Annotated in this window: 51 protein-coding genes and 2 pseudogenes; 38 read left to right on the top strand and 15 right to left on the bottom strand. The window is 65.6% G+C overall.

The features are described from left to right. Positions 1 to 111: 111 nt before the first annotated feature. From WS69_RS08275 to WS69_RS08245, 7 genes are all read left to right on the top strand, one after another. Entirely contained in the window at positions 112 to 639 is a 528-nt protein-coding gene (locus WS69_RS08275) for a fimbrial protein (RefSeq protein ID WP_059470301.1), read from the top strand. Positions 640 to 729: 90 nt separating this feature from the next. After that, a complete protein-coding gene (locus WS69_RS08270; RefSeq protein ID WP_059470300.1) occupies positions 730 to 1503 on the top strand; it encodes a fimbrial biogenesis chaperone in 774 nt (257 codons plus the stop codon). A 180-nt stretch (positions 1504 to 1683) separates the two neighbouring features. Further along, positions 1684 to 4272, top strand: a complete 2589-nt coding sequence (locus WS69_RS08265) for a fimbria/pilus outer membrane usher protein (RefSeq protein WP_231747097.1) — start codon at positions 1684 to 1686, stop codon at positions 4270 to 4272. A 66-nt stretch (positions 4273 to 4338) separates the two neighbouring features. Beyond that, on the top strand, positions 4339 to 5391 hold the full coding sequence (locus WS69_RS08260) for a fimbrial protein (protein WP_156438013.1): 1053 nt from the start codon (positions 4339 to 4341) through the stop codon (positions 5389 to 5391). A 437-nt stretch (positions 5392 to 5828) separates the two neighbouring features. Further along, on the top strand, positions 5829 to 7148 hold the full coding sequence (locus tag WS69_RS08255) for an MFS transporter (RefSeq protein WP_059470298.1): 1320 nt from the start codon (positions 5829 to 5831) through the stop codon (positions 7146 to 7148). A gap of 243 nt (positions 7149 to 7391) precedes the next feature. Then, the gene (locus tag WS69_RS08250) at positions 7392 to 8282 is read left to right on the top strand and encodes an amidohydrolase family protein (protein WP_059470297.1); all 891 of its coding nucleotides are present in this window, start codon (positions 7392 to 7394) and stop codon (positions 8280 to 8282) included. Between the two features lie 64 nt (positions 8283 to 8346). After that, a complete protein-coding gene (locus WS69_RS08245; protein WP_082716046.1) occupies positions 8347 to 9612 on the top strand; it encodes an MFS transporter in 1266 nt (421 codons plus the stop codon). Positions 9613 to 9630: 18 nt separating this feature from the next. Here WS69_RS08245 and WS69_RS08240 read toward each other — a convergent pair whose 3' ends face one another. Further along, entirely contained in the window at positions 9631 to 10518 is an 888-nt protein-coding gene (locus WS69_RS08240; protein ID WP_059470296.1) for a LysR family transcriptional regulator, read from the bottom strand. 100 nt (positions 10519 to 10618) lie between these two features. Here WS69_RS08240 and WS69_RS08235 point away from each other — a divergent pair, with 100 nt between their 5' ends. Continuing rightward, positions 10619 to 11839, top strand: a complete 1221-nt coding sequence (locus WS69_RS08235; RefSeq protein WP_059470295.1) for an alpha-hydroxy acid oxidase — start codon at positions 10619 to 10621, stop codon at positions 11837 to 11839. Positions 11840 to 12113: 274 nt separating this feature from the next. On the opposite strand, the gene WS69_RS33105 is transcribed toward WS69_RS08235, so the two are convergent. Continuing rightward, the gene (locus tag WS69_RS33105; RefSeq protein WP_156438012.1) at positions 12114 to 12575 is read right to left on the bottom strand and encodes a hypothetical protein; all 462 of its coding nucleotides are present in this window, start codon (positions 12573 to 12575) and stop codon (positions 12114 to 12116) included. Between the two features lie 223 nt (positions 12576 to 12798). Further along, entirely contained in the window at positions 12799 to 13419 is a 621-nt protein-coding gene (locus WS69_RS08225) for a LysE/ArgO family amino acid transporter (protein ID WP_059470294.1), read from the bottom strand. A gap of 107 nt (positions 13420 to 13526) precedes the next feature. Between WS69_RS08225 and WS69_RS08220 the strand changes: the two genes are divergently transcribed. Continuing rightward, positions 13527 to 14420, top strand: coding sequence for a LysR family transcriptional regulator ArgP (locus WS69_RS08220; RefSeq protein WP_059470293.1), 894 nt, complete (start codon positions 13527 to 13529; stop codon positions 14418 to 14420). A gap of 38 nt (positions 14421 to 14458) precedes the next feature. Here the strand turns inward: WS69_RS08220 and fnr are convergent, their stop codons facing one another. After that, the gene (fnr, locus tag WS69_RS08215) at positions 14459 to 15211 is read right to left on the bottom strand and encodes a fumarate/nitrate reduction transcriptional regulator Fnr (protein ID WP_059470292.1); all 753 of its coding nucleotides are present in this window, start codon (positions 15209 to 15211) and stop codon (positions 14459 to 14461) included. 149 nt (positions 15212 to 15360) lie between these two features. Next, positions 15361 to 15828, bottom strand: coding sequence for a universal stress protein (locus WS69_RS08210; protein WP_059470291.1), 468 nt, complete (start codon positions 15826 to 15828; stop codon positions 15361 to 15363). Positions 15829 to 16250: 422 nt separating this feature from the next. Here WS69_RS08210 and WS69_RS08205 point away from each other — a divergent pair, with 422 nt between their 5' ends. Continuing rightward, positions 16251 to 16481 (top strand): hypothetical protein, encoded by a 231-nt coding sequence (locus WS69_RS08205; protein ID WP_059470290.1) that lies wholly within the window; start codon positions 16251 to 16253, stop codon positions 16479 to 16481. A gap of 138 nt (positions 16482 to 16619) precedes the next feature. On the opposite strand, the gene WS69_RS33100 is transcribed toward WS69_RS08205, so the two are convergent. Then, positions 16620 to 16853, bottom strand: a complete 234-nt coding sequence (locus WS69_RS33100; RefSeq protein ID WP_156438010.1) for a hypothetical protein — start codon at positions 16851 to 16853, stop codon at positions 16620 to 16622. 327 nt (positions 16854 to 17180) lie between these two features. Here WS69_RS33100 and WS69_RS08200 point away from each other — a divergent pair, with 327 nt between their 5' ends. Further along, positions 17181 to 18761 carry an aldehyde dehydrogenase (NADP(+)) gene (locus WS69_RS08200; RefSeq protein ID WP_059470307.1) on the top strand — a complete coding sequence of 527 codons (1581 nt, stop codon included), beginning with the start codon at positions 17181 to 17183 and terminating at the stop codon, positions 18759 to 18761. A gap of 5 nt (positions 18762 to 18766) precedes the next feature. Further along, positions 18767 to 19708 (top strand): SMP-30/gluconolactonase/LRE family protein, encoded by a 942-nt coding sequence (locus WS69_RS08195; protein ID WP_059470289.1) that lies wholly within the window; start codon positions 18767 to 18769, stop codon positions 19706 to 19708. 710 nt (positions 19709 to 20418) lie between these two features. On the opposite strand, the gene WS69_RS08185 is transcribed toward WS69_RS08195, so the two are convergent. Further along, the gene (locus tag WS69_RS08185) at positions 20419 to 20835 is read right to left on the bottom strand and encodes a DUF3005 domain-containing protein (RefSeq protein ID WP_059470288.1); all 417 of its coding nucleotides are present in this window, start codon (positions 20833 to 20835) and stop codon (positions 20419 to 20421) included. Positions 20836 to 21105: 270 nt separating this feature from the next. Here WS69_RS08185 and WS69_RS08180 point away from each other — a divergent pair, with 270 nt between their 5' ends. Together WS69_RS08180 and epsC are read left to right on the top strand one after the other, a co-directional pair. Beyond that, entirely contained in the window at positions 21106 to 21342 is a 237-nt protein-coding gene (locus tag WS69_RS08180) for an HlyU family transcriptional regulator (RefSeq protein ID WP_009914080.1), read from the top strand. A 124-nt stretch (positions 21343 to 21466) separates the two neighbouring features. Continuing rightward, complete coding sequence (gene epsC / locus WS69_RS08175) at positions 21467 to 22390, top strand: serine O-acetyltransferase EpsC (RefSeq protein ID WP_059470287.1); 924 nt, start codon at positions 21467 to 21469, stop codon at positions 22388 to 22390. 91 nt (positions 22391 to 22481) lie between these two features. Here epsC and WS69_RS08170 read toward each other — a convergent pair whose 3' ends face one another. The 3 genes from WS69_RS08170 to WS69_RS08160 all read right to left on the bottom strand — a co-directional run bounded on the left by WS69_RS08170 (position 22482) and on the right by WS69_RS08160 (position 25075). Further along, positions 22482 to 23285, bottom strand: coding sequence for an SDR family oxidoreductase (locus WS69_RS08170; RefSeq protein ID WP_059470286.1), 804 nt, complete (start codon positions 23283 to 23285; stop codon positions 22482 to 22484). Beyond that, positions 23286 to 24017, bottom strand: a complete 732-nt coding sequence (folE, locus tag WS69_RS08165; RefSeq protein ID WP_059470285.1) for a GTP cyclohydrolase I FolE — start codon at positions 24015 to 24017, stop codon at positions 23286 to 23288. 134 nt (positions 24018 to 24151) lie between these two features. After that, complete coding sequence (locus WS69_RS08160; RefSeq protein WP_059470284.1) at positions 24152 to 25075, bottom strand: LysR family transcriptional regulator; 924 nt, start codon at positions 25073 to 25075, stop codon at positions 24152 to 24154. Between the two features lie 166 nt (positions 25076 to 25241). Between WS69_RS08160 and WS69_RS08155 the strand changes: the two genes are divergently transcribed. The 7 genes from WS69_RS08155 (at position 25242) to WS69_RS08125 (ending at position 32241) form a co-directional block, all read left to right on the top strand. Beyond that, complete coding sequence (locus tag WS69_RS08155) at positions 25242 to 26519, top strand: 4-hydroxybenzoate 3-monooxygenase (protein ID WP_059470283.1); 1278 nt, start codon at positions 25242 to 25244, stop codon at positions 26517 to 26519. Positions 26520 to 26673: 154 nt separating this feature from the next. Beyond that, entirely contained in the window at positions 26674 to 27387 is a 714-nt protein-coding gene (locus WS69_RS08150; RefSeq protein WP_059470282.1) for a 3-oxoacid CoA-transferase subunit A, read from the top strand. 17 nt (positions 27388 to 27404) lie between these two features. Further along, on the top strand, positions 27405 to 28061 hold the full coding sequence (locus WS69_RS08145) for a CoA transferase subunit B (protein ID WP_059470281.1): 657 nt from the start codon (positions 27405 to 27407) through the stop codon (positions 28059 to 28061). Between the two features lie 128 nt (positions 28062 to 28189). Beyond that, positions 28190 to 29548 (top strand): 3-carboxy-cis,cis-muconate cycloisomerase, encoded by a 1359-nt coding sequence (locus tag WS69_RS08140; protein ID WP_059470280.1) that lies wholly within the window; start codon positions 28190 to 28192, stop codon positions 29546 to 29548. A gap of 12 nt (positions 29549 to 29560) precedes the next feature. Further along, complete coding sequence (pcaD, locus tag WS69_RS08135; protein ID WP_059470279.1) at positions 29561 to 30346, top strand: 3-oxoadipate enol-lactonase; 786 nt, start codon at positions 29561 to 29563, stop codon at positions 30344 to 30346. 15 nt (positions 30347 to 30361) lie between these two features. Further along, the gene (gene pcaC, locus WS69_RS08130) at positions 30362 to 30745 is read left to right on the top strand and encodes a 4-carboxymuconolactone decarboxylase (protein WP_059470278.1); all 384 of its coding nucleotides are present in this window, start codon (positions 30362 to 30364) and stop codon (positions 30743 to 30745) included. Between the two features lie 140 nt (positions 30746 to 30885). Continuing rightward, positions 30886 to 32241 (top strand): MFS transporter, encoded by a 1356-nt coding sequence (locus tag WS69_RS08125; RefSeq protein ID WP_059470277.1) that lies wholly within the window; start codon positions 30886 to 30888, stop codon positions 32239 to 32241. Between the two features lie 46 nt (positions 32242 to 32287). Here the strand turns inward: WS69_RS08125 and WS69_RS08120 are convergent, their stop codons facing one another. From WS69_RS08120 to WS69_RS08110, 3 genes are all read right to left on the bottom strand, one after another. Further along, on the bottom strand, positions 32288 to 32536 hold the full coding sequence (locus WS69_RS08120; protein WP_059470276.1) for a hypothetical protein: 249 nt from the start codon (positions 32534 to 32536) through the stop codon (positions 32288 to 32290). Positions 32537 to 32636: 100 nt separating this feature from the next. Next, entirely contained in the window at positions 32637 to 33254 is a 618-nt protein-coding gene (locus WS69_RS08115; RefSeq protein ID WP_059470275.1) for a LysE family translocator, read from the bottom strand. Between the two features lie 152 nt (positions 33255 to 33406). Continuing rightward, on the bottom strand, positions 33407 to 34465 hold the full coding sequence (locus tag WS69_RS08110; protein WP_226382921.1) for an IS630 family transposase: 1059 nt from the start codon (positions 34463 to 34465) through the stop codon (positions 33407 to 33409). A 504-nt stretch (positions 34466 to 34969) separates the two neighbouring features. Between WS69_RS08110 and WS69_RS08105 the strand changes: the two genes are divergently transcribed. The 15 genes and pseudogenes from WS69_RS08105 (at position 34970) to WS69_RS08030 (ending at position 53432) form a co-directional block, all read left to right on the top strand. Beyond that, complete coding sequence (locus tag WS69_RS08105) at positions 34970 to 36547, top strand: ABC transporter substrate-binding protein (RefSeq protein ID WP_059470274.1); 1578 nt, start codon at positions 34970 to 34972, stop codon at positions 36545 to 36547. An 87-nt stretch (positions 36548 to 36634) separates the two neighbouring features. Then, complete coding sequence (locus tag WS69_RS08100; protein WP_059470273.1) at positions 36635 to 37588, top strand: ABC transporter permease; 954 nt, start codon at positions 36635 to 36637, stop codon at positions 37586 to 37588. Between the two features lie 35 nt (positions 37589 to 37623). Continuing rightward, the gene (locus tag WS69_RS08095; protein WP_059470272.1) at positions 37624 to 38580 is read left to right on the top strand and encodes an ABC transporter permease; all 957 of its coding nucleotides are present in this window, start codon (positions 37624 to 37626) and stop codon (positions 38578 to 38580) included. After that, a complete protein-coding gene (locus tag WS69_RS08090) occupies positions 38581 to 40428 on the top strand; it encodes an ABC transporter ATP-binding protein (protein ID WP_059470271.1) in 1848 nt (615 codons plus the stop codon). It abuts the gene before it with no gap. Positions 40429 to 40521: 93 nt separating this feature from the next. Beyond that, on the top strand, positions 40522 to 42564 hold the full coding sequence (locus tag WS69_RS08085) for a hydantoinase/oxoprolinase family protein (protein WP_059470270.1): 2043 nt from the start codon (positions 40522 to 40524) through the stop codon (positions 42562 to 42564). A 13-nt stretch (positions 42565 to 42577) separates the two neighbouring features. Then, positions 42578 to 44587 carry a hydantoinase B/oxoprolinase family protein gene (locus tag WS69_RS08080; RefSeq protein WP_059470269.1) on the top strand — a complete coding sequence of 670 codons (2010 nt, stop codon included), beginning with the start codon at positions 42578 to 42580 and terminating at the stop codon, positions 44585 to 44587. A gap of 227 nt (positions 44588 to 44814) precedes the next feature. Beyond that, positions 44815 to 46296, top strand: coding sequence for an aldehyde dehydrogenase family protein (locus WS69_RS08075; protein WP_059470268.1), 1482 nt, complete (start codon positions 44815 to 44817; stop codon positions 46294 to 46296). Positions 46297 to 46731: 435 nt separating this feature from the next. Further along, entirely contained in the window at positions 46732 to 47400 is a 669-nt protein-coding gene (locus WS69_RS08070) for a haloacid dehalogenase type II (protein WP_059470267.1), read from the top strand. Positions 47401 to 47464: 64 nt separating this feature from the next. Next, positions 47465 to 48742 carry an NAD(P)/FAD-dependent oxidoreductase gene (locus WS69_RS08065; protein WP_059470266.1) on the top strand — a complete coding sequence of 426 codons (1278 nt, stop codon included), beginning with the start codon at positions 47465 to 47467 and terminating at the stop codon, positions 48740 to 48742. A 79-nt stretch (positions 48743 to 48821) separates the two neighbouring features. Continuing rightward, entirely contained in the window at positions 48822 to 49130 is a 309-nt protein-coding gene (locus WS69_RS08060; protein ID WP_059470265.1) for a (2Fe-2S)-binding protein, read from the top strand. Next, the gene (locus tag WS69_RS08055) at positions 49112 to 50530 is read left to right on the top strand and encodes an FAD/NAD(P)-dependent oxidoreductase (RefSeq protein WP_059470264.1); all 1419 of its coding nucleotides are present in this window, start codon (positions 49112 to 49114) and stop codon (positions 50528 to 50530) included. Before WS69_RS08060 ends, WS69_RS08055 begins: the two co-directional genes overlap by 19 nt. Continuing rightward, positions 50530 to 51681: an NAD(P)/FAD-dependent oxidoreductase gene (locus WS69_RS08050; protein ID WP_197419228.1), complete on the top strand. Its 1152-nt coding sequence runs from the start codon at positions 50530 to 50532 to the stop codon at positions 51679 to 51681. The genes WS69_RS08055 and WS69_RS08050 overlap by 1 nt, the downstream gene beginning before the upstream one ends. A gap of 10 nt (positions 51682 to 51691) precedes the next feature. Continuing rightward, entirely contained in the window at positions 51692 to 52165 is a 474-nt protein-coding gene (locus WS69_RS08045) for a helix-turn-helix domain-containing protein (protein WP_059470262.1), read from the top strand. Positions 52166 to 52308: 143 nt separating this feature from the next. After that, positions 52309 to 52708: pseudogene (locus WS69_RS30500) on the top strand (hypothetical protein); the annotation flags it as partial. 346 nt (positions 52709 to 53054) lie between these two features. Further along, positions 53055 to 53432, top strand: a complete 378-nt coding sequence (locus WS69_RS08030) for a VOC family protein (protein ID WP_059470259.1) — start codon at positions 53055 to 53057, stop codon at positions 53430 to 53432. A gap of 209 nt (positions 53433 to 53641) precedes the next feature. On the opposite strand, the gene WS69_RS08025 is transcribed toward WS69_RS08030, so the two are convergent. After that, positions 53642 to 54661 (bottom strand): AraC family transcriptional regulator, encoded by a 1020-nt coding sequence (locus tag WS69_RS08025; RefSeq protein WP_059470258.1) that lies wholly within the window; start codon positions 54659 to 54661, stop codon positions 53642 to 53644. A gap of 18 nt (positions 54662 to 54679) precedes the next feature. Next, complete coding sequence (locus WS69_RS08020; protein WP_059470306.1) at positions 54680 to 55132, bottom strand: GNAT family N-acetyltransferase; 453 nt, start codon at positions 55130 to 55132, stop codon at positions 54680 to 54682. Positions 55133 to 55828: 696 nt separating this feature from the next. Between WS69_RS08020 and WS69_RS08015 the strand changes: the two are divergent. Continuing rightward, positions 55829 to 56316, top strand: a pseudogene (locus WS69_RS08015) (ABC transporter permease); the annotation flags it as partial. Next, positions 56313 to 57344, top strand: coding sequence for an extracellular solute-binding protein (locus WS69_RS08010; RefSeq protein ID WP_059470257.1), 1032 nt, complete (start codon positions 56313 to 56315; stop codon positions 57342 to 57344). The pseudogene WS69_RS08015 and the gene WS69_RS08010, both read left to right, overlap by 4 nt. The last annotated feature ends 327 nt before the right edge of the window (positions 57345 to 57671 follow it).

Genomic DNA, 57671 nt, shown 5'->3' with positions numbered 1-57671 from the left:
TGCGATTTAAGGATTCCGAATGATAGGCCAGAATGAATCGTTGTCCGCAGTGTCGTTGCATGGCGAGACAACAATCAACACCTGTTCAATCAACCTGAAAACGTGAATCAAATGAACCAGAAAATCGCATTCGGCATTCTCTCCGCCGCACTCGCACTGCCCATGGCCGCTCACGCATCGGACGGCACCATCACGTTCAACGGCGCAATCGAAGCACAGACCTGCACGATCAGCGTGAACGGCGGCAATCAGGATGCTACCGTCCAGCTCCCGACGGTCGCGGCAAGCACGCTGAGCACGAAGGGCAGTACCGCTGGCGCCACCAATTTCACCATCGCGCTGAGCGAATGCTCTGGCGACGCCACGCAGGTCCGCGCTTTCTTTGAGGCAGGCCCGAACGTCGACGCCACGAGCGGCAACCTGAACAACAACGGTTCCGCAACGCAAGTGCAGGTTCAGCTTCTGAACGAAGACGGCGTCGTGCTGCAAGCCGGCGACGAGTCGCAGCGCAGCAACGCAGCTTCGACGCTGACGGATGGCGCGGCAACGCTCGTCTACGGTGCACAGTACTATGCAACTGGCGCTGCCACCGCGGGTGACGTTCAAACTTCGGTGACCTACTCGATCGACTATCTGTAAGCACCGTCGGCAAGGCTCCATCATTTGCATGGAGCCGTTTTGCGACAAGGAGGGCTTATTCCAGTCCTCCTTCGTAGGCTGGAATCCACTATGCTCTCATTCAGAACGCCGAAGCGCGGTCGCTCGCGGCCGCATCTCTTCGTCCTCGTCCTTGCTCTCGTCGTCAGCACTCACGCGGCAGCCAATATCGTTCTGTTCGGCACGCGCGTGATTTATCCCGAGGGGCAGCGTGAAGTGTCCGTGCGCATGAACAATCGGGGTGAACAGCCCGGATTGGTTCAGGCATGGGTCGATCGCGGCGACACGAAAGCGACGCCGGACAAGGCCGACGCGCCGTTCGTCATCACGCCGCCGATTTCCCGCGTCGAGCCCGGCAAGGGGCAGACGTTGCGGCTTTCCTTTCTCGGCGACAACGTGCCGGAGAACAAAGAGTCGCTGTACTGGCTGAACGTGCTCGATATTCCGCCCAGGCCGAAAGCTGCCGAAGGCGAAAACCTAATCCAGCTCGCGATCCGCACGCGCGTCAAGATATTCCTGCGTCCGGCAGCGCTGACCGACGAGGGAGCGCTGGCCGCCCCGCAACAAGTGCAATGGCAGGTGCAGCGTGATGGCAATGGCCGCGTTCAGGGCGTCCTGGCGAGCAATCCCAGTGCTTACTACGTCAATATCGCGGCGGTCGAGGTCGGTCCCGAAGGCAAAGCCGTACCTGCCAGCGACGGGGCGATGATCGCTCCGGGCGAGACCCATCTGTTCCGCTTCGCTTCGCCGCTTCCGGCACAGCTCGAGAAAGCGCGCGTGGCGTTTGGATATATCACCGACTACGGCGGCATTGCTCGCGGCGAAAGCACGCTCGGCACGCCCTGACCACTCCCGGTTCCGCTCCGAGCCGCGACCCGCCCCGTAGTCGGCGGCGGTTCCAGGTGCGGCGCACTTCAACCTTCAGCCACCATGGAAATCAATCACTCGGCCCGTCCGAGGGCGGTGCGCGCTCGCGCGCGTCAGCCGGTTCTCAGACCTCTCCCCGCGGCGGTGTTATTGGCCAGCATGAGCGTGGCCCAGTATGCGTCGGCCGCGAACGATAGCGCATCCGCTCCCGCGCCGGGCCGCCAGCCGACCACGACGCTGGCCAGCGCGGACTTCGACCAGAGCTTCCTCCGGTCCGGTTCGGGCGAGACCGTCGATTTGTCCCGATTCGCCAACGGTAACCCGCTGCTGCCTGGCGAATACCGTGCGGATGTCTATGTGGCGGATCGCTTCATCGGCCGAGAATCCGTCACTGTCAAGTCGGGCGATGGTCCCAACAGCGCCGCGCGCATCTGCGTGTCGCGCACGCTGTTTGATCGTCTGGCCATCGATCCCGCACAGGTGCCCGCGGACTTGCTCGCGCGGCTTGCCGACCCGGCGGGTTGCGTCACCATCGAGGCGCTGTCCGACGACGCGCACGCCAGCCTCGACACCGCGGAGCTTCGGCTCGATGTCAGTCTGCCGCAGGCATTGATGCGTCGCCACGCCCGAGGTTACGTCGACCCGGCGCTGTGGGATTCGGGTATCACGGCGGGCATGCTGGGCTACAACGCCACTTTTTACCGAAGTGAGTCCGGCAACCTGACGCAGCAGTCGGCCTACGTCGGCATCAATGCCGGCTTTAACGTCGGCGGCTGGATGTTCCGCCATAGCGGCTCCTACCAGTGGCGCGAACGTGAACCTTCGCGCTACAGCTCGATCCGGACTTATGTGCAGCGTGACATCACGCCGATGAAGGCGCGCGTGACGTTGGGCGAATCCAACACCAGCGGCGAGATCTTCGACACCTTTGCATTCCGCGGCGTACAGCTCGCCACCGATGACCAGATGTGGCCGGAGTCGATGCGCGGGTACGCGCCGGTGGTCCGCGGCATCGCGCAAACGCATGCTCGCGTGACGGTGCGTCAGGGCGACGCCGTGCTGTACGAAACCTCGGTTGCGCCGGGCGAATTCGTGATCGACGATCTGTACCCGACCGGGTACGGCGGCGACCTCAATGTCACGGTGACGGAGGCCGACGGCCGCGTCCAGGAGTACAAGGTGCCCTACGCGTCGGTCGCACAGCTGCTGCGGCCCGGCAGGACGCGCTACAGCGTGGTCGCCGGCATGGTGCGATACAGCGGGTTGAGCTACTTGCCGAGGGTGATCCAGGCAACCGTGCAGCGAGGCCTGTCCAACAGCTTCACCGCGTACGCGGGGGCCCAGGTCACGAATGACTACGGCGCCGTGCTCGCGGGCGGAGCGTTCAGCACCCCAGTGGGTGCGTTCGCGCTCGACGTGACCAAATCGTGGGTGTCGTCCGCGGGTCTCAGACGCAACGGCACCAGCGTGCGTGCGACGTACAGCAAGCTGATCACGTCGACCAGCAGCAATCTGTCGGTGGCGGCGTACCGTTTCTCGTCGTCGGGCTACATGGACCTGCAGAACGCGCTGCAGTACAGCGACCAGGCGCGGCGCGGCACGCTGAGCGATAACTCCTGGACGACGAGCCGGCCGCGCAACCGGCTGTCGGTAACGGCAAGCCAGGGCTTCGGCCGGCGCGGCGGCAATCTCTACATTAGCGGCTACAGCCAGAACTTCTGGGACCGTTCGGGCAGCGACACCCAATTCCAGATCGGTTACAGCAACAATTTCCGTTCGCTTGGCTATACGGTCTCGATCAGCCGCAGCCGTACTTCGCTGGGGCAGATGGAAAACATCTACATGCTGTCGCTGTCAGTGCCGCTGGGGGGCAGGTCGCACGCGCCGACACTCAACATGGCCGTGACCAACGGGGCGGATGGCACCAGCGTGCGCTCCACCGTCAACGGTACGGCGCTGAATGACAACGCGCTCGACTACAGCATCGGCGTGACGCGCAATGCGAACCGCGACGTCGGCGCCAACGGGTCGGTGTTGTACCGCTCGCACTACAGCGCGTTGCAGGGCAGCTTCGATGTGGCCGACCGCTATCGTGCGATGTCCGCGGGCGCCAGCGGCATGCTGGTCGCCGACGGCGGCGGCGTCACGGCTTCGCCGTACAGCGCGCAGTCGATCGCGATCGTGGAAGCGCCCGCGGCCGCCGGTGCGCGCGTGCTTGGGTATTCGGCCATCGTGCTCGACCGCAACGGCCGTGCGGTGGTGCCGTACCTGAATCCGTACCGGCTCAACGAAGTGTCCATCGATCCCAACGAGCTGTCTGACGACGTCGAGCTTCTCACGACGCGGCAGCAGGTTGCGCCCCGGAGCGGCGCAATCGTCAAGGTTCGCTACGGCACCGTGGTCGGACGGCCGGTCCTGGTGCGGGGGACGCTGCCTGGCGGCAACGTGCTGCCGTTCGGGGCCTCCGTGGTCGATCCGGAAGGCAATGCGATCGGCATCGTCGGTCAGAACGGGCAGTTGTACGCGCGCCTCGCCGATGGGCTCGAGAAGCTGATCGTCAAGTGGGGCGAGCACGAACGCAATACCTGCATGCTCACATTGCCCGAGCAGGCGCCGGACACCGCTGACGGCAAGAAGGGGCCTCTCAAGCACCTGCAACGTTTCGACGCGATGTGCCAGCCGCTCGCGTCGGAAGCGAACCAAACCGCGTCGATGCGGCCGCGCAGAGTGATGCAGACATCCGGTTGAGCATGCGTTCCCACCACCGCGATCGCCACCTGCGTGGCGATTTCCCCTGATGATGAAAGGACGATTGTGATCAAGGAATACATACTGAAGCTCGGGCGCTCGTCGGTTCGGCGTCTTCTGCCCTGGGTGGCGCTGAGCCTGCTTTGCACCGGGACGGCGCATGCGACGCTGAACTGTTCGGTGGGTAGCGGCGAAAGCGTCGTGCTGCTTGACTTGACCCAGAAAATCCTGGTGCCGGAGGATGCACCGATCGGAACGGTGCTGATGAGCGCCCATGGCGTCAGCCGTACCGCTCAATGCATGCTGAATGTCACGTATCCGTTGACGAGCGAGTATGCGTATGTGCGCCGTCCCGACCTGACCACCAGCAACCGGATCGGCAGCGGCTTGGCGATCTACGTGACTTACAACGGCGATCGCGGCAATTCGGCGGCCAGTTGGAAAACCGACGTGCTGGTCGACTCGGCGGTCAAGAGCGTTTCCGTACCGTTCACGGTGGACATCGAGCTGGTCAAGGTCGGGGAGACGCCCACGAGCTCCGATATCAAGTTGCCGAGCAACTATGTTCACGTGCTCAGTGTGGCGGACCCGAATCAGAATTTGCTGGTTCAGGGTGGAAACGCGATGTATTTCATTAGAGGCCTGCAAGATGTCGTGGTGTTTACCAAGAGCACTTGCTCGGTCGTCGGAGACGCCAATCCCGTGGTCAATCTCGGCACGTTTGCGGCCAATGGCCAATCGGGCCTCGGTTCCGGCATCGGTTCGACCTCGCCGTCGCGGGATTTCACGCTGGAACTTGATTGCAAACAGGGCGATACCGGCGCGTTCTCCGTCGCGCTGACACTGGACGGCCAGACGGCATCCGGTTATGACAGCGCCGGCGTGCTGGCGCTGTCGTCGCAGACCGGCGCGGCGACCGGCGTCGGCGTGCAGGTCCTGAAAGGCGATGCCGGTTCGCAGACGGCCGTGCAATTCGGCTCGGCATGGGACGTCACGTCGCGATGGCAGTCGGATGGACGCATACAGCTTCCGTTCTCGGCCCGCTATTACCAGACCGCCGACACCGTCACCCCTGGGCCGGCCAACGCTACGGCCACCTATACCATCAGCTACATGTAGCGTCCCCGTGCTTCGGGGCGGTAGTCGGCGCCGCGGCCGGATGACCGCGCCGGCTGCTCGCATGCCGCCTGTGCGGCGTCGTGGACGGCATGGAATCAGACTCGCCGCGACGGAAACTTCCGTTGCGGCGAGTCCGTTTTCGGCGCGAACCTTGACTCTGGTGCTGCGCGCCTGATTACCCACGCGGGGGATGGCATCGCGCCAGTGCTGTGCTGGTTATTGGCCTGGCCATCAGGGATAGCGAGGATAGCCACGCCCATCACGCCCGCCGGCTCCGCCTTTCGCGGTGTCTCCACAAAAGCGAACAAACTTGTTCCGATTATTTCGCTTTCTGCGGATCGTTTCCTCCACTTACCCTTGCTGCACCCGATCGCGCGCCGTCGCCCGCCGCTGGCATGCACACGGGCAATGGAGACAATCGAAACCGGAGACATCACGTGTCGCAAGCCCGCCCCCTTGCAACTGCCCCCTATTCCCAGCAGGCCGGGACCTTCGCCCGCCTTCGTTCCATTTTCAGCGGATCGGTCGGCAATCTGATCGAGTACTACGACTGGTACGTGTATTCGGCCTTTTCGCTGTACTTCGCCAAAGTTTTCTTTCCGGCCGGCAGTCAGACCGTGCAGCTGCTCAACACCGCAGCCATCTTCGCCGTCGGTTTCGTCATGCGGCCCATCGGCGGCTGGCTGGTCGGCCAGTACGCGGATCGCAAGGGGCGCAAGGCGGCCTTGCTGATCTCGGTGCTGGCGATGTGCTTCGGCTCGTTGATCATCGGCCTGACGCCGGGCTACAACAGCATCGGCATAGCGGCTCCCATTCTGTTGGTCGTCGCGCGGCTGCTGCAGGGGTTGAGCCTCGGGGGCGAGTACGCCAGTTCGGCCACTTATCTGAGCGAAATGGCCGACAAGACGAATCGCGGCTTCTATTCCAGCTTCCTGTTCGCCACGCTGTCGCTCGGCCAGTTGCTCGCAATGGCGGTGTTGGTGGTGCTTCAGCAGTGTTTCCTGAGCGCCGCGCAACTGGAAAGCTGGGGTTGGCGCATTCCCTTCCTGATCGGGTCGCTGGCGGCGGGCGTCGCGATCTTTCTGCGCCGCAATATGGAAGAAACGGAATCGTTCGAGCAGCACCGGCAGGGCAAGCGCAGCCGCACGTCCGTCACGGAGCTGTTCAGGCACAAGCGCGAATGTCTGATCGTGGCGGGCCTGACGCTCGGCGGGACGGTCGCGTTCTACGCCTACACGACGTACATGCAGAAATTCCTGGTCAACAGCGCGGGGATGAGCAAGGCGGATGCCTCCATGGTGTCTGTCATCAGCCTGATTGCCTTCGTGTTGATGCAACCGGTGTTCGGCAGCCTGTCGGATCGCGTCGGCCGTCGTCCGCTGCTGATCGCCTTCGGCGTGCTGGGAACGGTATGCACCGTTCCGATCTTCAATGAGCTGAAGATGGTCCGAAGCATGGGCGGCGCGCTTGTGCTGATCTCGGCTGCGCTGCTGATCGTCAGCCTGTATTCGTCCGTCAGCGCGGTGGCCAAGGCCGAGCTGTTTCCGGTCGGAATACGCGCGTTGGGCGTGGGCTTGCCTTATGCGATCACGGTGTCGCTGTTTGGCGGCACGGCCGAGTACATCGCGCTGTGGACCAAGAGCATCGGGCACGAATCCTGGTTCTTCTGGTACGTGTCTGCGTGCGTTCTGGTGTCGCTGCTGTGCTATCTCTGGATGCCCGATCCGAAGCAGGTGTCCTGCATCGATCAGGATTGAATCCGGTTGACGGCATGTGAAGCGCGAGCGCAATGAATGCTGGCGCCATCGGCGGCCATTGACGCAACATGCGATTTCCACGCGCGCCGCACGGAGAATCGCGAGGCGCCCGACCGGAACGAGCAAGTGAAAAGTCGCGCAGCACGGAACAGGCGCGCTCGACGACTCGGCAACCTGTCGCGCAGGTACGGCGGTCTCCGTCTTATTTGCGCAGGGATTTTCTTACGCAACAAGGACGCAGCGATGATCGAACTCTCCCGCTTTCCAACCGCCTCCATGTGCGCGGCGCCGCTGCCGAATATCGAGCCGCCGAGTTTCAGGATTCCTCACGGCGCGGTCGACACGCATGCCCATGTCGTTTCGGCCGACCTTGCGTACCGGATGGTTGAGGACCGCAGCTACACGCCGCCGCCGGCACCGGAAGAGAAGTATCTCGCGATGCTCGACGCAACCGGGATGACGTATGGCGTATTGGTGCAGATCAGTGTCTATGGAACCGACAATCGCTACATGCTCGAAGTGCTCGGCCGCAATCCGCAGCGATTGCGCGGTGTCGCCGTGGTCGCGCCCGACGTGTCCGATCGCGAGCTGGAGGCAATGCATGCCGCCGGCGTGCGCGGCCTGCGCATCAACGTGCTGTTCGGCGGCGGCATAGGCTTCGCGGCCATGGAGACGCTCGCCAGCCGCGTGAAGGATCTGGGCTGGCATCTGCAATTCCTCATGGACGTCAAGGCCCTGCCCGAACTGATGCCGCGCATGATGAAGCTGCCGGTGACAGGCGTGATCGATCACATGGGTCACACGCCCGTGGCCGAAGGCCTCTCGGCTCCGGGCTTCGTTGCGTTGCGTCATCTCGTGTCCGCGCACGGCTATTGGGTCAAGCTCTCCGGCGCGTATCGCATCAGCGACAGATTCCCTACCTTCGAAGACGCGACGCCCTTTGCGCGAACGCTGATCGACGACGCGCCCGAGCGCATGGTCTGGGGCAGCGATTGGCCGCATGTGTCGCTTACGCCGGAGCGCATGCCGAACACCGGCGGCCTGCTCAATCTCGTTGCCGACTGGGCGCCCGACGAGGCCACTCGCCACAGGATCCTCGTGAGCAATCCGGCCCGCCTGTACGGCTTTGAGTGAAGCCGCCCGACAGCCCGGGCTGCGTGGCGCCATTCGCGCCCAATGACAAACGAGGAGACACGAAATGAACAGCAATAGCCAGATGTCGGCGACCGAAAAGCCGAACTGGTACAAGCAAATGACGGTGACCGAGAAGCGGACGTTCATGGCCGCGTTCGGCGGTTGGGCGCTCGATGCACTCGATTTCATGGTGTTCACGTTCGTCATCACGACCCTGATCTCGGTGTTTCACATCGACAAGGCCCAGGCCGGCATGCTGGCCACGATCACGCTGCTGTTCTCGGCGATCGGCGGGTGGCTGGCCGGCATCCTTGCCGACCGTTTTGGCCGCGTTCGCGTGCTGCAGTTCACGATTCTCTGGTTTTCCGTGTGCACGGCGTTGATCGGTTTCGCGCAGAACTTCGAGCAGATCTTTGTCCTGCGTGCGCTTCAGGGGCTCGGCTTCGGGGGCGAATGGGCGGTCGGTTCCGTGCTGATGGGCGAGATCGTGCGAACCGAATATCGCGGCCGAGCGGTCGGCACGGTGCAAAGCGGCTGGGCGATCGGTTGGGCAGTCGCTGCGATCCTGTACACCTTGTCGTTTTCCGTGCTGCCCGAAGACTACGCGTGGCGCGCGCTGTTCTGGGCAGGCGTCGTGCCGGCGCTGCTCGTCGTATTCATACGCAGGAAGGTGCCGGAACCGGAACTGTTCCAGCGCACGCGCAAGCGCGAAGACGCCAGCGCCAACCCGATGTCGACCTTGGCGATCTTCTCACCTGCACTGATCCGGACGACCGCCCTGAGCGCGTTGCTCTGCACGGGCGTCCAGGGCGGCTACTATGCGGTGACGACGTGGTTGCCGACCTTCCTGAAGACCGAACGCCACCTGTCGGTGATCGGCACGGGCGGTTATCTGCTCGTCATCATCGTCGGTTCGCTCGCCGGATACCTGGTTGGCGCTTACCTGACCGATCGCCTCGGCCGCCGCGCGAACCTGCTCGTGTTTTCCGTGCTGTCCGGCGCGTGTGTCTTCGTCTACACGCAGCTTCAACTGTCGAACCAGCAGATGCTGTTCCTCGGTTTTCCGCTCGGTTTCGCGGCATCGGGGATCTTCAGCGGCATGGGCGCGTACCTGACCGAACTTTTCCCGTCTGCGGTGCGAGCCAGCGGACAGGGGTTCGCTTACAACTTCGGACGCGGAATCGGTGCGCTGTTTCCGAGTCTGGTCGGTTATCTTGCGAAGACGAGCGGCCTCGGCACGGCCATCGGCATGTTCGCGGGTGGCGCCTATCTCATCGTGTTGATCGCCGCGCTGCTGCTGCCTGAAACGAAAGGGCGCGAAATAGCCTGACGCGCGCCGGACGCCGAGTCAGCGAAAATCCGCATGCTGCCGCACGAGCGCCAGCATTGACGGAATCAACCCGCGCATGTCGCCGCGCCGCCACTGGAACGCATAGTGGAGAGGCGACAACGAGGGCTCGCTCGTCAACTGCACGAGGCCGCCGCCCGTTCGCGCAGCGGCCCAATCGGCGGGCAGGAAACCGATGCCGACGCCTTCGCGCAGCATGCCGGCCACCGCGCCCCAGTTGTTGCAGGTGATCCTTCGAGGATGGTCGATGCCGCACGCCAGCAGCCATTCGTCGAGGATGCGCGTGACACCCGAGCCGGCAGGCAAGATGACGAGCGTTTGGCTCGCGATCAGCGCCGGCGTCAACGTGCGCTCGCGGCCGACCAGTTTCTCCGCCGCCATCCACGCGAAGCGGGCCTCCGTCACCGGCTGCGACAGGATGCTGCCGCGCGACGAACGGCCCGCGACGACCGCAAAATCCAGCTCTCCCGCATCCACCTTGTCTTCGAGCGCCGCGCCGACGTCGACATACGGCTCCAGGATCAATTGCGGATGCAGTTTCTGGACGGCTGCGACGAAACGGGGCAGCCAGGTCAGCGCCGACAGTTCGCCTACGCCAAAGCGCAGACGGCCGGTCAATCCCTTGTCTTCAGCAAACGCGTCCTGCAGCGCCGCCACGGACTCCAGAACCCGAACCGCGGCTGGCAGCAGCGTTTCGCCGTCCTCGGTCAACACCGCCCGGTGACCGCTACGGTCGAACAGCGTACGCCCCATGACCTGTTCCAGTTCGTTGATCCGTTTGGATAACGAAGAGATGGACAGATGAAGCCGCTGCGCCGCGGTCGAGAAATTGGCGCATGTCGCCGCCCAGTAGAAGGCGTCCAGTTGCTTGAGCGTCGGAGTTGCCATGGTTCTTCGCTTTTATCGAACGATTTTATTTGAAGATTATCGCTTTTTATCGACACTTCGGCTGCATAGAATGGCGTCGTCGCTTCAGGAAAGCCCATAGATGACCACTGTTACCTCCCCGATCGTCGAAGAGAGCCGGCCCGTGGCCAGCCTCGGCAAGCCGCCGCGCGTTCTGCAAGACGTACTGAGTCTGCACGACTTCGAGGCCAAGGCGCGTCGTGTGTTGCCGCGTCCGATCTTCGGTTACGTCAGCGGCGCGGCGGAAGACAATCGCACCCGCGACGACAACCGCGCCGTGTTCGATGAATACGGCTTTGTGACCCGTGTGCTGTGCGACGTTTCCCAGCGGCAGCAGGCAGTCGAATTGTTCGGTCAGCGCTTTGCGTCGCCGTTCGGCATCGCGCCGATGGGCATCAACGCGCTGTCGGTCTATCGCGGCGATGTGGTGCTGGCGCGCGCCGCGCAGCGCGCGGGGATCGTCTCCATCATGAGCGGCTCCTCGCTCATTCCGCTGGAAGATGTGGCCGCCGCTGCACCGGGGACGTGGTTCCAGGCGTACCTGCCGGGAGACGCGAGCCGCATTCGCGCGCTGCTCGAGCGCGTCGCGCGCGCCGGCTACAGAACGCTCGTGGTCACCGTCGACATTCCGGTGTCCGCGAACCGTGAAAACAACGTGCGCACGGGTTTTTCCACGCCGCTGCGTCCCAGCCTGCGCCTTTTCTGGGACGGACTGACGCGGCCGAGCTGGCTGTTGGGCACCTTCGCACGCACGCTGCTCAAGCACGGCATGCCTCACTTCGAGAATTCCTTTGCGACACGCGGCGCGCCGATCCTTTCCGCCAACGTACTGCGGGATTTCTCCGCGCGCGACCACCTCGACTGGACGCACGTGCGAGAAATCCGCAGGCAATGGACGGGCGAGCTGGTGATCAAGGGCATTCTCAGCGTCGAGGACGCCGTCGTTGCGCGCGAGGCGGGCGCCGACGGCATCCTCCTTTCGAACCATGGCGGCCGCCAGCTGGACGGCGCTTCGTCGCCGATGCGGATCCTGCGGGACGTGGTGCAGACAGTGGGCGACGATTATCCGGTGATGATCGACAGCGGCTTTCGCCGAGGATCGGACGTGCTGAAGGCGCTGGCGCTGGGCGCGCGCATGGTGTTCGTCGGGCGACCCTTCAACTATGCGGCGGCCGTGGCGGGAGAGGCCGGCGTGGTGCATGCGATTCGCCTGTTGCAGGAAGAAGTGGACCGCAACATGGCTATGCTGGGGGCGAACGGCTGCGGCCAGCTCACCCCGGACATGCTGATCCGCAAGCGTTAACCGCATTAGCCAACCTCACGCGCGCTCGATCGCGTCAACGCCGCATTGCCGCCGCATTTGCGCCGGACGCCGCAGCAAAGGCTGCAACGAAGGGCAGTCGTCCGTGTTCCGCCGATCCACTCGTTACCGCCGCAGTGGCGTTTCGGGCGTCGGGATCGGGCCACAATTCAGTGTCGTGCGCGTATCAATTGCAGCGTGATCGATTCGCGACCCGACGGCCGCGGATGCGGCGCCGGATCGCATCGTTTGTCGATCGCGACCGTGTCGCCGCCGATCATGCGGCCGACCGCAAATTTCGGAACGTAAGACGAATCGACCGGCGGATATCGAGACGGCGCATCTGATGCTTCCGCGTTGGCGGGACGGCGATGCCGAAGCATGGGCGATGTCGAATTCGGATTCCGAAGTCATCGCGCGGCTCGGGCGGCGTAGTCCCACGACGCTGGCCGAGGCGCGTGACGACATACACCGCTTCGATGCGCATTTCGATGCGCACGGCTTCGGCCCGCAGGCTGTCTAAACGCGAGCCGATGGCACGCTGATCGACCCTTGCGGGTTTCGATGCGTGCTCGCGGACGATCATCCGATGACGCCGTGTGTGGAGATCGCGTGGCGGCGCGGCTACATGACGGAAGCCGCGCGTGCGGCGCTCATCGACGGTTTCGACAGTATTCAGCCAAACGAAGCATTCGCGTGGACGGCCGCAGAGAATCTTCCTTCGGTCGCAACGCATCATGTGCAGGATCGGCGTGCAGCGAACGGCTTCGCGCGATTTCGATCATCCCGCGCTTGCGGACGGGCATCCGCTGCGCCGACACGTCGTGGATTCGATTCGGCGGCAAACGTCGCGCTGCTCGAGCCGCGGAGCATCCCGACGTTTGCGTGCGGCGCGCCGATCGTCGCAGCTTGCGACATACGCGACCTACGCGCTCGCAGGCCGCGCGAAGCACATCACACCCTCAACGCAACTGCACGGCCGCGAGAAACAGCACCATGCCGCCGATCGCGCCATCGAGCACGCGCCATGCAAGCGCGCGCTTGAACCACGGCGCGAGCAAACGCGCGCCATATCCGAGCGTGACGAACCAGATCGCGCTGACCGTCATCGCACCGATTGCGAATGCGCTGCGCGCGCCTTCCGGCTCGCGCGCGCCGGCCGTGCCGATCAACAGGAACGTGTCGAGATACACGTGCGGATTGAGCCACGTGAACGCGAGCGTCATCAGCACGATCGGCCATGCGCGCTGCACGGGCGGCGCGACGGCGGCGCCCGTCGCGTCGAACGTCTCGTGGCCGGGCTTGAACGCGCGGCGCAGCGCGCTCAGGCCGAACCACGCGAGATAAGCGAGGCCGACGTACAGCACCGCGTGAACGAAGGTCGGGTAGCGTTCGACGAGCACCGACGCGCCGCCGACGCCCGCGCCGATCAGGATCATGTCCGACAGCGTACAGAGCAGAATGATCTTGCCGACATGCGAGCGCATGATTCCCTGCCGAAGGATGAACGCGTTTTGCGCGCCGATGGTGACGATGAGCGATGCGCACAGCATCGCGCCGTGAGAAAAAGCGATCCAGTTCATGTTCGTTGTTGCTTCAGGCGATGGACTAACGGAGCGAGAGGCGCTAGTCTGCGATGATCGCTTGAGTAAGAAAAGCTAAATAATCTAATGCTGATTAAGGAAAACTGATGCTCGACTACGCGTTGCTCGATGCGCTCGCCGAAGTGATCCGTCACGGCTCGTTCGAACGGGCGGCGAAAGCGCTCAACGTGTCGCCTTCCGCAGTGTCGCAGCGCGTGAAGCTGCTGGAGGAGCGAGTGGGGAGCGTGCTCGTCAAGCGCGGGCAGCCGTGCGTCGCGACGACATCGGGCGCGCTGTTGTGCCGCCACACCGAGCGCGTGCGGATGCTGGAAGCCCAACTGTCCGGACACATGCCAGGATTCGCCGGCGTGGAGACGGGCGCATGGCCGATACTGCGCGTCGCCGTCAACGACGACAGCGTCGCGACCTGGTTCGTCGACGCAGTCGGCCCGTTCTGCGCGGAAAGCGGCACGCTGCTCGATCTCGTGATCGACGATCAGGACTACACGGCGGAACGGATTCGCGACGGCAGCGTGCAGGGCGCGGTGACGGCGCTCGCCGAGCCGATCCAGGGCTGCCGCTCGACGCGCCTCGGCCGGATGCGCTATCACGCGGTGTGCTCGCCCGCGTTCCACGCGCGCTATTTCGGCAACGGCATCAACCGCGACGCGCTGCGGCGCGCGCCGTGCGTGATGTTCAATCCGAAGGATGGCCTGCAGGCACGTTTCATCCGGCGCGTGACGCGAGTGGATCTCGATCCGCCGCAGCACTGGATTCCGCACGTCGCCGGCTATCTGCGCGCGTGCGAGGCGGGGCTGGGCTGGGGAATGTGTCCGGAGCGGATGATCGAGCGTCAGATCGCCGCGGGCGAACTCGTTGATTTGTCAGAAGGAAAGAGCATCGACGTCGAACTCTACTGGCAGAGCTGGCGATTGTCGATCGGCTGGCTCGATGAGTTCAGCGCGGCGCTCAAGAAGCGTGCCGCGCAGTTTCTCGATTGATTCGATGTGATGCGATGAAAAAAACGAGCCGCGCGGGGTTACAGGCGATGGAGGCCGTCGAAATCGACGATGCGGACCACCCGGCCCTGCATCTCGATCAGCCCGCGCTTGTGGAATTTCGACAGCGTGCGGCTGACGGTTTCGAGCGTCATGCCGAGATAGCTGCCGATGTCTTCGCGCGTCATCCGCAGGTTGAATTCGTTAGGCGAATAGCCGCGCTTCATGTAGCGCGACGACACGTCGAGCAGGAACGCCGCGACGCGCTCCTCAGCGTTCAGCGAGCCGAGCACCATTGTCTGCGACGTCTCGCGGACGATCTGCTCGCTCATCAGCTTGTGCATTCGCAATTGCATCGTGCCGGCTTCCGAGCACAGCGTCTTCAGCGCGCTGTACGGAATCACGCAGACCGAACTGTCTTCGAGCGCGACCGCGGTGCGCGGATGCGCGTCGTCGCAGATGCCGTCGAGGCCGAGTGCTTCGCCCGCGAGATGCAGGCCGGTAACCTGCTCGCGGCCGTCGTGGCGTGTGGCGATGGTCTTCAGCGATCCGGAGCGAACCGCGTACAGGTTGTCGAAATTGTCGCCTTCGCGGAACAGCGTTTCGCCGCGCCGGACCGGGCGTGCGGTGCAGATCACGGATTCGAGACGCGCGAGCGCCTCGGGTGCGAGCCCTTGGGGCATGCAGAGATGGCGCATCGCGCACGTCGAGCAGTGTGCGGCCTGACGCGGTGCCCACGTGCTGGAGGCATGGACGGGAGCGGCGGCGGCGGGTCGGGCGACGGGCGTAAGCATGATGGATGGCTCTGAGGTTGAATCAACAGGGCCATTGTCCCATCGTGGGCAAAGCCTGTTTAGCGACAAAACGCCGCGACGCTCCGTGCGATTTCCTTGTTCGGCCGCAACGCGCGGTTGCGGCGAAACATCGCATCCATTGCGTTCGGTCAGCTTTCCTGATCTTCCGGATGGGCGGCGGACGGGATCAGCAGCACGGGCAGCGCCGAGTGACGCACGCACTGTTCAGCGACGCTGCCGAGCACGAGCCGTTTGAAACCGCGGCGGCCGTGCGTGCCGAGCACGAGCAGATCGGCGCCGAACGCCTTGGCGCCGTCGACGATGAGCGACGGCACGTCGGCGAGCGACGACGCTTCGCCGATTTTCATCGCGCCCTTCACGCCGGCTTCCTGCATCTTCCGCGCAAATTCCTTCGCCAGATCGTTGCCCTGCTGAAGCAGTTGCGTGCGCAGGATCGACGGATCGTAGCCGGGCACGTTGTAGTAGATCGCAGCATTTTCCACGACGTAGAAGGGCTGCAGTTGCGCGCCGCTCGTCTTCGCGATGTCGAGCGCCGCGTCGAATGCGTGGCGTGCCGTTTCGCTGCCGTCGACTGCAACAAGAATGCGCTGGTACATGATGTCTCCGTGGTGCGGTTGAGAAAAGATCGGCCGTTCGGCCGATCGAGTTTGACGATGTCTTTTTACAAGGTAAACGATTACTGACTACGGTGCAGCCAACTGACGCAGCCGAGTAAACGCGGCGCCCGACTTTTCCGGTTTCGATCGAATGCGGCGTTTTTTTGCGCGCGATTTGCGTGTCGACCGGGTCGGCTCATGCCGCGTTCCTCAATGCCGTAATAGACTTGACCGGATCTCGGGCTTGCTCGCCTGCCGACGCGAGCCGATGCTGATTTGAAACACATCGGGCGATACCGTTCCCGGTGTTTCGTGCGGCGTTCGATGGAGGACGGCCGGCGCTGGCGTCGGAGATGCGTGCCGATGGGCGTAGCCGCTGCGCTCGCTTGTTCGTTTCGTTCAACCGGAAAAGGAGGAGACCAATGCCGTATGTCACGCTCGAACTGCTGACCGAAGACGCAGACCGGTACTCGCTGCCGGACCTGATCGGCGTGGACAGCGCGTCGCCCGATATGCCGCACGTCTGCGAAATGCTGCTCGCGGACGCTCAATGGCCGACGATTCAGGCTTATCTCGATCGGCAGGAATTGCCGTACAAGTTCGCGCGGCCGAGCACGGCGCGGCGGGTGCCGAGGAATAATCCGCGTTGGTAGCGGTGTTGGGGGCCGGCGATTCGGACATCGAGCCGGTTCAGCGCCGTCGCGGAATCGCGAGTGCTCGCGCGGCTTGTGCGTTTCCCAGCGCAGACCCGAGTGCGCGCGTTGTCTGCGAATGGCTGGAAAAGCGCGAGCTCACGCTGTTGTCGACGGGTATCGCACTTCGTGCGAACCGACCACGACCGACTCGAACTGCTCGATACGGTGCAACGCTTCGGGATTGATGAAGGCGCGCCGCGCGTGTCGTGGATATTTCGAAGCAAGACTCATCGTGAATTCTTGCAGTCGATGCAACGGCGCCGCCGCCGCGTCGCTCGCATGTCTTTCATCTTGCGCCGAGCAAGGGATCTCATCGGAGGCGCTTGCCATGCGTCGTCAAGGGCCTGTTCGAGCCTCCGTCCATCGCGGTTGCGGCGCGCCGCGCCCACGTGTCGACCGATCACGGAACAGGGCCTGCGCGTGACGTATCCGGCGCTCGTGCGGGTGTTCGCCGCCGCGCTCGCCGATTCGAGCGACACGGCGCGTCGCTCGCTCTGGCAGGATAATGCGATTCGCGTATGCCGGATCGGCGCGTCCGATCGAGTCGCTCCGATTCGTCCGATTCGCCCGCATGACCCGATTCGCCCAATTCATCCGCAGGCGGCGCGCGTCGCGACGCGCGCCCGTCCACGGCAGATTTTTCAATCCGGAGGAAGCATGCAGATCACTGGGGAGATGTTGATTGGCGCGGCCGCGGTGCGCGGCACCGAAGGCACGATGCGCGCATACGATCCAGCGCAGGGCGTCGAGCTCGAGCCGGCGTTCGGCGCGGGCGGCGCGGCCGACGTCGACCGCGCGTGCCGGCTCGCGAGCGCCGCATTCGACACGTTCCGCCAAGCGCCGCTCGAGGCGCGCGCGCGTTTTCTCGAAGCGGTCGCCGAGCGCATCGCCGGGCTCGGCGATCAATTGATCGAGCGCGCGCATGCGGAATCGGCGCTGCCCGTCGCGCGCCTCGAAGGCGAGCGCGCGCGCACGGTCGGCCAACTGCGGCTGTTCGCGTCGATCGTGCGCGACGGCCGCTGGCTCGACGCGACGCTCGATTCCGCGCAGCCCGAACGCAAGCCGCTGCCGCGCGCCGACCTGCGCTTGCAGAAGATCCCGGTCGGCCCCGTCGCGGTGTTCGGCGCGAGCAACTTCCCGCTCGCGTTCTCGGTCGCGGGCGGCGACACTGCATCGGCGTTCGCGGCCGGTTGCCCAGTCGTCGCGAAGGCGCACCCCGCGCATCTCGGCACGTCGGAGCTCGTCGGACGCGCGATCCGGCAGGCGGTGGCCGATTGCGGATTGCCCGAAGGCGTGTTCTCGCTCGTCGTCGGCGCGGGCAACGCGATCGGCGAGGCGCTCGTCGCGCATCCGGCGATCAAGGCGGTCGGCTTCACCGGCTCGCGCGCGGGCGGCGTCGCGCTGATGGGCGTCGCCGCGCGGCGGCGCGAGCCGATTCCGGTCTTCGCCGAAATGAGCAGCATCAATCCGTTCTTCGTGCTGCCGGGTGCGCTGCGCACGCGCGGCGCGAAGATCGCGCAAGGCTTCGTCGATTCGCTGACGCTCGGTGTCGGACAGTTCTGCACGAACCCGGGGCTCGTCGTCGCGCTCGACGGGCCGGACCTGAAGGCGTTCGTCGACGCGGCCGCGCAGGCGCTCGCGCAAAAGGGCGCGCAGACGATGCTGACGGCGGGCATCGCGTCGTCGTACGAGAGCGCGATCGCGGCGCGTCGCGCGACGGCCGGCGTGAGCGAAGTTGCGCAAGGCACGCGCCGCGACGCGCGGAACGCTGCGCTGCCCGCGCTTTTCACGACGACGCACACGCAGTTCGTCCAGGACCCGCAACTCGCAGGCGAGATCTTCGGGCCGACGTCGCTCGTCGTCGTGTGCCGCGACGTCGACGATATGATCGTGCTTGCCGAGCACGTCGAAGGGCAGTTGACCGCGACGCTCCATCTCGAAGACGACGATGTCGATCTGGCACGCAAACTGTTGCCGACGCTCGAGCGCAGGGCGGGCCGCATCGTCGCGAACGGCTATCCGACGGGCGTCGAGGTCGCGCATGCGATGGTGCACGGCGGGCCGTTTCCGGCGACGTCGGACCCGCGCAGCACGTCGGTCGGCACGCTCGCGATCGAGCGTTTCCTGCGGCCCGTCTGCTATCAGGACCTGCCCGCGGCGCTGTTGCCGGCCGCGCTCGCCGACGCGAATCCGCTCGGTCTCTGGCGCTTGCGCGACGGCCAGCTCGGCAAGGCGTGAGCGCGATGGACGCAACCGATTCCCGGCGCTATCCGGATCCGGCCGTCCGCGTGCTCGATCCGCGCTTCGATTCGCTGCGCATCCGGTCCGCTTCCGTCGAATGCCTGTATCAGGGCGCGCGCTGGTCCGAAGGCCCGGTGTGGTTCGGCGACGGCCGCTATCTGCTGTGGAGCGACATCCCGAACAACCGGATTTTGCGTTGGGATGAACAGAGCGGCGCGGTCGGCGTATTCCGGCAGCCGTCGAACAACGCGAACGGCAACACGCGCGATCGCGCGGGATGCCTCGTCACGTGCGAGCATCTGACGCGCCGCGTCACGCGCACCGAATACGACGGGGCGATCACCGTGCTCGCCGAGCGTTTCGAAGGCAAGCGCTTCAATTCGCCGAACGACGTGGTCGTGAAGTCCGACGGCTCGATCTGGTTCAGCGATCCGGACTTCGGCATCCAGAGCTTTTACGAAGGCGAGAAGCAGGAATCGGAGATGCCGGAGCGCGTCTACCGTATCGATCCGCACACAGGCGCGGTCGAGCCTGTCGTCGACGGCGTGCCGGGGCCGAACGGCCTCGCGTTTTCGCCGGACGAATCGGTTCTGTACGTCGTCGAATCGAAGGGGCGGCCGCGCACGATCCGCGCATACGACGTTGCGAGCGACGGCAAGTCGGTGCGCAACGGACGCGTGCTGATCGACGCGGGGCAGGGCACGCCGGACGGCTTTCGCGTCGACGCGCGCGGCAACCTGTGGTGCGGCTGGGGGATGGGCACCGACGAACTCGACGGCGTGCGCGTGTTCACGCCCGGAGGAGACGCGATCGGGCACATCGCGCTGCCCGAGCGTTGCGCGAACGTGTGCTTCGGCGGACGGCATCGGAACCGGCTGTTCATGGCGGCGAGCCATGGGTTGTATTCGCTGTATGTGAATACGCAGGGGGCGATGGGCGGTTGAGTGCCGGCGCGCCGCGCTGCACGTGGCTCGCGTTGCGGCTCGGCTCGGTGTGCCTGGTGTGCTTGAGGGCGCGGCGTATGAGTTGCATCGCGATGCAATGCGCCGCGTCGATGCGCATCGCTTGCGCGCGGATTCGGATGCGCATCCGTTGGCGCGGCGGTCGCTGTCGATGCTGGGACCGGCGCTATTGCCGCTTCTCGGGGCGAGCGCGCATCGATATCGGCGCTGGTACGGTACCGATTTCGCGGATATAGCGCGAAGACCCACGGCGTTGCATCGACGCGGGCGCCAAAAGAGAATTCGAACGCGCGTTTCATGATGCGCGCCGAAGCAGCGCTGCATCGATCATCATGAACCGCGAACCGCGAACCGCGAACCGCGAACCGCGAACCGCGAACCGCGAACCGCGAACCGCGAACCGCGAACCGCGCGAGCTCGACATCTTCCATGCGTGCCGCGTTCATTTCGAGACAACGTTACGACCGACGACCGACGACCGACGACCGACAAAACGCGACGCTCGCTGGGCGCGCACGTTCAAACGCCCGAATCAAACAGCGGATCGGATTCGACGCGCGGACGCGTGAACGCGTCGACGTAAAAATGTTACCAAGGCCCTGCTGCGCGACGACCGCGCAGCGACAGCAATCACACCATGCGCGAACCGGCCTCGCACCGGCACGCACACGGCGATGGCGCCGACACCGACATCAACGTGGAATCGGCGCGAACTCGATGATGCGCCCCGGCCGCCGCGGCGGATGATACGGAGACGGAAGCTCGCCGTCCGCGTGCGCGCCGCCCGATGCGGCGGCGTCGAACCCCTTGTCGACGACCGTGTAGCCGGCTCGCGGCGCGAACTGCGGATGATTGCCGCCGGGCCGGCTGTCGAAGCCGGCAAAGCCATCGGGCGTTTCGGGCATCGCATTGACGAGCGACGCATTGCTCGTCGTGATCTGGTCAGGAGAAATCGGTTCGCCGTTCGCGATGCGGGCGGCCTCGCGATTCTTACCGTCCGTGTCGACAGTGCTGTCGTGTGTCGCGTCGTTGTACAACTCGACGCTGCGCGGATGCGCGTGGCCGGCGTCGGCGGGCGTCTTGCGTTCGAACGGATTCATCGCGGTCATCCCAGCGGCGCGATGCCCGGAGCATTGCAAGACCCGTTCCGGGCACGACGGGAAAAGGCGCGCGTGCGAGCGCCGCTGCCGCGCCGCGTGCCACGCTTTCCAAGTAATTATTTCAGCTAGAAGACGCGTTTTCTACAGAGTATGATTCTTTTCCGACGAAGCGGTGCGCGACATTCGGCGCACCCGCTTCCGCCCGCACCGGGCGCCGCAGCATCCTTAACGGACGGTAGCGAAGAAGAAGGTAAAGGGGGACTTAAGGTGGGCGGACTTATGCACTCTACGACAACTGCATTCACGCATCGCGGGTATCTGCTGAATTGCGCGCCGGCGCGCGCGAGCGATGGCTCGTTCCAACCGTATGTCGTCATCTCCCGATCGAGCGACGGCGAACTGGTCGCCAATCGTTTCTTTCCCTCCGATCTGCATTTCAACGACGAAGATGCGGCGATTGCGCATGCGCGCGATTGGGCCGTCCGATGGATCGACGCGAGCAGTCTCACCATTTAGGACGGCGCGACGACACGTCCGGCGGCCCGCGTTCTGCTGACGCGGCAAAAACGCGGTAATCTTGCGGAACCCGTCACTTTTATCAGACGGCCGTGCGACGAAGCGCGGCCGTGTGTTTTTGCCTATGTCGAAATCCGCTCGAAACTGGGGCCTCGAACAGATCGTCAACGAGCTGCGCGAATCGCGCGAGAAGCTGCATCGCACGCGCCATCCGCGCGGCATTCGTGAGCTGCCGTCGCGCGACGCGATCTGCACGATCGTCTCGGGCCTGCGCGCCTCGTTGTTCCCGACGCATTACGGCGCGCCCGATCTGACCGACGAAACCGTCGACTACTACGTCGGCCACACGCTCGAAAGCACGCTGCGCCTGCTCGCCGAGCAGATCCGCCGCGCGCTGCCGTTCCTGCCCGAGCACGCGGAGACGCCGTCCGCCGCGCTCGGCGAACGCGCGTTCGAGATCGCGCGCGAGTTCGGCACGCAACTTCCCGGCATCCGCGCGCTCCTCGTCAGCGACATCCAGGCCGCCTACTCCGGCGACCCGGCCGCGCAGCACATCACCGAAATCCTGCTCTGCTATCCGGGCGTACTCGCGGTGATGCACCATCGGCTTGCGCATGCGCTGTATCAGCTCGGCGTGCCGCTTCTCGCGCGCTTCATCAACGAGATCGCGCACTCGGCAACGGGCATCGACATCCACCCGGGCGCGCGGATCGGCCCGAGCTTCTTCATCGACCACGGCACGGGCGTGGTGATCGGCGAGACCGCGATCATCGGCGAGCGCGTGCGGCTCTATCAGGCGGTCACGCTCGGCGCGAAGAGCTTCCCCGCCGACGGAGAAGGGATGCTCGTCAAGGGCAACGCGCGGCATCCGATCGTCGAGGACGACGTCGTGATCTACGCAGGCGCGACGATCCTCGGCCGGGTGACGATCGGCAAGGGCTCGGTGATCGGCGGCAACGTGTGGCTCACGCATAGCGTGCCGCCCGGCAGCAGCGTCGCACAGGGGAAGATCCGCGAGGGCGAGAAAGAGAACGCCGAGAAGGATTGAGCGGGCATCGAGCAGGCGGCGCGGCTGCCGTTGGCCCGCGCCGCGCTTGTCGCTTGCTCCGGTTGCTGGCTGCCGCTGTTGCCGCTTTCGCTCAGTGCTTGCCGGCGGGCGACCGGTGCTTGTACAGCACGTCCTGATCGACGCGGATCAGGTTCTGTCCCGCATCGACGACGAAGTCCGCGCCGTTGTATGCGGGCCCCGTCAGCAGCAGGATCGCGTCCGCGACGTCGTTCGGCCCGGCGATCCGCGCAAGCGGCGTCGATGCGCGGCTCGCGTGCTCGAAGTCGGCCGGCGTCTGGTCGTCGCTCGGCAGCATCAACCCCGGAAACACCGCGTTCACGCGCAGCACCGGGCTCGCCGACAGCGCGAGCATCTGCGTGAGATTGCCGAGCGCCGCCTTTGCGACCGTGTAGCTGAAATGGTCGCGATGGAAGTTTTCCTTGATCTTCTGGTCGACGACGTTGATCACGACGCCCTGCGCGCCTGCCGCCTTCGCGCGCTCGTAGTACGCGCGCGTCAGCAGGATCGGCGCGCGGCAGTTGATCGCCCACGCGTTGTCGAATGCCGCGAGATCGAAGCTCGGCAGGTGGTCCTGCCAGAACACCGACGCATTGTTCACGAGCACGTCGAGACGGCCGAAACGCGCGTAGACCGCATCGACGAGATGCGCGATGGCGTCCGCATGGGCAAGATCGGCTTGCAGCGCGACGGCTTCGCCGCCCGCCGCTTCGATCTCTCGCACGAGCGCGTGCGCGGCGTCGGCCGACCGGTCGTAATGCACGGCGACGCGATAGCCGCGCGAGGCGAAGCGCAACGCGAACGCGCGGCCTGCACGGCGCGCGGCGCCCGTCACGAGTACGACGGGTGCGATGGCTGGTTTCATGCTCGACTGCATTTATGTATTCGTCAGATTGACCGAGGACGGATTTGCGACGATCGACAGGAATTCGCGACGCGTTGCCGGATCGGTGCGGAACGTGCCGAGCATCCGCGACGTCACCATCTCGACGCCGGGCTTGTGGATGCCGCGCGTCGAGATGCACTGGTGCGCGGCTTCGAGGATCACGCCGACGCCCTTCGGTTGCAGCACGTCGAACAGCGTGTCGGCGATCTGCACGGTCATCTTTTCCTGGATCTGCAGGCGCTTCGCGAATGCGTCGACGAGGCGCGCGAGCTTCGAGATGCCGACGACGCGATGGTGCGGCAGATACGCGACGTGCGCGCGGCCGATGATCGGCACCATGTGGTGCTCGCAATAGCTTTCGAAGCGGATGTCCTTCAGCACGATCATCTCGTCGTAGCCGTCGACTTCGCTGAACGTGCGCGCGAGGATGTCGCGCGGTTCGAGCGCGTAGCCCGAGAAGAATTCTTCGTACGCGCGCACGACGCGCGCCGGCGTGTCGACGAGGCCTTCGCGGTCGGGATCGTCGCCCGCCCAGCGCAGCAGCACGCGCACCGCTGATTCGGCTTCGTCGCGGCTCGGCCGGTTCGCGGGCACGGGGGCAGGCGCGGGCGAGGGCGCGGCGGCGCGAGTCGTCTGCTTGCTTGCTGTTTTGTTCGTTGTCTTGCTCGCCGCCTTGTGCGCGGCCGGGGCCGCTGTCTTGCTTGCGGTCTTTCCTTTAGCCATATGCTCTGAACTCCGTAAGGACCGCTGACTTCGCGGCCGGTCGATCATTGTTTCATGCTTTCGCATCGAGCGTGCGCCGTGGTGCGCATTCGCGAATGCCGGGCGTGCGTTGCCGCACGCGTAACGGGCAGGCGTCACTTCGGCCATTCGTCGAGCGCGTCGTTGAACAGATCGGCGACGACGCTGCGCAGCCACGCGACGCTCGCGTCGTTGTGGAACTTGCGGTGCCAGTGCTGCCTCAGGTCGAAGCGCGGCAACGGCAGCGGCGGCTCGACGAGCATGATTGACGCGTGCTCGGTTGCGTACGCATAGCCGATCGCGTGCGGGACCGTCGCGATCAGATCGGTGCGGCTCAGGATGAACGGCAGGCTCATGAAGTGCGGCGTCTCGAGCACTGCGCGGCGCGCGAGCCGCCGCTTCGCCAGATATTGCTCGAGCACTTCCTGGCTGCGGCCTTCCGCGCGCACGACCGCGTGGCCGCACGCGAGGAACTGCTCGAGCGTGAGCGGCTGCGTGGCGAGCGGATGGCCGCGCCGAAGCAGGCAAATGAAACGGTGCGTGAAGAGCCGCTGCTGGAAGAAGTTGGTGCCGCCGAGATCCGGAAAGTAGCCGATCGCGAGATCGACGCCGCCGTCCTCGAGTGTGCGCCCGACCTCCGCATGCGACAGCGATACCGAACGCAGATTCGCATGCGGCGCGCGTTCCGCGAACGCCTGGAGCAGCCGCGGCAGGAACACGATCTCGCCGACGTCCGACAACGCGATCGAGAACGTGCGCGTGCTCTTTGCCGGGTCGAAATCGTGCGGCGCGACGAGGCCGCGCTCGATGCTCGCGAGCGCGTCGCGCGCGGCCGGAATCAGCGCGAGCGCGCGCGGCGTCGGCTCCATTCCGCGCGACGTTCGCACGAAGAGCGGATCGCCGAAGTGCTCGCGCAGCCGCCCGAGCGCGGCGCTCACGCGCGGCTGGCTGACGCCGAGCAGATCGCCCGCGCGGCTCACGTTGCGCGTCTCGTTGAGCGCGACCAGGTACGGAATCAGGTTCAGATCGAGTTCGGGCATCGGATCGGCACTATTGGATATCCGTATACAACTTATCGTCTAAATCGCATTGCTGCATAGTCTGGATAGCGCTGACAATCGATTCACTATTCGAATCAATGATCACATTACATGGGACCGGTGTAAGCGCTAAAGCGCTAACTCCGGTCGACACAGGAGACGAACAATGCGCACGCAAATCGCGATCATCGGCGCCGGTCCGTCCGGGCTGCTTCTTTCCCATCTGCTCCGCCTGCAAGGCGTTGAATCGGTCGTGCTCGAGGCGCGCTCGCGCGAATACTGCGAGAACCGGATTCGCGCCGGCGTGCTCGAGCAGGGCACCGTCGACACGCTGAACGAAGCCGGCCTGGGCGCGCGGATGCGACGCGAGGGCCTTGCCCACCGCGGCATCGAGCTGCTGTTCGACGGCTGCCGCCATCGGATCGACTTCGGTGAGCTGACGCCCGGCCGCGCGATCACTGTCTACAGCCAGCACGAAGTGGTGCGCGATCTGATCGCGGCCGCGCTCGAACACGGCCAGTCGATCCATTTCGACGTGCGCGATGTCGAGCTGCACGACGTCGCGACCGAGCGGCCATCGGTGACGTTCACGCACGCGAACGGACGCACCGAGCGGCTCGACTGCGACTACGTCGCCGGCTGCGACGGCTTCCACGGGGCCGCGCGCCAGACGATTCCCGCCGAGCGGCTGCACACGTTCGAGCGCGTGTATCCGTACGCGTGGCTCGGGATTCTCGCCGATGCGGCGCCGTCGCTCGACGAGCTGGTTTATGCGCATCACGCGCGCGGCTTCGCGCTGTTCTCGATGCGCTCGCCGACCGTTACCCGACTGTACCTGCAATGCCGGCCCGACGAGAACCTGGCCGAATGGCCGGATGCGCGGATCTGGGAAGAACTGCGCACGCGCTTTGAAAACGACAGCGGCTGGACGCCGAACGAAGGCCGCATCACGCAGAAGAGCGTGACGCCGATGCGTAGCTTCGTGTCCGAGACGATGCAGTATGGGCGGCTGTTCCTTGCGGGCGACGCCGCGCACATCGTGCCGCCGACGGGCGCGAAGGGGATGAATCTCGCGGTCGCCGACGTTCGGGCGCTGTCGTGCGCGCTCGGCGCGCACTATCGCGAAGGTCGCGACGAATTGCTCGATGCGTATTCGTCAACCTGTCTGGAACGGGTATGGCGCGCCGAGCACTTTTCGTATTGCATGACGAATATGCTGCACCCGTCCATCGACGACTCGCCGTTCGTCAACCGGCTGAAGCTCGCCGAGCTCAGGTACGTGACGCGCTCGCGCGCGGCCGCGCAGTCGCTCGCGGAGAACTACGTCGGCTTGCCGTTCGACGATGCGGCAGGCGTCGCGTCATTCGACACGGCCGCCGCCGCGTGGGCACACGGCGGGGCAATAGCGGGCGCGGCAGCAGTCGCAGACACGGCGTCGCCTTGACAATCCTGCGCGCGCGCCTCTATGATCGACGCATCGTTCGCTAATCGAATCTGAGTTCGAATTTCGAACAAATCGGATCGTCTAGCGAGGCGCGCAGCCATGCGCGAACGTGTGTCGCAGCGGGCGGCACGCGCGGATTCGCATAGGAAGAGACATGGTCAACAAGATTTTCGATTCCCTCCAGTCGGCGGTGGCCGACGTTCACGACGGCGCGACGATCATGATCGGCGGCTTCGGCACGGCCGGGATGCCGTCCGAACTGATCGACGCGCTGATCGCGCAAGGCGCGCGCGACCTGACGATCGTCAACAACAACGCCGGCAACGGCGAGACGGGCCTCGCCGCGCTCCTGAAGGCGAAGCGCGTGCGCAAGATCATCTGCTCGTTCCCGCGCCAGGCCGATTCGCAAGTGTTCGACGCGTTGTATCGCGCGGGCGAGATCGAACTCGAGCTGGTGCCGCAAGGCAATCTCGCCGAGCGGATTCGCGCGGCGGGCGCGGGCATCGGCGGCTTCTTCACGCCGACGGGCTTCGGCACGAGGCTCGCCGAAGGCAAGGAGACGCGCTTGATCGACGGCAAGCTGTACGTGTTCGAGACGCCGATCCATGCGGATTTCGCGCTCGTGAAGGCGCTCAAGGGCGACCGCTGGGGCAACCTCGTCTATCGGAAGACCGCGCGCAACTTCGGCCCGGTGATGGCGATGGCCGCGAAGACGTCGATCGTGCAAGTGTCGGAAGTCGTGCCGCTCGGCGCGCTGAATCCCGAGCACATCGTGACGCCCGGCATCTTCGTGCAGCGAATCGTCGAAGTGCCGCAGGCCGCGCATGCGGCCGAGCTGGCTGCCGAACGCGCCGCGAGCGCCGCCTGACCCCCGAGGAGAACACGATGAAACGACTGACCCGCGACGAAATGGCGAAGCGCGTCGCGCAAGACATTCCTGAAGGCGCTTACGTGAACCTCGGGATCGGCGTGCCGACGCTCGTGGCGAATCATCTCGATCCGAACAAGGAAATCTTCCTGCACAGCGAGAACGGCCTGCTCGGCATGGGCCCCGCGCCCGCTCCGGGCGAAGAGGACGACGAACTGATCAACGCCGGCAAGCAGCACGTGACGCTGCTCACGGGCGGCGCGTACTTCCATCACGCGGATTCGTTCGCGATGATGCGCGGCGGCCATCTCGACTATTGCGTGCTCGGCGCGTTCCAGGTGTCCGCGCAAGGCGACCTCGCGAACTGGCACACGGGCGCGCCCGATGCGATTCCCGCGGTCGGCGGTGCGATGGATCTCGCGATCGGCGCGAAGCAGGTGTTCGTGATGATGGAGCACCTGACGAAGCAGGGCGAAAGCAAGATCACCGCGGAATGCTCGTATCCGGTGACGGGCGTGCGTTGCGTCGATCGCATCTACACCGATCTCGCGATGCTCGACGTGACGAGCGACGGGCTCGCGGTGCGCGAGATCTTCACCGACATCTCGTTCGACGCGTTGCAGAAGCTGACGGGCGTGCCGCTCATCGACGCGACGCAGAAGGCCGCGGCGTGACGCGGCGGCGCGCGCCGTTCGCGTCGTGCGGCCGCACGGCGTATCGCCGCGGTTGCCCGAACGGACGAGTGCGCAGCGTCCGATGCTTCGGTGGACAATAAGCGCATTCCGTCTTTCCAATCGATCCCATGCTCGAAGACAGCGCCCGCCTGACTTCCCTCATCTGCGGCAGCGAGCCGCTCAACCGGATCTGGTCGCCGCGCGCGACGCTGCAGCGGATGCTCGACGTCGAAGCCGCGCTCGCGCGCGCGCTCGCCGCGCACGGCGTGATTCCGGCGAGCGCGGTGCCGCCGATCGAGGCGACGTGCGTGGCCGACGCACTCGACGCGGAAGCGCTCGCGCGCGACGCGGCGCTCGGCGGCAACCTCGCGATTCCGCTCGTCAAGCAACTGACCGCGCGCGTGAAGGCGCGCGACGCCGAAGCGGCGAAGTACCTGCATTGGGGCGCGACGAGCCAGGACATCATCGATACGGCGACGGTGCTGCAATTGCGCGATACGTTCGATTGGCTCGAGCCGTTGCTGCGCGATACGTGCGCGACGCTCGCGTCGCTCGCCGCCGCGCATCGCGCGACGCCGATGATCGGCCGCACATGGCTGCAGCAGGCGCTGCCGATCACGCTCGGATTGAAGTTCGCGCAATGGCTCGATGCGCTGCTCCGTCATCGCGAGCGTCTCGCCGCGCTGCGCGCGCGCGCGCTCGCGTTGCAGTTCGGCGGCGCGGCGGGCACGCTCGCGAGCTTGCGCGACGCGGCGCCTGCCGTCGCGCGTTCGTTCGCCGACGACTTGCAACTTATGCTGCCCGCCGTACCGTGGCACACGCAGCGCGACCGTATCGCCGAGACCGCCGCCTGTTTCGGGATGCTGATCGGCACGCTCGGCAAGATCGCACGCGACATTTCGCTGTCGATGCAGACCGAAGTCGGCGAGCTGGCCGAGCCGGCCGCGGCCGGCAAGGGCGGCTCGTCGACGATGCCGCACAAGCGCAATCCGGTCGGCTGCGCGGCCGTGCTGACCGCGGCCGTGCGCGCGCCGGGGCTCGTCTCGACCGTGTTCGCCGGAATGGTGCAAGAACACGAGCGCGCGCTTGGCGGCTGGCAGGCTGAATGGGACGCGCTGCCCGAACTCGCGCGGCTCGCGGGCGGCGCGCTCGCGCAGATCGCGCAGATCGTCGCGGGCTTGAACGTCGACGTCGCGCGCCTTGCCGAAAACCTCGACGCGACGCACGGCCTCGTGCTCGGCGAAGCGGTGATGCTCGCGCTCGGCGACAAGATCGGCCGGCTCGATGCGCATCATCTCGTCGAGCGCGCATCGAAAGAATCCGTGCGAAGCGGCCGCTCGTTGCATGACGTGCTCGCCGCGGACCCGGACGTCGCCGCGCACCTCGCGCCCGACGCGCTGCGGCAGTTGCTCGACCCCGCTCACTACGTCGGCGAGGCGCACGCCTACGTCGACGCCGTGCTCGCGCTTCACGCGAGCCGCCACTAAGGAGAGATTCCCATGCCTTTCGCTTCAGTCAACGGAGTGCGGCTGCATTACCGGATCGACCGCGCGACGCGCGCTGACGCGCCGTGGCTCGTGTTGTCGAATTCGCTCGGTGCGGATCTGTCGATGTGGGCGCCGCAGATCGGCCCGCTGACGGCGCACTTCAACCTACTGCGCTACGACACGCGCGGCCACGGCCACTCGGATGCACCGGCAGGCTCGTATACGATCGATCAGTTGACGGGCGACGTGATCGGCCTTCTCGATCACGTCGGGATCGCGCGCTCGCACTTCTGCGGAATCTCGATGGGCGGCCTGACGGGCGCGGCGCTCGCCGCGCGCCATGCGAACCGAACCGATCGCGTGGTGCTCTCGAACACGTCGGCGAAAATCGGCTCGCCGGAAGTATGGGGGCCGCGTGCGCAGAAGGCGCGTGCCGAAGGAATGGCGGCGCTTGCCGACGCGGTGCTGCCGCGCTGGTTCACGGCCGCGTTCTTCGAGCGCGAGCCGCGCCTCGTCGACGTGATCCGCGACACGTTCAATCACACCGACAAGGACGGCTACGCGGCGAACTGCGATGCGCTGAACGCCGCCGATCTGCGCGACGAAGTGAAGGGCATCGACGTGCCGACGCTCGTCGTGACGGGCACGCACGACATGTCGACGCCGCCCGACCAGGGCCGCGCGCTCGCCGCGGCGATCGAGGGCGCGAAGCACGTCGAATTCGACTGCGCGCACATCTCGAACATCGAGTGCGCGGACGGCTTCAACCAAACGCTGATCGATTTCCTGACGGCCTGACGCGAGAGCATCGAGATGAACGACGATCAACGTTACGAAGCGGGCATGAAGGTGCGCCGCGCTGTGCTCGGCGATATGCACGTCGACCGCTCGCTCGCGAATCGCACCGAGCTGACCGATGAGTTCCAGAACCTGATCACGCGCTATGCGTGGGGCGAGATCTGGACGCGCGACGGGCTGCCGCGCCACACGCGCAGTCTGCTGACGATCGCGATGATGGTTGCGCTCAATCGCGGCGAGGAGCTTGCGCTGCATCTGCGCGCGGCGAAGAACAACGGCGTCACGCGCGACGAGATCAAGGAAGTGCTGCTGCAGACTGCGATCTACTGCGGCGTGCCTGCGGCGAATTCGGCGTTCCATCTCGCGCAGCGCATCTTTGGCGAAGAAGACGCGGCCTGACGCCGCGCGACGCGAAACACGAAGCACACACCGCACGGGCGGCCCGCCGAACGGCTGCTGCCCGTGCGCGACGACATGCGCCGGCATCGCATCGGCGCAGGACGCGAAAGGCGTCGATGACAAACCCAACGGAGACAGCAATGACCGATTTCGCGCGCCAGCTCGATGTGCAGCAGTTCATCGACGAGCGGCGCTTCTCGCCCTATCAGTGGCTGATTCTGATCCTGTGCTTTTTGATCGTCGCGGCGGACGGCTTCGATACCGCCGCGATCGGCTTCGTCGCGCCCGCGCTCGGCCAGGAATGGCACGTGACGAAGGCCGCGCTCGGACCGGTGATGAGTGCGGCGCTCGTCGGCCTCGCGTTCGGCGCGCTCACGGCGGGCCCGCTCGCCGACCGGATCGGTCGCAAGCGCGTGCTGGTCGGCTCGGTCGTGTTGTTCGGACTCTTCAGCATCGGCTGCGCGTTTGCGCAATCGGTGACGGAGCTGGCCGTGCTGCGCTTGCTGACGGGACTCGGTCTCGGCGCCGCGATGCCGAACGCGACGACGCTGATGGCCGAGTACGCGCCGCACGCGAAACGCTCGTTTCTCGTCAACACGATGTTCTGCGGCTTCACGCTCGGCTCGTCGGCGGGCGGCCTCGTCGCCGCCGCGCTGATCCCGGATCACGGCTGGCGCAGCGTATTCGTCGTCGGCGGCATCGCGCCGCTCGTGCTCGGCGCGTTGTTGATCGCGTTGCCCGAGTCGATCCGATTCATGGTGCTGCGTGGCGCGCCGCGCGAGCGGATCGCCGCGGTGCTGCGCCGGATCGCGCCCGGCACGTCGTTCGACGGCGTGCGCTTCGTGCTGCCCGAAGACCGTGGCGAACAGCAGCGCTCGGGTGCGGCCGTCGTGCTGTCGCCGCGCTACCGCGCGGGCACCGCGATGCTGTGGCTCACATACTTCATGGGACTGCTCGTCTACTATCTGCTGACGAGCTGGCTGCCGACGCTGATCCGCGACACCGGCTTCACCGTGCGCGATGCGGCGCTCGTCACCGCGCTCTTTCCGCTCGGCGGCGGCATCGGCGCGATCGCAACCGGCTGGCTGATGGACCGCTTCGAGCCGCATCGCGTGATCGCGGTCACATACGCGTTGACGGCGCTGTTCGTCTGGATGATCGGGCTGCAGGCCGGGCATCTCGCGCTGCTCGCGACTGTCGTGTTCGTCGCGGGCGTTTGCATGAATGGCGCACAATCGTCGCTGCCGGCGCTCGCAGCCGCGTTCTATCCGACGAGCGGACGTGCGACGGGCGTCGCCTGGATGCTCGGCGTCGGACGCTTCGGCGGGATTCTGGGCGCGTTTTCAGGCGGCTTGCTGTTGCAGGCGCAGCTCGGGTTCGGCACGATTTTCTCGATGCTCGCGGCGCCGGCGTTGATCGCGGCGGGCGCATTGATGGTCAAGCGCACGGCCGCGTTGCGCGACGCGGAACCGAACGCGCCGACGCGGGCGGCGTGACCGGTTGAGACGACAGGCGGGGCGGCGCGGGGCGCGTTTGGCCCCGTTATTCTTCGGCGTCGTGGATCTTTGCGAAGTGGCGCAGATACGCGCGCAGTGCGGCTTCGCGGCTGCGGTGATCGGCAGGCGTCGACGCGCCCATCTCCTCCTCGTCGCCGAACAGCGCGGACGGTGCGCCGTAAGTACCCACTTCGACGCGCTCACGCAGCACGCGAATCAAGTGTGCGCGATGGCGGTATTCGGCGACCCAATGCAGGCCTTCGATCCGATCGCCTGCTTTCAGCAGTGGCTTCATCTGCGTTCTCCCGGCCGGGACGGGGTCGCGGAACAGCGAACCGGCGTCCGGAAGAACAGCGTACGCTTTACCGGATCGGATCACAACGGTGCGCCGCGTCTCAGTGGCCGGTGATCTTGGCGAACATCGGATAAAGCGACAGAACGAGCAGCGCGGCCATCGTGATGTTGAACACACGCAACCAGCGCCGGTTCGACAGGAAGCCGCGCAACCCTTGGCCGAACGCGGCCCAGACGCTGATGCTCGGCAGACCGACGAAGACGAATACGAGCGCCATCCAGACGGCGTTGCGGCCGTAGTCGGCGGAGAGCTGGATCGTCGTGCCGGCGGTCAGCACCATCATCCATGCCTTCGGATTGACCCATTGGAACGCGATCGCCTCGATGAATGTCATCGGACGCGATTTGCCGTTGTGAGCGCGCACTTCGCCGGACGTGCCGATGCGCCACGCGAGATACAGCAGATAGGCGACGCTCGCGGTCTCGAGCAACGTATAGAGGACCGGGATGCGCTTGAATGCTTCGCCGAGACCGAAGCCGACCGACAGCATCAGGATCGCGACGCCGGCGCTGATGCCGAGCATGTGCGGCAGCGTGCGGCGAAAGCCGAAATTGACGCCGGATGCAAGCAACATCGTGTTGTTCGGGCCGGGGGTGATCGAGGTGACGAGCGCGAACAGCATGCCGGCGGGCAGCGCACTGATGGTGAGGTAGTCCATGGTGATGCTCTCTTCGTCTTTGGAATTCAAGGATGACGAAGGGAGTTTAGTGGACTGTGGCGGTACAGTACCGATACAGTTTGTGGGATGGTTGCCAGTACGGGACGGGGGCATCGGCAACAACGGTTCGCACAGTTGTGTCGGCCCCTCAATTACGATGCGCCGTCTTGTAGCGGATAGCTGCGGAAACTCCATTTGAAGGGGCGCGCGGCCCGATTGTGCTCGCTGACGAACCGCTCGGTCCGCTCGCGCAGGTGCGCAGTGCTGGCGTGACTGGCATGGCGCAGCACCCGGCGGGTATAGCGCGCAAACCAGAGTTCGATCTGATTGGCCCAGCTCGCGTGCAACGGCGTGAAGTGGAAATGAAACCGGTTGCCATGCCGCGCGTTGAACTCCTGCCAGACGACCTGGGCGCGATGCGTGTTCAGGTTATCCCAAACCACGTGCACTTGTTTGCCCGGGTGCGCGACTGCCACGCGCTCCATGAAGGCGACCAGATCGTCCTGGGTGCGTCGATCGCGGCACTCGGCGAGCACCTTCCCGGTATGCGCATCGAGCGCGGCAATCAACGTCTGGGTGCCGTGACGGATATATTCGAATTCACGACGACGCAGCCGTCCTGGTGCGGGCGAGCGTTCCGGGTGCTTGCGCTCGATGGCCTGAATGCCGGTCTTCTCGTCGATACTGAGTACCACCGCGTTTCGAGGCGCCTTGCGATACAGCTTGCAAATCCAGTTGACCGTTTCGCGAAAGGCCGGGTCTGAGCTGTGTAGCCATTGCTGGACCCGGTGCGGGCGTACATGCCGGCCCGCAAAATGCGCTGTACCTGGCTGCGGCTGATCTGCCCGACGACACCGCGCTCCACGGCGCGCCACAATCTCGTCGAGCGTCGGTGTGACCCGTCCCTCAGGTTCCTGCGTTTCACACGCCAGCGCGATCAATTGCAGCCGCGCTTCGTGCGTGATGCGTGGCGGACGGCCACTTCGCTCGCCCTCGCGAATGCCTTGGACACCTTGCCGCGCAATGCGCTTGCGCCACAGGCAGACCGTTTTCACCGATACCCCCAGCTCCCGCGCAATGACCGTGTTGGAGTAACCCTCGTGCGCCCACAACGCGATTTGCGCGCGCATCACATCTCGCTGCGCAGCGGTCTTGCGCTCGATCAGCGATAGCAGTTCCTGTCTTTCTTTCCTCGCCAGCTTCACTGGCATTGCTTGGCGGCCTCGGCTCATCCCGCCATCATGTCCGAGGCGATCAATTATTCAATCTATTTATGGGATGTTGTGCTAGGGCGAACTTCTCGTTGGCCCGCCCAGAACCACCTCGCGCGCGAATCGATGCAAAACGCATGGTCCGGCGCGCGAGAACGCGTCGGTTGTGCCGAATCGACTTTTTTGTCGACGATTGCCGCGACGCGCGCCCCTTTACGATTTTCGCCAGGACGTGACGCGTCAAACCGGCGTCGCCGGAACGCCGCTCGCCGCCGGGGTTTTCGCGGACGCGCAGCAAATCGTGCTGCGCTGACCACCTAAAACGGTCGAATCATGTCGTCAAGGCGCGTCGAATCGCGACAATCGGCATTTTTTTCGATGCTTAAATCGTTTTGAAGCGCGCATCGCGGGAACCGGCACCAGCAGGCGGACCCGGACCATACGTCGGAACAAGAAACTGCTGGACACCCAGGATCAACCTTCTCATTGTTAGGAGCTGTTCGGATGAGCGACGAAATCAAACATGGCGGTTTCACGCGCCGCGACATGATGCGTGTGATGGCCGCGGGGGGCGTGTTGGCGACGGGTGCCGCAGGCGGGTTGCTGGCCGGCGCGAAATCCGCGTTCGCCGCTCCGGCGCCGAAGCGCGGCGGCAAGATCCGCGTCGCGTACGACGCGAGCTCGACCGCCGACACGCTCGATCCGGCGAAGGGCTCGACGGGCGCCGATTACATCCGTTTCTTCCTGTTCTACAGCGGCCTGACGCAGCTCGACGAGAGCCTGACGCCGCAGCCGAACATCGCCGAATCGGTGCAGACGAAGGATGCGAAGACCTGGGTCGTCAAGCTGCGCCGCGGCGTGACGTTCCACGACGGCAAGCCGCTCGCGCCCGCGGACGTCGTCTACTCGCTGATGCGCCACAAGAACGCGGCGACCGCGTCGAAGGTGAAGTCGCTCGCCGACCAGTTCGCCGACATCAAGGCGACCGGCCCGAACGAGGTCACGCTGACGCTCGACAACGCGAACGCCGACCTGCCGGTGATCCTCGCGACGCCGCAGTTCGTGATCGTCAAGGACGGCACGACCGATTTCTCGCAGGCGATCGGCACGGGCCCGTACAAGCTGAAGTCGTTCAAGCCGGGCGTGTCGACGGTCGGCGCGCGCAACGACGGCTACTGGAAGTCGGGCGCGCCGTACCTCGACCAGATCGAGCTGATCGGCATCGGCGACGCGGCCGCGCGCGTGAACGCGCTCTTGTCGGGCGACGTGCAGCTGATCAACGGCGTCGATCCGCGCGCGACGCAGCGAGTCGCGTCGACGGCGGGCTATGCGGTGAAGGAGACGAAGTCGGGCCTTTACACCGACTTGATCCTGCGCCGCGACAGCGCGATGACGGGCAACATGGATTTCGTCAACGGGATGAAGTACCTGTTCGATCGCGAGCAGATCCGCTCGGCCGTGTTCCGCGGCTACTCGGTGGTTGCGAACGACCAGCCGATTCCGCCGGGGCATCGCTACTTCAACGCGTCGCTGGCGCAGCGGCCGTTCGACCTCGACCGCGCGAAGTTCCATTTCCAGAAGGCGGGTGCGATCGGCACGACGCTGCCGCCCCTCTATGCGACGACCGACGCGAACGGCTCGGTCGAGATGGCCGTGCTGCTGCAGCAGACGGCGGCGAAGATCGGCGTGAACCTGACGGTGAACCGCGTGCCCGCCGACGGATACTGGTCGAACCACTGGATGAAGCATCCGCTCGGCTTCGGCAGCATCAATCCGCGCTCGAGCGCCGACGTGCTGTTCACGCAGTTCTTCAAGTCGGATGCGACGTGGAACGAGTCGGGCTGGAAGAACCCGAAGTTCGACCAGCTGCTGCTCGCCGCGCGCTCGGAAACCGACGAAGCGAAGCGCAAGCAGATGTACGGCGAGATGCAGGCGCTCGTCGCCGAGCAGGGCGGGATCGGCATTCCGGCGTTCATCAGCATGCTCGATGCGCACGACAAGCGCCTGAAGGGCCTCGGCTCGATCCCGACGGGCGCGCTGATGGGCTTCCAGTTCGCCGAGCACGTCTGGTGGGAAGCGTGATGCGCACGTGATGGAGCCGGCATCGCCGGGCGCCGGGCGCGCATCGCTCCCGGGCCCGGCCCGCGTCGTTTCGAAGAGGCCCCGCAGATGAACCAGACCATAGTCGAGTTGATCGGCAAGCGGATCGCGCTGACGGCGCTCACGCTGCTGATCGTGTCGGTGATCATATTCGCGATCACGAACCTGCTGCCGGGCGACGCCGCGCAGGCGGCGCTCGGCCAGTCGGCGACGCCGGAGACGGTCGCCGCGCTGCGCCTGCAGTTCGGCCTCGATCAGCCGGTCCATCTGCGCTACGGCCACTGGCTCGCGCAGGTGCTGCACGGCGATTTCGGCAAGTCACTGTCGAGCGGGCTGCCCGTCGCCGAGATGATCGACGGGCGGCTGCCGAAGTCGCTGACGCTCGCCGCGATCACGACGGCGTTGTCGGTGCCGGTCGCGCTCGTGCTCGGCATTCTCGCGGCGGTGAAACGCGAGACCGTGATCGATCGGATCGTGAGCCTCGGCACGCTGTCGCTCGTCGCGACGCCCGAGTTCCTGATCGCGACGGTCGCGGTGCTCGTGCTCGCGGTCAAGCTGCACTGGCTGTCCGCGCTGTCGTACAACGGCGAGATCGACAGCGTCGATCACGTCCTGCGCGCGTATGCGATGCCGGTGCTCACGCTGTGCGCGGTCGTGATCGCGCAGATGGCGCGGATGACGCGCGCGGCCGTGATCGAGCAGCTCGGCGCGTCGTACGTCGAGATGGCAATGCTCAAGGGCGCGAGCCCCGCGCGCGTCGTGCTGCGCCACGCGTTGCCGAACGCGATCGGTCCGATCGCCAATGCGGTCGCGCTGAGCCTGTCGTATCTGCTCGGCGGCGTGATCGTCGTCGAGACGATCTTCAACTATCCGGGCCTCGCGAGCCTGATGGTCGACGCGGTCGCGAACCGCGATTTCCCGCTCGTCCAGGCGTGCACGATGATCTTCTGCTTCGGCTATCTCGTGCTCGTGCTGCTCGCCGACCTGTGCTCGATCGTCTCGAATCCGAAGCTGCGGACATGACGAATCCCGGACCCCTTTCGACGGAGACGCGGCCCATGAACCACGCCGATCTGATTCAACGCAGCAGCGCCACCCCCGCCGACGGCCGCGAGCCGTCGTGGAGCGGCGGCGCGCCGTCCGGCGCGCCCGCCTCGCGCGCCGCGCGCAAGCCATTCGCCGCGCGGCTGCGGCTGTCGAAAGGCGGCTGGGTCGGTCTCGCGATGGTGAGCATCGCGCTCTTCGTCGCGGTGTTCGCGCCGTGGCTCGCGCCGCATTCGGTCGGCTCGATCGTGTCGACCGACGTGTTCGCTCCCTTCAGCGCGAAGCTGCCGCTCGGCTCCGACTACCTCGGCCGCGACATGCTGAGCCGCATCGTCTACGGTACGCGCCTGACCGTGCTGCTCGCGCTCGCCGCGGCGCTACTCGCCGCGATCACCGGCACGTCGCTCGGCCTGTTCGCGACGGTCGCGGGCCGTGCGGTCGACGAGACGATGAGCCGCCTGCTCGACGCGATCACGTCGATTCCGTCGAAGATGTTCGCGCTGATGCTCGTCGCGGCGTTCGGCTCGTCGCTGCCGCTCCTGATCCTGACGGCCGCGATCAGCTACATGCCCGGCTCGTACCGGATCGCGCGCTCGCTCGCGCTCAACATCAGCACGTACGAATACGTGCAGGTCGCGCGGGCGCGCGGCGAGCGCCCGGCCTACATCGCGTGCGTCGAGATGCTGCCGAACATGATCCACCCGATGCTCGCCGATACGGGCCTGCGCTTCACGTTCGTCGTGCTGCTGCTGAGCGGCCTGAGCTTCCTCGGCCTCGGCGTGCAGCCGCCGTACGCGGATCTCGGCTCACTCGTGCGGGAGAACATCGCCGGGCTCGGCGAAGGCTCGCCCGTCGTCATCATGCCGGCGCTCGCGATCGCGATCCTGACGGTCGGCGTGAACCTGCTGATCGACGGCCTGCCGCATCGCGGCCGCCGCAGCGACGCGGCAGGCGCCGCAGGAGAACACTGAATGAACGTCGATCGCGACAATCTCGTCGAGGTGCGCGGGCTGCGCGTCGTCGTCGGCCGCCCGGGCGAGCCCGTCACGACGATCGTGCACGGCGTCGACTTCGACGTGCGGCGCGGCGAAGTGCTCGCGCTGATCGGCGAATCCGGTTCCGGCAAGACGACGATCGCGCTGTCGCTGATGGGCCATGCGCGAAGCGGCTGCCGGATCGCGGGCGGTGCGGTCCGCATCGGCGACGCCGACGTGCGAGCCTTGTCGGACAAGGCGCTCGCGTCGCTGCGCGGCCGCAAGGTCGCGTACATCGCGCAGAGCGCGGCCGCCGCGTTCAACCCGGTGCGCACGATCCTCGATCAGGTGATCGAGAGCGCGCTGATCCACAAGACGATGACGCGGCGCGCCGCCGGGGCGAAAGCGGTCGAACTGTTCCGTGCACTCGCGCTGCCCGAGCCGGAGAAGATCGGCGCGCGCTATCCGCACCAGGTGTCGGGCGGGCAACTGCAGCGGCTGATGGCCGCGATGGCGCTGATCACCGATCCTGAGCTCGTGATCCTCGACGAGCCGACCACCGCGCTCGACGTGACGACGCAGATCGACGTGCTGCAGGCGTTCAAGCGCGTGATCCGGCAATGCGGGATGACGGCCGTGTACGTGTCGCACGATCTCGCAGTCGTCGCGCAGATGGCGGACCGCATCGTCGTGCTGAGCGACGGCCGGATCCGCGAGATCGGCGACACCGAGCAGATCCTGCACGCGCCCGCGCATCCGTATACGCAGAGCCTGATCGCGGCGGTGACGCCGACCGATTTCGAGCGCGCGGCCGCGCAGGCGAAAGCCGACGCGGGCCCGCTCCTCGAAGTGCGCCGCGTGACCGCCGGCTACGGCCGCAAGGACGGCAACGGCCGGCCGGCGAAGACGATTCTCGACGACGTCGATCTGAGCATCGGCCGCGGGCAGACGGTCGGCGTGATCGGCGAATCGGGCTCCGGCAAGACGACGCTCGCGAAGGTGATCGCGGGCCTCGTGCCGGCCGCGGGCGGGCAACTGCTGCTCGACGGCGAACCGTTGCCGAGCGACCTGGGCCGCCGCACGAAGGAGCAATACCGGCGCATCCAGATCGTGTTCCAGAACGCGGACACGGCGCTCAATCCGGTGCATACGGTCGAGCGCACGCTCGCGCGGCCGCTCGCGTTCTATCACGGGATGAAGGGCGAGCGCGCGCGGCGGCGCGTCGCCGAGCTGCTCGAGCTCGTGCGGCTGCCGGCGTCGATCGCCGCGCGCCGCACGGTCGAGCTGTCGGGCGGACAGAAGCAGCGCGTGAACCTCGCGCGCGCGCTCGCCGCCGAGCCGGAGCTGATTCTTTGCGACGAAGTGACGTCCGCGCTCGACACGGTCGTCGGCGCGGCGATCATGGACCTGCTGGGCGATCTGCAGCGCAAGCTCGGCGTGTCCTACCTGTTCATCACGCACGACATCGCGAAGGTGCGCGCGATCAGCGACGACATCGTCGTGCTGTACGCGGGCCAGCGCGTCGAGACGGGCAGCCGCGAGGCGCTGTGCGCGCCGCCGTTCCATCCGTATTCGCATCTGCTCGTGTCGTCCGCGCCCGAGCTGCGCGCGGGCTGGCTCGACGACGCGACCGAGCGCTGCCGCCGTCCGCTCGCGCCGATCGGTCCCTCTGCCGGCAACCCGGAGCTGTGCTCGTTCCTGTCGCGCTGCGCGGTGCGGATCGACGGCGTCTGCAATCAGGCGACGCCGTCGCTGCGCACGCTCGACAACGGCGCGCAGGTGCTCTGCCATCGCAGCGAGGCCGACCTGATCCGTTTCCAGGCGCCGCCCGCGGGGCGCTCGTGATGAGGGCGGCGCGTCCTGAAGCGCGGCTTCGGGTGGTCTTTCCTGTCGCCCGGCGGGCCGCGCCTGCCGGGCATCAATGAGCAAGGAATCTTCGTGGGAATCAGAATCGGGGTGGACATCGGCGGCTCGTTCGCCGATTTCGCGGTACTCGACGACGCGACGGGCGAACTGAAGACGCTGAAGGTGTTTTCGCGGCCGGACAGTCCCGGCAGCGAAGTGCTGTGCGGGATGGCGTCGCTCGGCGAGCGCTACGGGATCGCGCCGCGCGATGTCGCGTACTTCACGCACGGCACGACGGTCGGCGTCAACGCGGTCGTGCAGCGCAAGGGCCTGCGGCTCGGTCTCGTCACGACGCGCCACTTCGAGGACGTGCTCGACCTCGCGCGGCTGAAAGGCCCCGACATGTACAACCTGCTGTCGAAGCGGCCCGCGCCGCTCGTGCCGCGCGAGCGCGTGTTCGGCGTGATCGAGCGGCTCGCGGCGGACGGCAGCATCGAGACGCCAGTCGAAGAATCGAGCGTGCTCGACGCGATCGCGCGGCTGCGGCGCGCGAAGTGCGACGGCGTCGTCATCGCGCTGCTGCATTCGTATCGCAATCCAGCGCACGAGCACGCGGTGAAGGCGATCGTCGAGCGTGAGATGCCGGGCTTCTTCGTGTCGTGCTCGTCCGACGTGTGGCCGATCATCCGCGAGTACGAGCGCACGTTGACCGCGGTGATCGGCGGCTATGTGCAGCCGAAGGTGTCGCACTATCTCGGCTCGCTGCAGCGCGCGCTCGCCGAGACGGGCGTTTCGTGCGACATGAAGGTCACGAAATCGAACGGCGGCGTGATGAGCGCCGAAGCGGGCAAGACCAACTGCGTGCAGATGATCCTGTCCGGCACCGCGTCCGGCGTGATCGGCGCGGCATACGTCGCGAAGCAGAGCGGTCTGCCGCGCTGCATGAGCCTCGACATCGGCGGGACGACCGCCGACGTCGCGCTGATCGTCGACGGCGAGCCGCAGTACGCGACCGGCGAATACATCGGCGACTTCCAGATTCACATTCCTTCGGTGTCCGTGTCGTCGATCGGCGACGGCGGCGGTTCGATCGCCTGGGTCGACGATTTCGGCGTGCTGAAGGTTGGCCCGGACAGCGCCGGCTCGAATCCGGGCCCCGTCTGCTACGGGCGCGGCGGCACGCGCGCGACGATCACCGACGCGTTCGTCGTGCTCGGCGTGATCGGCAACGCGAGTCTCGGCTACGACTCGGTGAAGGTCGATCGCGCGGCCGCGCATCGCGCGATCGACGCGCTCGCCGCGCGGCTCGGCAGCGACGCATACCGGACCGCCGAGGCGATCGTCGACGTCGCGGTGTCGGGAATGTATGCGGGCGTGAGCCGGATCGTGTCGCGCTTCGGGATCGATCCGCGCGCGTTCGCGCTGCTGCCGTTCGGCGGCGCGGGGCCGATGCTCGCGTGCCACTTCGCGCGTGCGATCGGCATCGACGAGATCGTCGTGCCGGCCGCGCCGGGCGTGCTGAGCGCGCTGGGCGGCCTGATCGCCGATACGCGCAACGACTTCGTGAAGACGACTTACTACGACCTCGACGCGGCGTCGCTCGCGCAACTCGGCGCGGACGCGCGCGCGCTCGAACGCGCGGCGCGCAGATGGATCGTCGGGCAGATCGGCGACGATCGCGACGCGCGGATCGTGGTGTCGGCCGACATGCGCTACAAGGGCCAGTCGTTCGAGATCGACACGCCGCTCGAGCTCGGCTGGCTGCACGGCGACGATCCGGCGCCGCTGCGCGACGCGTTCGATCGCGAGCACGCGCGCCTGTACGGCCACAGCGATGCGTCGGCGCGCGTGCAGGTCGTCGCGCTGCGGCTCGTGATCTCGGCCGCGACGCCGAAGCCGGCGCTGAAGCCCGTCGACGCGAGCGACGCGCCGCCGACGCCCGCGAACACGATCCGCGTGTTCATGAACGGCGCATTCCACGACGCGGCGCTCTATCTGCGCCGCGACCTGAAGGCGGGCCAGCGCTTCGACGGCCCGGCCGTGATCGCGCAGGACGACTGCACGACGACCGTGCTGCCCGGCTACCGGGCCCGCGTCGACGCGCTCGGCCAACTGATCCTGAACCGTGCGAGCTGATCCGGAGGACGCAATGCAATTCGACAAATCGGTGCTGCAGATTTTCGCGAACTATTGCGTCTCGGCGGCGGAAAGCATGGCGTACACGCTCGTGCGGACCGCGCATTCGACGTTCGTGAAGGAAACCGAAGATTTCTCGTGCGCGATCATGACGCCGGACGGGCTCACGTTCGCGTCACCGAAGACGCTCGGCGCGACGTGGTACGTCGGGCTCGACTACGGCTCGGTGATCCGGATGATCGACGATTACGCGCCGGGCGACGTCTGCATGACGAACGATGCGTACAGCGGCTTCGTCGCGACGCACACGCCCGACATCGTGATCTGGAAGCCCGTGTATTACGGAGACGAGATCGTCTGCTTCGTCGGCGGGCACATCCACAACACCGACATGGGCGGCGCGGTCCCGGCTTCGCTGTCGCGTACGCTGACCGAGATCCAGCAGGAAGGCGTGCGCTTTCCGCCGTGCAAGATCGCGCGCGCGGGCGTCGTCGACGACGCGCTCGTGCGGATCATGGCGACGAATGTGCGCGCGCCCGAGCAGAACGTCGGCGACTTGCTCGCGCAGCTCGCGTCGCTGCACACGGGCGAGCGGCGCGTGCTGGAGATCGTCGAGCGTTTCGGCCTCGACGGCTTCAAGGCCGGGATGCGCGCGCTGCTCGACTATTCCGAGGAACAGGCGCGCACGATCCTGCGCGGCATCCCCGACGGCGACTACGGCTTCGCCGAATACGCGGACGAGGATTCGGTAAACGGCAAGCCGATGCGCGTCGCGCTGACCGCGCGCATCCGCGGCGGCGAAGTCGAGATGGACTACTCGGGCAGCGATCCGCAACTGCAGTCGTCGCTGAACATGCCGACAGGCGGCCACGAACGGCATGCGCTCGCGCTCGTCGGCCTCGTCTACGTGCTGTACACGCTCAATCCCGACATCCTGTTGAACACCGGGATGCTGCGCGTCGCGCGCTGCGTGCTGCCCGAAGGCTCGGTCGTCAACGCGGCGCCGCCCGCCGCGGTCGGCATGCGCAGCCTCACGTGCAAGCTGCTGCATCTGCTGACGTTCGGCGCATTCGCGCGCGCGGTGCCCGAGCGTCTCGCCGCTTGCCCGGCGGGCGGGCTGTCGATCCTCAGCGTGAAGACGATGAGCCGCGAAGGCGAAACCGTGATGGCGTCGATCGGACCGATCGGCGGCGGCGCGGGCGGCAGCGCGACCGACGACGGCGAGGACGGCTCCGGCGCGAACAACGCGTTCCTGCGCAACACACCGGTCGAGATCAACGAGGCCGAGGTGCCGATCCGGATCACGCGCTACGGCGTCGCGCCGGGCTCGGGCGGCGCGGGCCAGTATCGCGGCGGGCAGGGGCTCGTGATGGAGTTCCAGGTGTTCGCGCCGAACACGCTCGTGACCGCGCGCAATCGCGACCGCACGCGCTTCGCGTCGTGGGGCCTCGATGGCGGACTGCCGGGCGGCAACGCGCGCTTCACACGCAATCCCGACACGCCGCAAGCGGAAGCGCTCGACAACAACGATCTCGTCGTGTGCGCGCCCGGCGACGTGATCCGGCTCGTCGGCGCGGGCGCGGGCGGCTACGGCCGGCCGATCGACCGCGAGCCGGCGAAGGTTCGCGACGACGTGCTGCGCGGCTATGTGAGCGCCGATGTCGCGCGCGACGTGTACGGCGTCGCGCTCGACGGCGACGAGGTCGACGTCGAGCAGACCGCCGCGTTGCGCGATGCGGCGCGCGAACGGCTCGCGGGCGAATTCGCGCCGGCGTTTTCGTTCGGTACGTACCGCGAAGCATTCGAGGCGAAGTGGACTCGCGCGCGCTACGCGGCGCTCACGCGCATCCTCACCGGCGTGCCGGTGCCGTGGCGCTACTTCATCAAGCATCGCTTGTTCGATGCGCTCGACGCGCGCATCGCGGCGGATCCGTACGGCTGCGGGGACGGCGGCGGCGAGATCGTCGACGTGCTGTTCGCGGAGCTGTGCCGCGCGTATCCGCAACTGACGCGGGCGGCGTGACGCGATGGGCCGCGCCGCGCGCCGGGAATGCATGAGGCGGGCCGCGTGCACTGCGTCGCGGGCGTGGCGCGAGGCGGCGGTCGCGACGCGGCTCCGGTTCGCATCGCACGAGGCGTTCGCATCGCCTGTGTCGCTTGCGGCGGGAGGTCGCGACGCCGCCGGGCACGGCGAAGCGTGTCGCCGCGCGCCTCGCCGCTCCCTTTCCCTACGTTTCAGGAACACACACGATGGATAGTTTCGATCCGGCGCGCGTCGCGGTACGCAGCGCGCATTTCATCGGCGGCCGGCATGTCGACGGCCCGGGCGTCATCGACGTCAAGCGGCCGTCGGACGGCGTCGTCTATTCGGCGCTGCCGGCGGCGGACGCATCGCTCGTCGACCAGGCGGTCGAAGATGCGTGGCGCGCGTTCAGGACGAGCGACTGGGCGCGCCGCGCGCCGCGCGAGCGCGCGCGTGCGATGCGTCGCTGGGCCGATCTGATCGAGGCGGACGTCGCGACGCTCGCGCCGCTCGAAGCGGTCGGCTCGACGCGCCCGATCGCCGATGCCGCGCGCTGGGACGTGCCGTTCACCGCCGAAGGAATTCGCTTCTTCAGCGAATACGCGGACCGCGTCGGCGGCGAAGTCGCGGCGACGCGCACCGACCATCTCGGGATGACGATCGCCGAGCCGTACGGCGTCGTCGGCGCGATCGCGCCGTGGAATTTTCCGCTCGTGATGGCTTCGTGGAAGGTCGCGCCGGCGCTCGCCGCCGGCAACGCGGTCGTGCTGAAGCCGTCGGAGCTGACACCGTTCTCGTCGGTGCGGTTCGCCGAGCTCGCGATCGAAGCGGGCATTCCGCCCGGCATCTTCAACGTCGTGCACGGCGATGGCCGCACGACAGGCGACGCGCTGTGCCGGCATCCGAAGGTGTCCAAAGTGACGTTCACCGGATCGAGCCAGACGGGCGCCGCGATCATGACCGCGTGCGCGCAGCACGGCACGAAGCCCGTGACGCTCGAATTGGGCGGCAAGAGCCCGCAGCTCGTGTTCGCCGACGCGCCGGATCTCGAGCGCGTCGCGCGTCGCGTCGCGGCGGCGATCGCGGGCAATGCGGGGCAGGTGTGCGTCGCGGGCTCGCGGCTCATCGTCGAGCGCAAGGTCGAGGCGCGCTTCGTCGGCGCGGTCGCGGCCGCGTTCGCCGAGCTGCGGGCGGGCGCGACGTGGGCGCGCGGCACGACGCTGCCGCCGATCATCTCGATGCCGCAGCTACAGCGGATCGACGGCATCGTGCAGCGGACGCTCGACGGCGGCGCGCACGCGGCGACGGGCGGCGCGCGGATCGAACTCGCGGGCGACGGCGCATTCTACGCGCCGACGATCCTGACGGGCGTGACGCCGCAGGCGGAAGCGGTGCGCGAGGAGATCTTCGGGCCGGTGCTGACCGTACAGACGTTCGATGGCGAAGAAGAAGCGCTCGCGCTCGCCGCGCACGACAAATACGGGCTGGCGGCGGGCGTGCATACGGCCGACGTGAGCCGTGCGCTGCGGATGATGCGCGGAATCGAGGCGGGCACGGTATGGATCAATCGCTACGGCCGCACCGCGGATTTCGTGATACCGACGGGCGGCTACAAGCACTCGGGAATCGGCAAGGATCTCGGGCGGCAGGCGTACGAGGCGAATCTGCGCGTGAAGAGCGTGCTGATCGATTTTGGCGAGCACGCGTGATGCGGGGCGGACGGCGAACGGCGCTCTGCGATTGGACGGTGGCCACGGCACGCGCCGGCGTCGCGATCGCGGCTTGTACATCGCTTGCCGCCGCCCGCGATGCAGCGTGCAAGCGGCGGCAAGCCGCCGAAACGCCGCTGAAAAGCGATCGAAAAATGCCGCGCCGCGGCCCTGAAACCCGCGCCGCATAGTGTGCTGCGCCGGCCACGAAAAACGGCGGATTCTATGCTGCGCGACCGCCAATACAAGACAACTTGGCTTTTTGAAGGTGATTAAATGCTTGGCAACAGGCGTAGTCGACAGCGTGATCGCGGTGCGCCGCAGCTTCGCGACGACGAATGTCCAGCACGCGCTTCGCGCCGGTCGCCGCATGGTTTTCGAGTTTCGAATGGCCCCGTCGCACGGGTTCGATTTTGCTGACAACAGGACAAGGACATGACCCGTTTCAAGCCCAAATACATCACGTTCGATTGCTACGGCACGCTGACGCGCTTCCGGATGGGCGACCTCGCGCGCGAGCTGTTCGCCGGGCGCGTGAGCGCCGGGAACATGGAGCAGTTCGTCATGGATTTCGCCGCGTACCGGCTCGACGAAGTGCTCGGCGCATGGAAGCCGTACCAGGACGTCGTGAAGAACGCGGTCTACCGGACCTGCAAGCGCTGGAACATCGCATACGACGATGCCGAAGCGCAGAAGTTCTACGATGCGGTGCCGACGTGGGGGCCGCATCCGGACGTGCCGGAAGGACTCGCGAAGGTCGCGAAGGAGATTCCGCTCGTGATCCTGTCGAACGCGTCGAACGACCAGATCCAGCGCAACGTCGACAAGCTCGGCGCGCCGTTCCATCGCGTCTACACCGCGCAGATGGCGCAGGCGTACAAGCCTCGGCTGCAGGCGTTCGAGTATCTGCTCGACAACCTCGGCTGCGGCCCCGAGGACATCCTGCACGTGTCGTCGAGCCTGCGCTACGACCTGATGTCCGCGCACGACATGGGCATCGAGCACAAAGTGTTCGTCTCGCGCGGCCACGAGCCGTCGACGCCGTTCTACGGCTACACCGAGATCAAGGACATCGGCGGCCTCGCGGGCGTCGTCGGTCTGTGATCGGCGCGGACCGGCGTCGCGTGACGCCGGTCCGCAACCGTTGGCGAATCGTACGAAGGAACCGATGAAACTCGAATCGTACTGGCTGGATACGCGTCCCGCATTCGACGGAGGCTGCAATGCGCCCGTCGAAGGACGCGCGGACGTCGTCGTGATCGGCGGCGGATTCACCGGGTTGTCGGCCGCGCTCGAACTCGCGAAGCGCGGTGTGCAGGCGGTCGTGCTCGAAGCGAGGCAGGTCGCGGCCGAGGCGTCCGGGCGCAACGGCGGCCAGTGCAACACGGGGCTCGCGCAGGATTACGCAGCGCTCGTCGCGCGAATCGGCGCGCCGCGCGCGCAGGCGTTCTACCGGGCTTACGAGAGCGCGGTCGCGACGGTCGATTCGATCGTCACCGAGCATGCGATCGACTGCAACTTCCTGCGCACCGGCAAGCTGAAGCTCGCCGCGAAGCCGCAGCATTTCGAAGGGCTCGCGAAGACCTGCGAGCTGCTGCGTCGCGACGTCGATCCGAACGTCGAGCTGATCGAGCCCGCGCGGATGCGCGACGAAGTCGGCTCGGACCGTTTCTACGGCGGCCTGCTGCAGCGCACGGGCGCGCAGATGCACATGGGCAAGTTTGGCGTCGGGCTCGCGCGCGCGGCCGTCGCGCACGGCGCGCGGATCCACGAGCACGCGGGCGTCACGCAACTGAAGCGCCTCGACGGCGAGCGCTACGAGATCGCGAGCACGCGCGGCACGATCCGCGCCGATCGCGTGCTGGTCGCGACGGGCGCGTCGCAGTTCGGCCCGTTCCAGTGGTTTCGCCGCCGCATCGCGCCGGTCGGCAGCTTCATCGTCGTCACCGAGCCGCTGCCGAAGGCGCAGCTCGACCGCTTGTTCCCGCAGCGACGCGCATACGTGACGACGCGCCACATCGGCAACTACTTCCGCGTGACGCCCGACGATCGCCTGCTGTTCGGCGGGCGCGCACGCTTCGCAATGTCCAATCCGCGCTCCGACGCGAAGAGCGGCGACGTCCTGCGCGCGGGAATGGCCGCGTATTTTCCCGAGCTCGCGAACGTGCGCCTCGACTATTGCTGGGGCGGGCTCGTCGACATCACGGCCGACCGCCTGCCGCGCGCGGGCCAGCACGAAGGGCTGTATTACTCGATGGGCTACAGCGGGCACGGCGTGCAGATGTCGGTGCATATGGGCCGCGTGATGGCGGACGTGCTGTACGGCGCGACCGCGAGCAACCCGTGGCGCGGGCTCGACTGGCCGGCGATGCCGGGCCATTTCGGGCATGCATGGTTCCTGCCGCTCATCGGCGCGTACTACCGCTTGCAGGACATCCTGCATTGATGCCGATGCCGACCGACGCCCGTTGCGCCGCTTCCAACCACGACGCTTTTCGCGCAAGCGAAGCGACTGGAGTGCACGCATGAAATCGCGATTTGTTCGGCTAGCCGAGACCGAACGCCGAACCGTGACGTTTCGCATCGACGGACGAAAGGTCGACGCGCTCGAAGGCGACACGTTGCTCGTGGCGATGCTCTGCAACACGGACCGCGTTCGGCAATCGGAATTCGGCCCCGAGGTGCGCGCGGGCTTCTGTCTGATGGGCGCTTGTCAGGACTGCTGGGTGTGGACGGCCGACGGCGAGCGCGTGCGCGCGTGCACGACGGTCGTCGACGCATCGCTCGACGTCGTCACGCGACAACCGGAGGCGCAATGGCCGAATCTCGTGTGATCGTCGTCGGCGCGGGGCCGGCGGGCGTGCGCTGCGCGGAAGCGCTGGTGCGCGCGGGCGTCCGTCCGCTCGTGGTCGACGAAGGGCGGCGCGACGGCGGGCAGATTTATCGTCGGCAGCCCGAACCGTTCGTGCGGCCGTATGCGAAGCTCTACGGCACCGAGGCGGAGCGCGCACGCAGCCTGCACGACACATTCGAGCGGCTGCGCCCCGTGCTCGACTACTCGCCGGATACGCTCGCGTGGAACGTGTCGGGCGGCGCGCTCTACACGATGCGCGCGGGGCGCTCATATCGGCATCCTTACGATGCGCTGATTCTGTGTCCCGGCGCGACCGACCGTCTGATTCCCGTCAAGGGCTGGCAATACGCGGGCGCATACAGTCTCGGCGCGTCGCAGATCGCGCTGAAGGCGCAGGCATGCGCGATCGGCTCGGAAGTCGTGTTCATGGGCACCGGGCCGCTGCTGTATCTCGTCGCGAGCCAGTACGTGCAGGCGGGGGCGAGCGTCGCCGCGGTGCTCGACACGTCGCTCGCGAGCGACCGGCTGCGCGCGCTGCCGAAGCTCCTCGCGCGCCCGGACGCGCTGTTCAAGGGGACGCGGCTCGTCGCGTCGCTAAAGGATCGCGGCGTGACGATCGAGACCGGCGTGACGCCCGTCGAGATTCACGGCGACGACGCGCGCGGCGTGTCGGGCGTCAGCTATCGCGATGCGCAGGGCGAAGTCCGCCGCATCGGCTGCGATGCGATCGCGCTTGGCTACCACCTTCGTCCCGAGACGCAACTGGCCGATCTCGCCGGCTGCGCGTTCCGCTTCGACGAACAGACGCGCCAATGGCTGCCGCAGCGCGATGAGATGGGGCGCGGCTCGGTCGAGCGCATCTATCTCGCGGGCGACGGCGCGCGGATCCTCGGCGCCGATGGCGCGGAGGCGGCGGGCGAGCTCGCCGCGCTCGCCGCATTGAACGACCTTGGCCGTGCGGTCGACGCACGCCGGATCGCCGCCTTGCAGCGCGTGCTCCAAAAAATGGACCGCTTCCGCGCGGGCCTCGCGCGGGCGTTTCCGTGGCCAGCGCGGCAGGCGGCGCAACTGTCCGACGACACGATCGTATGCCGCTGCGAGGGCATCAGTGCGGGCGAGCTGCGTCGCGTGATCCGCGACGAAGGCGCGTGCGAGGCGAATCGCGCGAAGGCGTTCAGCCGCGTCGGGATGGGGCGCTGCCAAGGGCGCTATTGCGGCCATGCGGCGGCCGAAGTGATCGCGGATGCGGCGAAGCTGCCGCTCGAGGCGGTCGGCCGGTTGCGCGGGCAGGCGCCCGTCAAGCCGCTTGCGATCGCGACGCATGAGATCGCGGACGCGCCGCGGACGCGCGCGACGGACGAAACAGTGGAGGAATCGTGATGCGGGCCGATGCGGATGTGGTGATCGTCGGCGGCGGTTTCATGGGCGCGGCGGCCGCGTTCTTCCTGCGGCAGCGCGGACGCTCGGTGATCCTGCTCGAACGCGCGCTGATCGGGCAGCAGGCGAGCGGCACGAACTTCGGCAACGTGCGCCGGCAAGGCCGCTATCTGCCGCAACTGCCGCTCGCGAACCGGTCGCGTGAGATCTGGGGGAGGCTGCCCGAGCTGATCGGGCACAGCGCGGAATTCCTGCAGACCGGGCACATCCGCGTGTGCTACCGGCAAGAGCAGGACGATTCATTCGAAGTCTATGCGAAGGAAGCGAGCCACTACGGGCTGAAGCTCGACCTGTACCGCGGCGCGGCGATGCGCGCGAAGTTCCCGTTTCTCGGTCCGGAGATCCTGAGCGCATCGCATTCGGAGAAGGACGGCCATGCGAACCCGCGGCTCGCCGCGCCGGCATTCGGCCGCGCGGCGGCGCGCGCGGGTGTGCGGATCGAGGAGAACACCACGATCGCGACCGCCGAGAAGGACGGCGACACGTTTCGCGCGACCGCCGTCGACGGCCGCGTGTTCTGCGCGCCGAATCTGCTCGTGACCGCGGGCGCGTGGGGCAGTCAGTTGAGCGCGCAATTCGGCGAAGCGGTGCCGATCGCGGTGAATGGTCCGCAGATGGCCGTCACGGAGCCCGTGCCTTACGCGATCCGGCCGGTGGTCGGCGTGTCGTCGCCGCACATCGAGGAAGTCGTGTATTTCCGGCAGGTCGAGCGCGGCAACATCGTGATCGGCGGCTGCGCGCGCGCGCCTGCGTATCTCGACGAACGCCGGGCGAAGGTGTTGCCGGAGAGCACGCTGCTGCAGTTCCGTCAGCTCGCGCGCGTCGCGCCGGCGTTGACGCGGCTGAACATCATCCGCGTGTGGAGCGGCGTCGAAGGCTACATGCCGGACGATCGGCCAATCATGGGGCGCAGCGCGAAGGTCGACGGCCTCTATTACGCGTTCGGTTTCTGCGGGCACGGCTTCCAGCTCGGACCCGGCGTCGGCGACACGATGGCTGAGCTGATCGACACGGGCGCGACGAGCACGCCGATCGAGCCATTTTCGATCGCGCGCTTCGTCGAGCCGGCCGCGGTTGCGCACGCGGCGACGTGACGGAGCACGCATGGCGAACGTTCCGGATCGCATTGACGGCGCCGCACCCGCTGCGGCGCGCCCCGTGTCGCGCGCCGTGCGTTGCGCGCTGCGCTTCATCGACACGCACTTCGCGCAGCCGCTCAATCTGCACACGCTCGCGGACGTCGCGGGCCTGAGCGTGTCGCGATTCGCGGCGCGCTTTCGCGACGAAGTGGGCCTGTCACCGCATCGCTATCTGTGCCGCGTGCGGATACGTCGCGCGCAGGATCTGTTGCTGCGAGGCATGCCGCCTTCCGTCGTCGCGACCGAAGTCGGCTTCTTCGACCAGAGCCATCTCGGCCGGCATTTCCGGCGGGCGGTCGGGCTCACGCCGTGCGACTACGTCGCGCGGCCTGTCGCGCAGCTCGGCGAACCGAATCTGGATGCGCCTGACGATGCGCCCGCGCTTACGAGCCGCGCGCGTGCGGCTCGACGCCTGCGCACGTCGCCCGTTGCCGGATAGTCGTTTGCAATGAGCATTTCGCAAATCAATGTTTGTTCCGCTTCGGGCGATTCCATAAGCTTGGCGTTTCGTCGGTCGTGCGATCGTGCGCGGCAACGCTTGTTCGAGAGGCTTCCGCCGATGAATCGTCGCGCTTTCCCGCCGCCGTTCGCCGCCCGCCGCCGCGCGTCGGCTCGCCTGCGTCGCTCGGCACTGTCGTGCAGCCCGATTCGCCGGTGCGCGACGTCGCCGACCTGAAGGGATGGACGGTTGTCGTATCGTCCGCGCGCGGCAGCATTTCGCAGTACCAGCTAAACGGGCGGGGCGCTGGGCGCTCGCGCATCCGGACGATCATGCGAAGGTCAATGCGTCGCTCACGCGTCTGTCGCTCGACACGGCCGCCGACATCACGCGCCGCTCGGCGCTCGCGTAGCGGGCGTTCGGCGCGGCCGACGTCGCGGCGCAGCAGCCGGTGGCCGATCGCGCGGTGCGCGACGCGATCCTGCCGCGCCGTGCCGCGTCGACATCGCGTCGATCGCGGTGCAACGCATCGGCGTCGCTTGATCCGCGAGCGGCCTTCGTTGCAGCGCGATGCGATGCCGCACGGCGCGCGGCTTATCGGCCGCTCTGGCGATAAGCGTCGGCTTCGATGATCGAGACGCCGCGCCGGCCCCGCTACGCATCGCGCCGTCGAATCAGGCCGTTCCCGATCGCTGTCGTTTCGATGAAATCCGTCTGTTCGCCGGTCGGCGTCGCGCGCGCTGGTAGGTTGCGCCGACATAGACGTCGCGCTTTCGCAAGGACAGCTTCTTCCGCCGAAATTTCGCACCTCGACCTATTCTTGTATTCGGAGACGATTCTCGCGATCCGGGTGCGACTTACATGGGGTCGCATTCGGCAAGGAGACGACATGAGTGCGCAACTGAACCATACGATCGTCTGGTGCCGCGACAAGCGGCGCTCGACGCAATTCCTGATGGACATCCTCGGCTTGCCGAAGCCCGTTACGTTCGGCCCGATGCTGGTCGTGTCGCTCGCGAACGACGTGTCGCTCGATTTCTACGAAAGCGGCGGCCCGATCTCGACGCAGCATTACGCGTTCCTCGTCGGCGACGACGAATTCGATCGCGCGTTCGCGCGCATTCGCGAACGGGGGCTGACGTACTGGGCCGATCCGGCGAGGCAACGCGCGGGCGAGATCAACACGCACAACGGTGGCCGCAGCGTGTATTTCGACGATCCGGACGGACATTTCCTGGAGTTGCTGACGCGGCCCTACGACGTGTGAACCAAGCTGTTGATCCGTCGAGTCGAACGATCGCATCTTTGCCGTGGTCACTCGGGCCGTCGCTTCGGGCGAGGCGTTCATTGTTGACTACGGATTTGAAATTGCCGAACGCGATCTCGAACGGGCGCGCCGCGAATGCGCTTGCCGTTGCGGCGCCGTAAAGTGCCGAGGCGCGATGATAGCGCTCGAGTGATCGCGACGGGCCAGGATCAATCGACAGTGACTTTTGACCAGCGCTTCATTGCCCGGCTAAACGCGGATGTGTTCTTGTATCCTAATCTCGCCGCAATCTCCTTGGTCGTGAACTGATTTTCAGCAAGATATTGTGACGCGATATCGCGGCGCACCAGATCAAGCAAGGCGCTGAAGGATGTACCCATTTCCTTTAATTTACGCTGCAAACTGCGCGGCGACATTCCTAGCTTTTCTGTAAACCTGGCCACATCTTGGTACATCGGATTCTCGTACATTACTCCGAGTAATCGCTCGACGAGATCGGCAGGTACCCAATGTGACAGCTCGAACTCACGCTTGACGCAAGCTTTTCTCGCGATCTCAAATTCAATCGAATGTGCAAGGGGTAATTTTGTATTTAACAGGTAAGCGTCGAATTCCAGAAAATTATTCCCCGCCTCAAATATCACCTCGCATTTGAATATGTCAGCGTAAACATCGGCATGAGGAGGAGGGGGGAAGGCAAGTCCGACTCGCTTGAATTCCGGAACCCGCCCTATTAGGTCGATCATTTCCCGTCTTACCGCAGCGAGGCACATATCGGTATTGAGAACTAGAAGATCAGTACGATAGGTGTACTCGCCAACGGTAACGCGTGCAGTATCCCCATCCACGTCTAGCGATATCCGAAAATAGCTAATCGCCAGAAGCGGATGGTCGTACGCCAGCCGCATCGCATCACCCAGCGTCGGGCTGACCAACATTGCATGCCCTCTGAGACCATATGCGGTTACCGGTATTTCGCTTCCAATATGAAGTCCGATAGCCGAGTTCCCAGTCGCATCGAGTGCATTCGCAAACAGCACCATTTCTTGAGCGTGCGTTACCATTGCGTTCGCTTGCTCGACCTCTGCCGGTGAAATGCCGGTGTCCCTTAAAAGAACTTCGGCGGGCACACCCATCTCGTTCATCACGTTGAGCGCGATGATGATGGTGTGAAGTGGCGCGGGGCGCTGCGCAGCTGTGCGACTCGACACGTTGGCTACTGGCTTCATCTGAATCCTTCAGGTGGTTCAGTATTTTAGTGATTTCGTGAATATGACCTGACACCCATATTCGTCCAATCCGCCGCGCGTCCAACCGAGGCGTTGATAGAAGCCATCAGCTCGCGAACCTGGATCAGTGACCAACGTAGCTTGTTCCGCACCGTTGTCTTTCAGCCATTTCAACGCACGCTCGAGCAGTTCACGTCCGACGCCCATTCCGTGAAAGGAAGGTCTCACGAAGAGCGCGCAGATAAACGGCGTAGCGGTAATGACAGGAAGGCATACTCCGGCTGCCTCGCCTCGAAATTCGCAGATCCAGCCGCCCTCTTGCCTGATCTGCTCGATCAGAAGATCTCGATCAAGCAGATGGATCTGATGTGGGTGTATCCGATTTTCCCGTACGGAGAACCGCACGTCGTAAAACATTCCGATATCGCTTTCTCTCATGGAGCGGTATTCCAGTTTGTCGGCCATGGTCATATTGATTATCATCACTCTTTTCATAATGTGAAATATTCGAGCGCTAACGCTGAAGCGCCAGAGTCAGTGCTGTAATTGTTGCATAGATGCCGCAGCTGTTCCGTATCGGTGGTTCGAAGCATAAGCTTTGCTACCGGACATCACTCAGTGCATACGAGCCAGCACGACAATTGCGATATCACTACCACAGGTTAATAAACGAATTAGTACGGGAAAGCTGCGTGACTCTCGGGCAATAATCAGTCTGAGAATATTTTGCTATGTGAAACATAGGGGGTGATTGATGCCGGACTGATTATCTGTAACAAATTTGACGCTTAGGGATAACAGATTGGCGCGTTCAGCACAGACGCGCCCTATAAATATGACAGCCAATTTGCTATGCTTTCTATCCGATGAGCTGACCGATTCGAGGTAATTGGTGGTTTTTCGAATATTTATTCGAAATCGACTTAAATCATGGCGAGTGATTTGTGATCCGACAGTACTCGTCACAATTTTCGGCGTCGTGATTCCGTTTATCGTCCTAGCAGTCGCATCGCTTAGCGCCCCGCTCGAATTTGGCGGTATGGCGTGGGGGGGGATTTCACGATCCGTGCATATGAACGAGTGGCATTCGATCGGGATTGGGACGGCTCGCTCGTGCTCCAGCAAGGCTACGTAAACATCTTTCTTCGTCTTGTGATTACCCACGATTTGATGGTGTTTTCCATGTTCGCATTCGAAGTTGGCTTCGTTGCAGTCCTGTTTGCACACGTGGTCTTTTGCGTGCCGCTCGCGTATCTCACGATCAACGCCCGGGTGAAAACGATCGACCGCACATTGCTCGAAGCCGCTGCCGACTTATCGGCGCCTCCGTGGGCGGCATTTCGACAAATCATCGTTCCTTTGGCTTTGCGCGGCATCGTCGCGGGCGCTCCGCTTTCGTTCGTCGCGTCGATGAACGACTACGTCATGAGCTATTTCCTGGCTGGGGCCGGCATGACTACCTTGCCTATGTACATCTTCAGTGCGTTGCAGATCGGGACTACACCGAAGGTAAGCGCCATTTCAACGGCGGTTATCGCGCTTTCATCGGCTCAGTTGCTCGCGGTCTGGGCTCTCGGTATGCGAGGAGAAAAAAGGGCGCGCCTGAATTATCCGAAACGTACCAATCGAACGTCCAAACAATAGGAACGGTATGAAAAAAATAGTTGGGGCAATGTTGCTTCTTGCTGCCGGTAGTGCGGCGGCCGCTGAGCTTCACATCGGGAGCTGGCCGGATTATCTACCCGACACGCTGATCAAGAGGTTTCAGGCAGAGACAGGGATCAAGACGACACTCGACACGTACGCGAGCGATGCGGCGCTGACTCAGAAACTGCAGTCTGGCGGAGGCGGGTACGATGTCGTGATCGCCGGAGACTACTACGTGCCCGTGCTCGTGAAATCCGGACTCCTGCTTAAGCTCGACAAGAGCAAGTTGCGGAACATCGCGAACATCAAGCCGGAGTATCGACACCCATCGTTCGATCCCCAACGGGATTATGCGATGCCATATACGGTCGTGTTGACCGGTTTTGCCTACGATGGTGCACGCGTACCCGGTGGAAAACTCGATGACAGCTGGAAGTCCTTTTTCGATCCGCCTGCAGAATTGCGCGGGCAGATCGGCGATCTGGACGTCGAAGAGGAACTGTACATGGCCGCGAGCTGGTATTTGGGACAGGACGAATGCACCGAAAACCCTGCCGATGCGAAGCGCGTGCTCGAGGTCTTGCAAAAGCAGAAGCCATTCGTGAAGACGTATAGCAACGATGGAACGATCGATCGCCTCGCCTCCAAGCAAATTACGGTACAGCACATCTGGAGCGGCGCCGCTGCACGCGCCCAGGAGCGTCTTTCGACTGTCACATTCGTGTATCCGAAGGAGGGCGTCCGTCTATTCATGGATAGCCTGCTCATCCCGGCGAAGGCGCGGAATGTCGATTCGGCTTATCAGTTCGTCGACTGGATGATGCGGCCTGAGAATATCGCTCAAGTGACGAACGCCGTTCGCTATAACAGTGAGATTGTCGGGGCCGACCGCTACGTAGATGCGGCGCTGCTGAAGAACCCAGCGATCAAGACGCCGGACTCATACAAAGAGCGGCTCAAACCATACAAGCTGTGCTCACCAACAGCGATTCAGTTGCGAAACAAGGTCTGGTTGAAGTTGAAGGGAAATCGATGAACTGCGGCGGCGCCTGCCGATTGCTGAAAAGGCGGGCTTTGCCGAGGGAAGGAAATTGACCGCTACGGCGACTCGTTCAGTTACCTGGGGCGAAGCGAGTCGTCTTGACCAGAGATCCGAGATGAAGCGGCCGCGGGCGATGCTGTGAACATTGCCCACGGCCTAACCTGGGTGTACACATTGAGAGACCACCATGGCTGCCCGTATTCTACGGCAACATTTGTGTCGTCGCCTGTTCACAACGGTGACGTGTCGCGAGCAAATGAATTGTCCGGGTCTGTAGCACGTAATCTGTCCGGTTTTTGGGTGCGGCATGAAGCCAGCCGT

The organism is Burkholderia sp. BDU5 (assembly GCF_001522845.1).
In the GTDB taxonomy this organism is placed as follows: Bacteria; Pseudomonadota; Gammaproteobacteria; order Burkholderiales; family Burkholderiaceae; genus Burkholderia; species Burkholderia mayonis.
The sequence above is the reverse complement of the archived record's forward strand: the minus strand, read 5'-3'. Positions and strand labels throughout refer to the sequence as shown.

Excerpts from the sequence above, each read along its gene's own strand:
- WS69_RS08275 (WP_059470301.1), top strand. The coding sequence starts at position 112 with ATGAACCAGAAAATCGCATTCGGCATTCTCTCCGCCGCACTCGCACTG.
- WS69_RS08270 (WP_059470300.1), top strand. The coding sequence starts at position 730 with ATGCTCTCATTCAGAACGCCGAAGCGCGGTCGCTCGCGGCCGCATCTC.
- WS69_RS08265 (WP_231747097.1), top strand. The coding sequence starts at position 1,684 with ATGAGCGTGGCCCAGTATGCGTCGGCCGCGAACGATAGCGCATCCGCT.
- WS69_RS08250 (WP_059470297.1), top strand. The coding sequence starts at position 7,392 with ATGATCGAACTCTCCCGCTTTCCAACCGCCTCCATGTGCGCGGCGCCG.
- WS69_RS08245 (WP_082716046.1), top strand. The coding sequence starts at position 8,347 with ATGAACAGCAATAGCCAGATGTCGGCGACCGAAAAGCCGAACTGGTAC.
- WS69_RS08240 (WP_059470296.1), bottom strand. The coding sequence starts at position 10,518 with ATGGCAACTCCGACGCTCAAGCAACTGGACGCCTTCTACTGGGCGGCG.
- WS69_RS08235 (WP_059470295.1), top strand. The coding sequence starts at position 10,619 with ATGACCACTGTTACCTCCCCGATCGTCGAAGAGAGCCGGCCCGTGGCC.
- WS69_RS33105 (WP_156438012.1), bottom strand. The coding sequence starts at position 12,575 with ATGATGCGTTGCGACCGAAGGAAGATTCTCTGCGGCCGTCCACGCGAA.
- WS69_RS08225 (WP_059470294.1), bottom strand. The coding sequence starts at position 13,419 with ATGAACTGGATCGCTTTTTCTCACGGCGCGATGCTGTGCGCATCGCTC.
- WS69_RS08220 (WP_059470293.1), top strand. The coding sequence starts at position 13,527 with ATGCTCGACTACGCGTTGCTCGATGCGCTCGCCGAAGTGATCCGTCAC.
- fnr (WP_059470292.1), bottom strand. The coding sequence starts at position 15,211 with ATGCTTACGCCCGTCGCCCGACCCGCCGCCGCCGCTCCCGTCCATGCC.
- WS69_RS08210 (WP_059470291.1), bottom strand. The coding sequence starts at position 15,828 with ATGTACCAGCGCATTCTTGTTGCAGTCGACGGCAGCGAAACGGCACGC.
- WS69_RS08205 (WP_059470290.1), top strand. The coding sequence starts at position 16,251 with ATGCCGTATGTCACGCTCGAACTGCTGACCGAAGACGCAGACCGGTAC.
- WS69_RS33100 (WP_156438010.1), bottom strand. The coding sequence starts at position 16,853 with ATGGCAAGCGCCTCCGATGAGATCCCTTGCTCGGCGCAAGATGAAAGA.
- WS69_RS08200 (WP_059470307.1), top strand. The coding sequence starts at position 17,181 with ATGCAGATCACTGGGGAGATGTTGATTGGCGCGGCCGCGGTGCGCGGC.
- WS69_RS08195 (WP_059470289.1), top strand. The coding sequence starts at position 18,767 with ATGGACGCAACCGATTCCCGGCGCTATCCGGATCCGGCCGTCCGCGTG.
- WS69_RS08185 (WP_059470288.1), bottom strand. The coding sequence starts at position 20,835 with ATGACCGCGATGAATCCGTTCGAACGCAAGACGCCCGCCGACGCCGGC.
- WS69_RS08180 (WP_009914080.1), top strand. The coding sequence starts at position 21,106 with ATGCACTCTACGACAACTGCATTCACGCATCGCGGGTATCTGCTGAAT.
- epsC (WP_059470287.1), top strand. The coding sequence starts at position 21,467 with ATGTCGAAATCCGCTCGAAACTGGGGCCTCGAACAGATCGTCAACGAG.
- WS69_RS08170 (WP_059470286.1), bottom strand. The coding sequence starts at position 23,285 with ATGCAGTCGAGCATGAAACCAGCCATCGCACCCGTCGTACTCGTGACG.
- folE (WP_059470285.1), bottom strand. The coding sequence starts at position 24,017 with ATGGCTAAAGGAAAGACCGCAAGCAAGACAGCGGCCCCGGCCGCGCAC.
- WS69_RS08160 (WP_059470284.1), bottom strand. The coding sequence starts at position 25,075 with ATGCCCGAACTCGATCTGAACCTGATTCCGTACCTGGTCGCGCTCAAC.
- WS69_RS08155 (WP_059470283.1), top strand. The coding sequence starts at position 25,242 with ATGCGCACGCAAATCGCGATCATCGGCGCCGGTCCGTCCGGGCTGCTT.
- WS69_RS08150 (WP_059470282.1), top strand. The coding sequence starts at position 26,674 with ATGGTCAACAAGATTTTCGATTCCCTCCAGTCGGCGGTGGCCGACGTT.
- WS69_RS08145 (WP_059470281.1), top strand. The coding sequence starts at position 27,405 with ATGAAACGACTGACCCGCGACGAAATGGCGAAGCGCGTCGCGCAAGAC.
- WS69_RS08140 (WP_059470280.1), top strand. The coding sequence starts at position 28,190 with ATGCTCGAAGACAGCGCCCGCCTGACTTCCCTCATCTGCGGCAGCGAG.
- pcaD (WP_059470279.1), top strand. The coding sequence starts at position 29,561 with ATGCCTTTCGCTTCAGTCAACGGAGTGCGGCTGCATTACCGGATCGAC.
- pcaC (WP_059470278.1), top strand. The coding sequence starts at position 30,362 with ATGAACGACGATCAACGTTACGAAGCGGGCATGAAGGTGCGCCGCGCT.
- WS69_RS08125 (WP_059470277.1), top strand. The coding sequence starts at position 30,886 with ATGACCGATTTCGCGCGCCAGCTCGATGTGCAGCAGTTCATCGACGAG.
- WS69_RS08120 (WP_059470276.1), bottom strand. The coding sequence starts at position 32,536 with ATGAAGCCACTGCTGAAAGCAGGCGATCGGATCGAAGGCCTGCATTGG.
- WS69_RS08115 (WP_059470275.1), bottom strand. The coding sequence starts at position 33,254 with ATGGACTACCTCACCATCAGTGCGCTGCCCGCCGGCATGCTGTTCGCG.
- WS69_RS08110 (WP_226382921.1), bottom strand. The coding sequence starts at position 34,465 with ATGCCAGTGAAGCTGGCGAGGAAAGAAAGACAGGAACTGCTATCGCTG.
- WS69_RS08105 (WP_059470274.1), top strand. The coding sequence starts at position 34,970 with ATGAGCGACGAAATCAAACATGGCGGTTTCACGCGCCGCGACATGATG.
- WS69_RS08100 (WP_059470273.1), top strand. The coding sequence starts at position 36,635 with ATGAACCAGACCATAGTCGAGTTGATCGGCAAGCGGATCGCGCTGACG.
- WS69_RS08095 (WP_059470272.1), top strand. The coding sequence starts at position 37,624 with ATGAACCACGCCGATCTGATTCAACGCAGCAGCGCCACCCCCGCCGAC.
- WS69_RS08090 (WP_059470271.1), top strand. The coding sequence starts at position 38,581 with ATGAACGTCGATCGCGACAATCTCGTCGAGGTGCGCGGGCTGCGCGTC.
- WS69_RS08080 (WP_059470269.1), top strand. The coding sequence starts at position 42,578 with ATGCAATTCGACAAATCGGTGCTGCAGATTTTCGCGAACTATTGCGTC.
- WS69_RS08075 (WP_059470268.1), top strand. The coding sequence starts at position 44,815 with ATGGATAGTTTCGATCCGGCGCGCGTCGCGGTACGCAGCGCGCATTTC.
- WS69_RS08070 (WP_059470267.1), top strand. The coding sequence starts at position 46,732 with ATGACCCGTTTCAAGCCCAAATACATCACGTTCGATTGCTACGGCACG.
- WS69_RS08065 (WP_059470266.1), top strand. The coding sequence starts at position 47,465 with ATGAAACTCGAATCGTACTGGCTGGATACGCGTCCCGCATTCGACGGA.
- WS69_RS08060 (WP_059470265.1), top strand. The coding sequence starts at position 48,822 with ATGAAATCGCGATTTGTTCGGCTAGCCGAGACCGAACGCCGAACCGTG.
- WS69_RS08055 (WP_059470264.1), top strand. The coding sequence starts at position 49,112 with ATGGCCGAATCTCGTGTGATCGTCGTCGGCGCGGGGCCGGCGGGCGTG.
- WS69_RS08050 (WP_197419228.1), top strand. The coding sequence starts at position 50,530 with ATGCGGGCCGATGCGGATGTGGTGATCGTCGGCGGCGGTTTCATGGGC.
- WS69_RS08045 (WP_059470262.1), top strand. The coding sequence starts at position 51,692 with ATGGCGAACGTTCCGGATCGCATTGACGGCGCCGCACCCGCTGCGGCG.
- WS69_RS08030 (WP_059470259.1), top strand. The coding sequence starts at position 53,055 with ATGAGTGCGCAACTGAACCATACGATCGTCTGGTGCCGCGACAAGCGG.
- WS69_RS08025 (WP_059470258.1), bottom strand. The coding sequence starts at position 54,661 with ATGAAGCCAGTAGCCAACGTGTCGAGTCGCACAGCTGCGCAGCGCCCC.
- WS69_RS08020 (WP_059470306.1), bottom strand. The coding sequence starts at position 55,132 with ATGACCATGGCCGACAAACTGGAATACCGCTCCATGAGAGAAAGCGAT.
- WS69_RS08010 (WP_059470257.1), top strand. The coding sequence starts at position 56,313 with ATGAAAAAAATAGTTGGGGCAATGTTGCTTCTTGCTGCCGGTAGTGCG.